Origin of the sequence: Vibrio sp. OPT41, from assembly GCF_015163595.1 — a bacterium.
GTDB classification, from domain to species: domain Bacteria; phylum Pseudomonadota; class Gammaproteobacteria; order Enterobacterales; family Vibrionaceae; genus Vibrio; species Vibrio alginolyticus.
Genome location: NZ_JADDYH010000015.1, coordinates 12,079 through 69,749, shown reverse-complemented (window position 1 = coordinate 69,749; position 57,671 = coordinate 12,079). Strand labels below are relative to the sequence as shown.

The window sequence follows — 57,671 nt, the reverse complement described above, 5'->3', positions numbered from 1 at the left end:
TTATATCTCCCCCTTCATATAAAAGATTATTGTATCACTATTTAATTACTAATTTAGTAAAATCGCTGGCAAGCCATTATCCAACTTTTAGTTAGCTGGTGAAGGTCGGTCATGGGGGTGATGATAATTTTCCAAAGCTTCTCAGATTGAACTTTTATCCATGGTACTTTCAAGCTAGAAAGTGTCAAAATATGAGTTATTGGTCATAAACAACTCGTTGGAGTATGCACCCACATGCTTAACAATATTATCTCTGCAAACTCTGCTTTATTGTGTTGTGTTTTTTCGCCCACTTTCTCAACCTCTGGAAGTGGGCTTTTTCATTTTCCCATACCTCAAGTTATTCATGTTTTACTAATGTTCAAATTTCCGAAACTCATTTGTGTCCAAAAACGAGTTACAGCTTCACTATAATCGGTTTGATGTATGTAAAAATACGGGCCGGTGCACCATCACTGGCCCGTGTGCTTTCTTATTACTTGCGTCGGCCAAACGACCAGCGTCTCGTTTTGTCAATTTGATCGACCGACCTTATCATGTTCTTGTAAACATGCCCTGCCAACCTATGTTGGAATACCTCCATTTTGTTGGTAATGGCTTTCATTTTCGTGCCATATCCGGTGTTGTGCAGCCACTGTCCTAAAAAATAGAAGGCCAGCATCACAATGAACATCACTGCAAAGAAGCCAAATACTTCCGCAAGGTTTTGGGGGGGAAAGTTAAACTCCATAATCAGTAATCCTTATCTAGTTAGGCCATACGGCCTTTTTAACAAAGTTGGCAACCTCTTCATTACGTTCCTGCTGTTGTTCCTGGGAATACGAAACGTAGTCCTCAACGTCGAAGGTGTGCTTTTCTGGATCGCGCTCTTGCCACTCAGCATGTGCTTGGCGTACTTCTTCCTGGTCCTCACTGGACAGGCCATCAAAGCCTTCGTTTTGATTCATCCACCCAGTTACACCGCCTAATTTATCGTTGTCAAATGCAGGAGAAGCGCCGTCAGTCACCCTCCTTATCATCTTCCTCGTCCCCTTTCATATTATTTCGTACTGAGCTGGCTAAACGACCTCCAGCGGTTTGGCTTATACGCTCCCCGGCCATATCTCCCACTCCCTTAATCAAATTAGCGCCAGTATCCGCTGCAACGCGGCCCGCTTTTGCAACACTATCCTTAAAGCCGCCAGAGGATTCGCCATTACTAGAAGATTGGTCGGAAGCATGGGAGAAGGAGCCAGCCTCGTCAGAGTCACCTCTACCGCTAAATGCACTGCTAAGGCTCGACATAACGTCAGTATTGTTCGCTACGTTCTCACCTGCTTTTGTAAATGCAGCCTGAATAGCAGACGCACCGCCGGCGGTAGCCATTGCTGTACTAGCAGCCATACCACCAGTGGCAACAGCCGCTCCAGCCACCGCCCCAGCACTTATGCTGCCAGCACCCGCCGCCGCGCCACCTCCGGGAACTAGGCTAGCAACCACATTGGGAACAGAGTGAATAAGCATTACGAGAACCAGTGAAACGACAAAGATCACCAGCAGTTCACGCATAGGAGCATCATTGGATAGCTCAGCATAAAAACCGTCCATTATCGACATGGCGATGCCAATGAGCAAAGTCATTGTCATCAACTTCAAAGCGACACCCAATACGCTTTTGAAGTAGTTGATTGCTATATCTGAAGTCCAACGCGAACCACCAAACCCCAGCACGAAAACACCGGCATATATCAATATCCAAGCAGTTACCAAGGCCAACAACACATTAGCCGCCACAACCGCCATACATGCCAAAATTGCTAGCGTGATTAAGAAAAGAGACAAGTTATCTATAGGGCTTGTGATGCTGTAATACTCACCTGCTTTAACAATAATGTCGAAAGCAATGCTGATAGGCTCTGAGGGGGTTAGGTCTCTCGGAAGGCCACCGGCTTGAGCACCGATCGTTCTCAACGAGTCGATGATTGACGTCGCAAAGTCTGGGCCGTTTCTGAGTAACCAGAGGAAGAAACCAAACGTCAGGATAAAGCGCATAAACTCGGCAAAGAACTCCCTTATATCCGCTTGTTTAAGGATCAAAGTACCGCCAGTCCAAACAAGAGATATAGTACCCAGCGTCCAAAACAGCCACACGGCATGGTTTGTAATTACCGTGCTCCAAGTAGCACTAGCGGTCATGAAGCGCACGGCTACCTCATCCAAGACACCATTAGGCTCAATGGCCGCCGACGCAGTCTGCGAGGTCAGTAACACAGCTAGTAGCATCACAAGTCGAATGAATATCTTGCTCATAATTAGAACCCCTTATTCTTGGAGCGATCCGTGCGTTCGCCCATATCCCAAAGACAGTTCCCTTCTTCCCTCAGCTCTTTCGTCAGGTTCGGGTTATTACAGTTGATCGTTGTAGGCTTTGGCCCTCCATCCTCACCACACCCTACCAGAACGAAAGATGCCAGCACGCTGACGATAAAAACTCGAATGATATTCTGCATGATTAGAACCCCCTATTTTTTGAACGGTCGGTAGGCTCTCCCATATCAAATAACCTTTCACGGGACGCTTGATATTGAGCTTCGCGGTCGGCTTCCGCCTGCATTCGAGAACCAACAGCATTCTGCTGAGCAATTAACAAACTACGGATTTGAAGGAGTTGGTTGACCTGGTTACTAGCAAGCTGGTTGGCATAGCCAATAGCCGCTAACTGACCATCTGCTCCCTGAGCTGCTGACTGTAATCGGTGCAGCTGACGAGCGTCAGCCTGCAAGTTTTTATGCTGTAGCTTCAAGCCTTCAAAGAGAGCATCGTTGGCTGTTTTTTGGGATTCGGACGCCAAGCGACGGTTTTCTTCCATCTTCGCTTGTTCTGCAGGCGTACAACCTCCAGATCCATTGAAGCAAGGTGAACTGCGGTAGTAGGCCACATCCTGGAATTTGCTTAGGTAAGCATCAAGGCTACCAAGCTGGTTTTGATAATAAGCAAGCGTATTGGTGGCATGAGTTAAATCATCAATCGTCGATTGTGCCTGGTCCCAAATATAAGCCACTGGGGCCATAGTGTTTTGCAGCTGGTTTTCATACTGCTGCAACTGAGTTTGGTACTGTTGGATCTGCTTGGCTGTTTGAGTGACAGACTCCATTGCTGACATAATATTTTGTGTCAGGTTCGTTCCATCAACAACCGGAATCCCAGCTACTACCGGTATGGGAGAGATAAATGCTAATGAAATAGCGGCCGTAGTTATTTTAGCCGCTAAAATACGTACGTTGTTCATAATTGAGTGCCCTTAGTATTGTCGTGACTAAGTTGCACCCACCAACCTGTATCGGCCCAAAACCTATAGATATGAGCCTTTACCCCTACTGAAAATCAGCGGTGAATGTGGACCTCTACAAAGATAGGTTGTCACTTTCTATCCTGGCGTCCGACCTGCGCGACACCTTAAAAACGCGCGGCCTCAGATCTTTGAAACATAGGTGTCATTCCCCTTAAAGCTGGTTAGGAGTTCCAAGGGTTAAAGTCGATAATTAGAGACCTCGTAGAGCAGGATACCGTTGAGCCCGAAGGTGCGAATAAAGGACGAGTGAAATAGGAACCATCAACTTGTTGGTGGGCCTACTTCACCTATCTTGCCCGCACCTCAGCACTGTTTATCCATGTTTTGCTATCTGCATATTTCTGCAAAGACGATGAATCTTGTCTGTATTTATATGTATATGTCAGAAAGTCTTGGAAGGTTACTCAAATGTTCTACAGTCCACTCGCCCCGCCCCTCAAATGTCAATAGATGTTGAAACGCCAAGAAGGTGAAACATTAAAACAGCTATTTTTCAATAACTTAAAAATCCACCAATGCCGTTCAAATCCATTCTATTGACAGTTTCAGACATGTATAAATCAGCTTAACAGTTCGGTATTTTATAGACTGTATTATTCCAATTTCGATACTCAAACTGCTCAGTCTTTACCAAATTATCCACTGTATTTTTCTCTTAACTACAGGTTAATTTTTTATATAGGTAAACCTACAGGAAAGTACTATAGGAGGTTCCACAACCATCTGTTATTAAAAAACTTTTTGGCCTTTCTCGGGACAGAACATGCGCACTCCGGGACAAAACATGCGTAAACCGGGACAAAACATGCGCAAAACTCCCCCTTTAAAGCGGGACAAAACATGCGTGGATAACTTTCTAATTTCCCAGACTTACTAATACCTAAAACGATGGTGTATACAGTTCCATTACGCTTCAATATCCCGTTCAATCTGTCGTTTTGTCCGTCGAGGTACTTGAGGAGCACTTGGCTTCAAAAGTAATCCTTTTTCGGTTGGAGTAGCATCTAGTTCTGGCCATGCCTGTTGTACCTTTTTAAGTCCATCATTGAACCGTCGTTTAAAGTCTTTGACATTGGCGTAATTCGCTCCCAATTGCCCCATCAAACCTAACCAAGGGATAATTGTGGCTCGCTTTAAATAACTCACCCGATAAGTCGCCCAGCAATATATATCTACGGCCATCGGAGAACGCTTAATTAACCGCAGAACTCTCATATCCAAAGGGACAGGTTTATCTGTAATAAGTTGAAAAAACTTAGGCGATAGTTCCACCCAAGATTCCCCTAATGAATCTTGATCGGATTGCTTTGTACTCCACCAAATATGGGAAATATCAGCGACCCTGGCTCCTGTTTCATCTTCACAAATATATCCACTATCATCATTTAGTTCTGTATAACTGACACTGATCGTAGTTTTGAACAACCGCCGCATTTGGTCCCTAAAGGAGTCTATTGGCCCATTTTCTCCCCCACTTGAACGCACCCCTAGTTTTTTCATAAAACCTCTTTGAGAATCTCCCAGTTCAAGCTTGCGTGCTTCCTGTTCAGTGATAAAGCCATTGTCCAGTTTTGACTTATTTCTCACTGCTTGTGTACTTACCCAAACCAAGAGATAGCGTGCATAACAACCAAAAGGCAAACCTACAGATGATGGTGCCATCATGTGGATGGTGAAATTACCATTCTTCCGGCTCCACTCATTCGATTTTGGATTACTGTGCGGCATGGTTGCTTGAATCAGAAGTCGAGCAATAAATCCGAGTTCATTGGCCTCCTGAGCACTGCATTCTTGAATCTCTATGATGGAGTCTACGTAGCTCGATCTCACCTCAACTTTTGTTTTACGGCGCACTACTGGGACATTTTTTTTATTGTTTGATACAAGGAACTCTGTATCCATAAAATCTTCAAACGACATATTGATTGCTGACTACCAAAAAAAGCCCGGTCTAGCTGCTTTGAATGCAGACCTGCGTTTTTCTTCTATCCAGTTTTCAACCTCTGCAAGATCCCACGCTACACTGCGGCTAGTAAGTACTATTCGTCGAGGAAACTCTCCCCGTTGCTCCATGTTGTAAATAGTCCGATCAGACAAAGGAATCATCTTAAGTAGTGTCTTGCGGTTAATCAGGGTTTTATGTGCCAGATCCTGCATGTCTTTGCCTCCTCTTAGTTGCTGAGACCTGACTATGCCAATATTTGTTAGACACTGGATTGGACGTTTTGGCGAATTAGGTTGAATCTTCAAACTATTTTCAAATGAATAGAAGACAACCACCAAAAATGCCACTAGTTGCTAATAGACTCATTGCTTAACCAGTAGTAACATTATCCAGTATTGTGTTGAGGGATGTGGTAAATGGGATGTGGTAAATGGAATATGCTGAAATCGAAAAGGAAGCAAGTGATCGCTTAGACGCATACTATATCTCTGTCTGGGAGGATTGTGACGCCTTTGTTGCCGATGGCATACGAGAGTTTAGGGAGCGCTGGGCACACTACACAGTACATTCAAAAAGAAAAGACCCTAGAAGCCATTTAAAGGGGAGTAAAGCTCACCACAAACTAGAAACCGATAAGCGCCCTATTGGAGAGCTCATCTTAGAAGTTATCGATCCTAAGGTGTCAGCGTTCCTTCGATCTCTTCCTATGAGTCATTTTTGTTACTTTCCAAACCCCTACCTGAATATTGACCGTTCACCCTTGCCACGTTCAAAAAACAAGTCGACTTTGACAGAAAAGGCTGATCGTATCGTATCTATTAAATATGCATCAAAATTAAAAGAAGATACCCCGATAACCAATCTAATTATGATGATGGGGTTCAAAAATGCTCATGACGTGATCAAACAGCGCTTGAGACACTTTATGAACCTTGAACATCAATATCGGCCTATAGATTTTAAGTTTCAAGGAACTGTAGACAATCTGCTCGAGCTTTTATGGCAACTTCACCTTACGCCCACACGATTTCGGCAACATAGCGCAGATACAAAACTCAATGCGCAACGAAAACAAACCTACTGCGAGCTGTGTGGCCAAAGAAATGAACTCGCAGAATATTTCTATAAGTTAGATAACAATATACTAGACCCTAAGGATGAAGTAGAAGGCCACAACGAACAACACCAGGATAATAAGAAAAAAAGGCAACTTAGCCACCGGTATTGCCCTCATCATAAACCGAAGAATAAAGATGGTCGCACTTGGAACTCCGTATATAGGAGTGCTATGAAATCAAAGAGCCAATTTGAGAAAGAATATCGACGATTACGGCTTCACGTTTTCAAAGTCGAAAAGCTTAAAGATGTTTCAGGAGATGAACTAGTTGATCTTTATTTCTATCACTTCCTCCAGGATAAGTCCTTAACGCAAAAGCAAGCTGACGTATTTTTCCATTATATCAGGGATAATTTCGAGTACCCGATAGAGCTAAAAGGCGAGACAGAAAGGCTCATTAATGAAGCGGCTGTGCGCTTGACTGGAGCTGGTACAACTCTTGGAGCAGATGACGAAGGAGCTTTGCGTAATATAGCCCGAAGAATGGTCGATTCAAGACTTACTGACAATAAGAAAAGAATGCTCGCTCTGAGAAAGCAAGGCCTTAATCAGAAAGAAATTGCTCAAAAGCTAACTAAACTTGGTGGTAAAAAAATAACTCACCAAGCGGTGTCTAAAGCTTTGGGAACAATTCGTGACGAGTTTCTCTTACCCAGCACCCAAAGCTAACAGAATTTTAGCGGCTAAAATTTGATTTAGAAAGACTAAATTCATGGAGATAAATAAAAGCAGAACATAGCTCAAACGGAAACCAAAACTAGTCTTAATATATAACAGCTTCTCTTTTGGATAGTGCATTCATGAGCGTACTATCCACTTCTCTAGATCGTATCAAACTAACGTTGTCAGGTTGAGTTCGCATTGCCTTTACTCTAGAATCATCGCCTTTCTAAGACTATTATATGCAATAGATTAAAGAGTATTTAAGTAACTCCGCATCGGATATAACCATGAATTACAAGCAACTAGCAAAAATGTTTACCAGCACAAACATAACTAAAGTTGCTCAAGGAGATCTGAGCCTTGTGCAAGATATCGCTAGTGACTTCCCTACACTATCCCATGTGCAAAGTCTTTCTGAATTGTTTGAAGAAGCGTACAAACTCCTTTGTAAGCACTACCCGAATGAATATGTTATCAAAAATATTATTGCTAATAATATTTTGCTAGGAACTCATTCAATGAACACCGCAAGCATGCTCAGTGAATTGCGTATTGGCACCAACAAAGCGGACTGTGTGATCATAAATGGATCTTCTACGTGCTACGAAATAAAAACTAAATTTGATTCCTTAAAGCGTCTTCCTGAGCAGTTGTCAGCTTACACTTCCTCCTTTGATAAAACATACGTTGTTACTCACGAAGCGCATTTAAATGCCTTACTCAAAATTCAAAAGGATATTCCTCGCTTTGGTGTTTTGTTATCAAACAAGAGAAATCAGTTGAGTAAGAAAATAGAAGCCCCTTTAAACAAGAGTTTTGATACGGAATTGATGTTTCATACTTTGAGGAAAGAAGAGTACACCGACATTGCACACAGAGTCACAGGAGCTGTTCCGAATTGCCCGCAAACCGAGTTATTTAGCGAGTGTAAAGAAATTTTTTGTTCGTTGAATGAAGCTGAAGCTAATAAACATTTCAAGCGAGTGCTTAAAACATACCGTCGAAATGATCACAAATTCATCAGCAACCTACCAAAATCGATGAAAAATCTTGGCATAAGCTACAGCATTCACAAAAAAGGTAAGGACAACATCATATCATCTCTACTTGAATGCAATCAGTTTAATAGTGAGGATTATGATGTATTTTCCATATATGAGAGGAAAGCAGTTTGAGTTAGCGGCACTGAAAGAAGTAGCTCCGAGACTTAATTCAACTAAAGTTAGCCCTATAATTGAGCCAATTAACGACAACATCGATCGCCTCTGTGCAACGATTGAAGTACTAAACAATCATAATGTTGTACCTCATGTTATCGTAAACCCTCAAGTAGGTGATTTAGCGAGTGACTCTCCGGATTTTCTAAACGTTGAATTATCTAAACGTACCGTATCTTTTATTCCATGCATAAGGCTACATAATCAAAACATCATATACGTCAACACCTTACTACAACAATTAATCAACGATAGTGTTCCATTCTCCCTGTACCTACAAGAAGATATACAATCAAATATCACTCCCTATACAAGCAATTCTGTTGCAAATATTATCCAGAACTTAAATAGATACTCTCACTCTTTCAGAAACTCATTACCACGTAGCGTAATTGTTGATAGCTCTTTCCCATCCAAACCAAGAAATGCTGACTACAGTCGAGCACCGCAGTTTTTCTCAGACGCCCATGTATCGTACGTAACCCCAATGATCCAACATCAGATCGGGTTTGGAGATTTCTTAACAATTGACGATGCTTGGTCCACATCTGGAGGGCCTGCTTTTGTTATTGCACTTCATATTACGTATATAGAACAATCAAATAGTAATATGTACGTTAAACATAGCCTATCGACCAAAAACCCGAATGATCAAAGTGACCCTGCCGGTAAGTTCAAGGAGGCTCTGCAGGAAATGATTGATTTTGCTAATGTCACGCCTAGCCTTGATCAAAACACACTTGGGTTTCAAGAGTATATTAAAATTCACGTAAACGGGACGTATCACGCCTTAGGTGTACCTAAGAAGTTAAGTATGATGCACCATATTGAGACCATTAATAACTACCTTTAACTTAATTTCGTTAAATACAGTAAAAGTCCCCTTGAAGAGACTTTTAATGAGTGGGGTTCAACTCCCCACTCTAATTTTACTTAGCGTGACAAGTTATCCACTCATCAATCATGTCAGCCCAATCCTGCAACATAGCCGCGCGCTGTTCTCGGTACTCGGCTTTGTTGTATACCGCTCTCACTCCCTTTTGTTCATGTGCCAAGCACTTCTCTATCCAGTCAGTGTTGTATCCAGCTTCATGTAGCAAAGTGCTCGCTGTTCGACGCAGGTCATGCGGCCCAAACTTACTTAGTGACTGACCTTCCTTTTGCGCAGCCTTATATGTCAAATCCATGACTCGGTTCATCGTCGCACTACTCATTGGAGCATCAGAGTCATAACGGGAAGGAAGAATGTAATCAGACCCACCGGCAAATGTCTTCAAGGCGATCAGAATATCCATCGCCTGGCGTGACAAAAATACCAAGTGCGGGTTACGTCGTTTCATCCTCTCTTTAGGAATCGTCCATAACGCTTCGCTAAAGTTAATTTCGCTCCAAGTTGCGTTGGTTAACTCACTTTTGCGTACCATAGTCAGCAACAGCAGCTTTACCGAAGCACGAATCGAAGGGGTTGTACCTACCTTTTCCATGTAGTGGTACATCAAACCGATCTCAGCCGGTGTTAACGTTCGGTCTCTTGGTTCAAATCGAGCAATACTGGCGGGCCTCACCAAGTCTGCCGGGTTCTCAACTTTCTGCCCTCTCTCAATCGCCCATCGATACACCTGGAGTACAATGTCACGCGTATGCACAGCTGTTGCCGGTGCTCCACGCTCTACTATCGCGTCAGTCAATGCTCGCAGATCTTCATGAGTGATTTCTGTCAGCTTCTGATTGCCAAATTTACCCTCTAACTCTCGGGCATAGACTGAGCGACGCATATCCCGGGTAGAATCAGCCATCTGATAGCCACGCAGCCATTTCTGAGCCCAGGCACCAAAGGTTTCAGCATCTTTGGTTCTCGCCTTAGCACGGGCTTTCTCTTTGGCCGGTGACTTTCCATCAGTAACCATTCTCTTCGCTTCATTGAGACGCTCACGCGCTTCTGCTAACGTGATGCCTCCTACTCCGTAGCGACCAAAGGTAATAGTTTCTTGCCTGCCATTGATCGAGTAATTGTAGCGAAAAGAGATAGAGCCTGCGGTAGTGACAGCAACATAGAGGCCATCACGGTCATTGACTTTGTAAAGTTTATCTTTGGGTTTGAGATTGCGTAGCTTGGTATCAGTCAGCATGTTTCGACCTATTATTCTTGTTTGATACCATGCTGAAAAACCTCTAAAAATCTAGAAATTAATCTTTATAAAACAGATAGATATGAAAATTTAATACCATGCCCCATCAAAAACACTCAGCATGGTATCGTGCGTAATCCATGGCATTACCGATGAATCATACCCATCAAAATACCACGGTCAAACCGTGCTTGGCGTTGCCAGACATTGCCAAAAATGACTAAGCCAAAAACAAAAAAAGTCCGCAATTACGCGGACTTAAGTATGATTTAGTGCTTGTTAATGCCAGACCTTTCTTAAAGGAGCATTATTCCCACTCGATAGTCGCTGGTGGCTTACCAGAAATGTCGTAAACAACACGAGAAATGCCATCAACTTCGTTGATAATACGGTTAGATACCTTACCTAGGAAGTCGTATGGTAGGTGCGCCCAGTGTGCCGTCATAAAGTCGATGGTTTCTACTGCACGCAGTGATACAACCCAATCGTATTTACGGCCATCGCCCATTACACCAACAGAACGTACTGGTAGGAATACCGTGAACGCTTGAGATACTTTGTCATATAGGTCTGCAGCGTGAAGCTCTTCAATAAAGATAGCATCAGCACGACGTAGCAAGTCACAGTACTCTTTCTTGATTTCACCAAGAACACGAACACCTAGACCAGGACCTGGGAATGGGTGGCGGTAAAGCATGTTATAAGGCAGGCCTAGCTCTAGACCAATCTTACGTACTTCATCTTTGAACAGCTCACGTAGTGGCTCAACAAGACCCATTTCCATGTCATCTGGAAGACCGCCCACGTTGTGGTGCGATTTGATCACGTGCGCTTTACCAGTCTTAGATGCAGCTGACTCGATTACATCAGGGTAAATCGTACCTTGAGCTAGCCATTTCGCGTTTTTCAGCTTCTTAGACTCTTCATCGAATACATCTACGAATACGTGACCGATAGTCTTACGCTTCTCTTCTGGGTCAGACTTACCTTCAAGTGCTTTTAGGAAGCGTTCTTCAGCGTCAACTTTGATGATGTTCAAACCAAATTGGTCGCCGAACATATCCATTACTTGTTGACCTTCGTTTAGACGAAGTAGACCGTTATCAACAAATACACACGTTAGCTTGTCGCCGATTGCACGGTGAACCAGCATCGCAACTACCGATGAATCAACACCACCAGATAGACCTAGGATAACTTCGTCGTCACCCACTTGCTCTTTAATGCGAGCAACCGCGTCTTCGATGATAGATTCCGATGTCCATAGACGCTCACAGCCACATACGCCAAGAACAAAGTTCTCAAGCATTTGTAGGCCACCTTTTGTGTGTGTCACTTCTGGGTGGAACTGAACACCGTAGTATTTCTTCTCTTCATTCGCCATCGCAGCGTAAGGACAAGTGTCTGTCTCACCAACTTTTACGAAATCGGCTGGGATCTCTACTACTTTGTCGCCATGGCTCATCCAAACGTCTTGAGTTGCTTCAAGGTCTTTAAATAGAGCACATTCACCAGAAACTTTAACCTGAGCGTAGCCAAACTCACGTTCGTTAGAGCCCGCTACTTTGCCTCCTAGCTGTTCCGCCATGGTTTGCATGCCGTAACATACGCCAAGCAAAGGAACACCAGAATCAAACACATATTGAGGCGCGCGTGGAGAGTTCTCTTCCGTTACGCTTTCTGGACCGCCAGATAGGATAATGCCATCTGGGTTGAATTCGCGAATATCCGCTTCTTCTACATCCCAGCTCCATAGTTCACAGTAAACGCCGATTTCACGTACGCGGCGTGCTACTAATTGAGTGTACTGAGAACCGAAGTCCAAGATCAGAATACGTTGGTCATGGATATTTTTAGTCATTTTGAGCAGTCTTTTTAAGGCTAAGTGATTAAAACCGAGGCGAGTGTACTCGCCTCTTCTTAATGCTTCAAGGAAAAAGCAAACGTTTCCGTTGGGTAATTAGTTCCCTAGACGGTAGTTCGGCGCTTCCTTAGTAATTTGAACATCGTGTACATGAGACTCTTGCATACCTGCACCAGAGATACGTACAAATTCAGCTTTCGTACGCATATCTTCGATAGTTGCAGAACCAGTTAGACCCATGCTTGAACGTAGACCACCCATTTGTTGGTGTACGATCTCTTTTAGACGGCCTTTGTATGCGATACGACCTTCAATGCCTTCTGGTACTAGCTTGTCCGCTGCGTTGTCAGACTGGAAGTAACGGTCAGAAGAACCTTGAGACATAGCACCAAGAGAACCCATGCCGCGGTAAGACTTGTAAGAACGGCCATTGTATAGAATCACTTCACCCGGCGCTTCTTCAGTACCAGCAAACATAGAACCAACCATCACACATGATGCGCCAGCTACGATTGCTTTACAGATATCACCTGAGAAACGGATACCACCGTCAGCAATAACCGGAATACCATAATCATTAGCCACTTCTGCCGCATCTGCGATTGCAGTGATTTGTGGAACTCCCACACCCGTTACAATACGAGTTGTACAGATAGAACCAGGGCCGATACCAACTTTCACTGCGCTTACGCCAGCTTCGATTAGTGCTTTAGCACCAGCACCTGTTGCTACGTTACCACCGATGATGTCTAGATCTGGGTAAGCAGCGCGAGTTTCGCGGATGCGGTTTAGTACACCTTCAGAATGTCCGTGTGAAGAGTCGATAAGTAGAATGTCAACGCCTGCTTCAACTAGAGCAGCAACACGCTCTTCGTTACCAGCGCCAGCACCAACGGCTGCGCCAACACGTAGGCGACCACGCTCATCTTTACATGCGTTTGGTTTACGTTCTGCTTTGTGGAAGTCTTTCGCAGTAATCATACCGGTTAGTTGGAACTCATCATTTACAACCAATACTTTCTCTACACGAGCTTCGTGCATTTTCTCTTGCACTTCTTCTCGTGTTGCACCTTCTTTAACTGCTGCCAACTTCTCTTTTGGCGTCATTACTGAAGATACTTTCTTAGAAAGGTCCGTCACAAAACGAACGTCACGACCAGTGATAATACCAACAAGCTCATTGCTCTCAGTGACAACAGGGAAACCTGCAAAACCATGCTTTTCAGTGAGTGCAACAACATCAGCGATGGTCGCGTCAGGGTTTACAGTAACCGCGTCAGTTACCATACCAGCTTCGAACTTCTTAACTTTACGAACTTCGGCTGCCTGCTGCTCAATAGACATGTTCTTGTGGATAAAGCCAATGCCACCCTCTTGCGCTAGCGCAATTGCTAGACGAGCTTCAGTAACAGTGTCCATAGACGCTGAAATCATTGGGATGTTTAGGGTGATGTTCTTAGTTAGCTGAGTGCGAAGATCAGCTGTGTTTGGGAGAACGGTGGAGTGTGCTGGCACAAGTAGTACGTCATCGAATGTCAGCGCTTCTTTGGCAATTCTTAGCATTTGCAATATCTCACAATTAGAGGAGTAAAAAGAACAATCCAATCTCATCGTTTCGCATAATGAGGGTAACCTGCGTTAGCAACTAGCTACATTTGGATTAGATATTGCGGAGGGATTATACGGTTAACGCAATCGCTTGACCACAAATTTTTTAATTTTTTTCTTGCAATTACCCCCTTGCTATGTATTATATTGCCGCTAATTTCCATACTCACGTCTAAGAGATTAGCTGTGCTCTCCAAGACCAATCAAAACATCTTTACTGTTTCTCGTCTCAACGCGGAAGTTCGTTTACTCCTTGAAAACGAAATGGGGATCGTTTGGCTCGTCGGAGAGATATCCAACTTTTCAGCTCCTGTCTCTGGTCACTGGTACCTCACTCTTAAAGACTCTCGCGCTCAAGTTAAATGTGCCATGTTTCGTGGTAACAATCGCCGCGTTACTTTCAAACCCGCTAACGGTAATCAAGTCCTAGTAAAAGCTCGTCTGTCTCTTTATGAGCCTCGCGGTGACTACCAATTGATCATCGAAAGCATGCAACCGGAAGGTGATGGCCGTCTTCAACAAGAGTTTGAAGAGCTGAAAATGAAGCTTGCAGCAGAAGGGTTGTTCGCGCAAATCAATAAGCAATCTTTGCCTGAGCACCCTAAACGTGTTGGCGTCATCACATCGAAAACTGGTGCCGCGCTTTACGATATCTTAGACGTATTGAAACGTCGTGATCCTTCCCTACCTGTTGTGATTTATCCGACAGTGGTACAAGGTGAGGACGCAGCCATTCAAATTGCACAAGCCATTGGTCGCGCTAACAGCCGTGATGAATGTGATGTACTAATTGTGGGCCGAGGTGGTGGTTCATTAGAAGACTTATGGTGCTTTAACAACGAGATATTAGCTCGCACGATTGCAGCAAGCCAAATTCCTATTATTAGCGCCGTTGGACATGAAGTTGACGTGACAATAGCTGATTTTGTCGCCGACGTACGCGCGCCTACTCCATCAGCAGCCGCTGAGCTAGTAAGCCGTGATAACAGCCACAAAGATCAAGCTTTAGTTACCCGCCAGCATAAGTTAGCGAGCGCGATGCGTTACTACCTAGCACAACAAAAGCAGCAATCTGCTCAATTAGTGCACCGTCTAGAGAGACAGCACCCAAGCTACCGCTTGCAACGTCAGACGCAACAGTTAGATGAGTTGGACATGCGCTTACAGCGAGCGATGAGTCGTTTTATTGCCTTGCGTCAACAGCGAATCGAGCGTCAACATTATCGGCTGCAATTAAATTCTCCTGTAACACGCCTTGCCGAGCAGAAGTCGAAGCTAGAACGTGTTGAGCAAAAGCTCATGGATGCAATGGATCGCAAATTACTGACTATGCGCCATCAACTCGCGATTGCCGCAGAAAAGTTGGACACCGTCAGCCCACTAGCGACATTGAAACGAGGTTACTCAATTACTCAAACTGAGCAAGGTAAAGTAATTACGCAATCTTCAGATGTAAAGTCGGGAGATGTATTGATTACCCGGTTAGCCGAAGGCGACGTTCGTTCTACCGTTAACTGAATACAAACTCTGGTTAACTGACTTTCTGGAACTCAAATCGGACACGTGATTTTGATTTGAGTTCATTACACACATTACAAAAGTAACTCGCAGCACCGCATGCTTGCAGCTTCTCCAGCTCCGCCTCACAATCAGGGCAAAAACCTACTTTTTTAAAATCCGATTCACACTGTGCACAATGGTATTGTCCTGTCCATTCCAGTTCGACATTGCAAGTCGGGCAAATGTTCTGCTGCATATCCCGTTCCTCTCTCTAAACTAAGCAATTTCGAGTAACGCATGCTACTCAAAATAACGAACAAGTATGTTGATCTTCATCACCGCCCCAACAAGTTTCACGAGGCGTTAACCATACTTGATACGTAGGATCTTATACTGATCGTCTGATATTTACTCCTTGATCAGCGATCACCCCTTAAAAGAATATTTATATAACCACACACCGAAAGCATAAGTTACATATTCTGCATTCCAATTTAAAAGAGAATAAAAAACCTTAAAGATATTTAATTAAACGAAAAATCAGAATTTAATAAAAAGATCTTATTCAAAAAGCAGTGTTTACATTGGTGTGCATTTCGATAGTTTGAGCGTCGAGCTTAACGAGTTTAACTTGGATAAAAGCAAACTCATTTAAATGGCTCGCATGCGTTCCACCACAAGGGATTACCGCTAATTGACCTTCCCCTAAATCGCACTTCCAATAGCGAGAATCCGTTAATCTGTCACCGTGGCATTCCATGGTGATCATCGCATCTCGTCGAAGCCATTCCACAAGTTGGCTATTCACTTTTTTTGCAATCGCCTGGAGGTCATTCAGCATATCTGCACTGTTTAATCCTCTTTTACGGAGTGTTTTGCCTAAACGGTACGTATCGAGGCACTTGTCTGGAGTAACATAACTCGTAACTTGTGCATATCTATTAAAGTCATAATAACCATGTGGGTCTTTGCGGTCTGCGTCTTTTCGCCAATAGTCTTCCGCTAGTACTTTATTCAACGCCAAATACGCTAAGTGTCCTGCAGTGTGGCCTCGACTCAAAGCGCGTTGGTAATCCTTATCTACCGCCAATGTCACCAAATCATCAGTAACAAGTGATTCCGTACGTGATAAAACATGCACGACGACAAACACCCAACCTTCAGCATCACGCTTTACAGGGATGTCACTACCCACATACAGAGCACCACTTTCCTGCTCCACTGCCCCAACTTGGCAATCTACTACGTCATGCTCAGCCCCATTCACCTTCAACGTTCCTTTGTCTGCAGGGTGATCCGGCCATATGTGACTAACGGGATGGAACGGCGTGACATCTGTAATAACGTAAGTCACTTCTTCCGTATATTGAACGAGCTGTATTTGTGCTTCTAATTGCCATGTTTGATGACAAAAACGAGTCTTTGTTGCTGTGATAGTCATTTTTACGATTACTTTTGATAAAAAAATACCCAAGTAGAAACTTGGGTATTCGAATTTCATTATTTATTGCGGTTTTTCACCATCGACATCATACGCTTACGTTTACGCTCTTGTGATAGCGTAAGCTTATTCGTACGGTTCTCGTATGGGTTATCACTGTTGTGGAAGTTAATGCGAATCGGTGTTCCCATAATTTCCAGAGACTTACGGAAGTAGTTCATCAGATAACGTTTATACGAATCTGGCAATTCACGAACCATGTTACCGTGGATAACAACGATCGGTGGGTTGTAACCACCTGCGTGTGCGTATTTGAGTTTGATACGACGACCACGAACCATTGGCGGTTGGTGATCATCCACAGCCATCTTCATGATACGCGTCAGTACTGACGTACCCACACGCGTTGTCGCCGAGTTATATGCTTCTTGGATAGATTCAAACAAGTGACCAACGCCAGTACCGTGCAGCGCAGAGATAAAGTGGATACGCGCGAAGTCGACGAATCCTAGACGGCGGTCCAGTTCTTTCTTCACGCTTTCTTTCACGTCACTGTCTAGACCATCCCACTTGTTAACGGCGATGACAATTGAGCGGCCAGCATTCAGTGCAAAACCAAGCAAGCTTAGGTCTTGGTCTGAAATATTTTCACGAGCATCAATCACCAGTAGAACGACGTTTGCATCTTCTACCGCTTTCAACGTCTTAACAACAGAGAACTTTTCAACCGTTTCATTGATACGACCACGACGACGAACACCTGCGGTGTCAATTAGTACGTATTCGCGTCCATCACGCTCCATCGGGATGTAGATAGAATCGCGCGTTGTACCAGGCATATCGTATACAACCACACGTTCTTCACCCAGAATACGGTTAGTCAGTGTCGATTTGCCTACGTTAGGACGACCGATGATCGCCAACTTAATCGGCTGCTCTTGAAGGCGTTTGAATTCAGCTTCTGCGTCTTCTTCAGTGTAATCTTCAACAAGAGGCTCTTCGTCTTCGAATCCAGTCAGGTCTTCAATCTCACCTTCTTCAGATTCACTTGTTAGTAGATCATCAAAGAATGGAGATAAAGCACGCTCAAGCAAAGCGGTCACACCACGGCCATGAGCAGCCGCAATCTGGTACATATCATCCACGCCGAGCTGCCAAAAATCAGCACACGCCGCATCGGCATCAATACCATCGATTTTGTTTACTACCAGCATCGCTGGCTTTTCAATTTTACGCAGATGCGCAGCAATTGCTTCATCTGAAGGTGTCAGACCAGCACGACCGTCAACAAGGAACAATACAACATCAGCCTCATCAATCGCGGCTAATGACTGTTCTGCCATCTTTGTTTCCACGCCTTCTTCTGTGCCATCGATACCACCAGTATCAATCACAATGAATTCGTGCTCTTCACCAAGTCTCGCCTGGCCATATTTACGGTCTCGCGTTAGGCCTGGAAAGTCCGCAACCAACGCGTCACGAGTGCGAGTCAATCGGTTAAATAGTGTAGATTTACCTACGTTCGGACGCCCTACTAGAGCTACAACAGGTACCATAACAACCTCTACAATAATCTTTCTTCTGTAGTTATAGGTAACGACTTGCTCGATGCCAAATCAAACCAGCTTTTTACCTATAACCACGTCAGGGTTAATAAATTCAAACAACAAAACGGCTCCTAGCTGTCACCAGCCAGGAGCCGAATGTGAATTATATCACGATATTATTCGTTAATGGTTAGTTTCTTTACATCGCCGTTGCGAGTTGTAATCACATAACCATCCGACAATAACGTCGGGCCAACTGCCAAGCCACTATCATCGACAAACTGCTGCGCAACAAATTCGCCCGTTGAACGATCCATCCAGTGAAGGTAACCAAGCGTGTCACCGACAACGAGATAATTGCCAACAATAACTGGCGCTGTAAGTTGTCGGTGCTCAAGCAAGCTGTTTTCCCACAACTCAGTCCCGCTTCGTGAATCAACGGCAACAACATGATCTTTTTCCGTTATCACAAAGATGCGACTACCATCTGTAGAAATGTCTGTCGCAGATGAGTAATTACGCTTCCAAATCGGGTTCGCTGAACGCAAGTCAATGGCGATAAGTTGACCATTGTATCCAATGGTGAAAAGAGTACCGCCTAGCACAATTGGCGATGAATCAACGTCAACCAAACGATCAATTTCTGTCGCGCCTTTTGGCGTACCAACAGGCTGTTGCCAAATCAACTGACCACGCTCAACGATAGCAGCTGCGAGTCGGCCATTTGCCGTTCCCCAAAATACACCGCCGCCAATTGCAGTCGGAGTACTGTCGCCACGTAAAGTTAAGTTCGGCACTTCTGTGCTCAATGCCCAGCGTTGCTCACCTGTACTCTCATTAAGGGCAATCAGCATGCCTCGGCTAGTATTGATGATAATAAGGCCTGAATCTGCAACTGGCTTCGCCAGTACCTCACCACCAACTTTTACACGCCAAACAATTTCACCTGTTTCTTGGTCAAGAGAGATGACTTCACCATTCTCAGAGCCAATGTAAAGGTTTCCGTATGCCGCTGTGATACCACCAGAGAGACGAGCAATGACATCTTCTTCTAGGTCCGTTTGCCAACGTTGTTTACCATTCTCAGGATCCAGCGCTTTTACTAAGCCATCACGACTTGCCACGAACAATGTATCATTCGCAAATACAGGGGATAGTTTTGAAAAGTAATGACCAACACCATCGCCAACCGATGTGCTCCACTCACTACTGGTTGTAAACTGACTGTCTACCTGAGGTAGTGGCGCCATTACAATGGTGTCTTTCTCACCTGCACAACCGGCAAGTACTCCCATTGTTAACGCCCCTAGCAAGGCTTTCTTAAAGACTCTTTTCATCCAATGCGGTCCTTATTTCGCCAGATCGTCCAATTTCATTTGTAGTGTCGGGCTTGCATCTGCCGCTTGCTGAGCTTCAGTATACGCAGCGTACGCAGCATCTTTGTCACCTTGGCGAATCGCAATATCGCCACGAAGTTCAGCAATACGACCTGTCCATGCTGTATCAGTGACGTTACTTAGCTCTGCCGTTGCAGCGTCGAAGTTACCCATTTCCGTCTCAATACGCGCAATGCGGTAACTAATCAATGGTAACAACGCAGCATCTTGAGTGTTGCTTTGCGCCCACTTCAGTTGCTCCAATGCAGCAGAAAGGTCTTGAGCTTCAACTTGTGCTTTAGCAAGTTGTAGCGCAGCCAATACTGAATATTCTTTTACTTCATTTGACTCAATGAAAGCTTTCACGTCAGCTTGAGCATCAGTGCCTTTGTCTTGCAAAGCATTCATTGCTGTCGTGTAGCTTTGAGAAGCTGCTTCACTCGCCTGAATCACAGAATCCTGGTAGTAACGCCAGCCGAATAGACCACCTAAACCAACAACCGCACCGATGATGACGGCTTTGCCGTTTTCCTTCCACCAGTCTTTAATGGCTTCAACTTGTTGTTCTTCAGTATCGTAAAGTTCCACTTCCTGTCCTCTTAAAACATGTAAATGGCAGCTTAGCTGCCATTGTTCCTATTTCGTTTAAAGGCTCCACATTTGGGAGCCTTAGCTTACGAACTAGGATGTAATTTTGTTAGATTACTAAAAGACTTAAATCAGTGCTGCGATCTTTTCTGCAACTTCTGCTTGGTTGTAAGTCTCTTGCTCACCACCAGCTAAGTCTTTCAGTACTACGGTATTATCCGCAACTTCGTTTTCGCCCAGAACCAATGCTACAACAGCACCAACTTTGTCTGCGCGTTTAAACTGTTTCTTGAAGTTACCGCCACCGAAGTGATTCATCACACGAACGCCTGGAACAGACTCGCGAAGCTGTTCTGCTAGCTTCATTCCTGCCATCATGGTGCCTTCACCCGCAGTGACTACGTACACGTCAACACTGCGACGAACGTCTGTCAGTTCCAACGTTTCTAGCATCAGTACTAGACGCTCTAGGCCCATTGCAAAGCCAACCGCTGGTGTTGGTTTACCACCTAATTGCTCTACAAGGCCATCGTAACGACCACCGCCACATACAGTGCCTTGAGCACCTAGGCTCTCAGTGATCCACTCAAATACCGTGCGATTGTAGTAATCCAGACCACGAACTAGACGTTCGTTAACTGTGTATTTGATACCTGCGGCGTCTAAAAGTTCACATAGACCTGCGAAGTGTGCTTTAGATTCTTCACCCAAGTAATCTGAAAGGCGAGGCGCATCACCTAAAATAGCTTGAACGTCTGGGTTCTTCGTATCCAGAACACGCAGTGGGTTCGTGTGCATGCGACGCTTACAATCTTCATCTAGCACATCAATATGTTGCTCAAGGAATGCAACCAGTGCAGTACGGTAGTCTGCGCGGTCTTCTTGAGAACCGATAGAGTTCAGCTCAAGACGGACATGTTCATTGATACCTAGCTCACGCCATAAACGCGCCGTCATCATGATAAGCTCTGCATCAACATCTGGACCATTTAGACCAAACACCTCAACACCACACTGGTGGAATTGACGGTAACGACCTTTCTGCGGACGTTCATGGCGGAACATAGGCCCCATGTACCACAGACGCTGTTCATCACGGTTGATCAGGCTGTTTTGGATACATGAACGTACACAACCCGCCGTACCTTCTGGGCGAAGTGTTAGGCTGTCGCCGTTACGGTCATCAAAAGTGTACATTTCTTTTGAAACGACGTCTGTTTCTTCACCAACAGCGCGGCTGAATAGGTTTGTTTCTTCAACGATTGGCATGCGCACTTCGTTATAACCGTATGCGCTAATTACATTTTTCACTGTGTTTTCTAATTTTTGCCACAGTGGCGACTGAGTTGGGAGGCAATCGTTCATGCCTCGAATTGCTTGAATTGTTTTTGCCACAATACTTACCGTAATTCTCGTTGAGATTAATCTTGTACTTTAACTTCGATGCGGTTTTCGCCATTCATCATAGCTGCTTTCGCACGGATCTTAGCTTCTAGCTTATTCACAAGGTCATCGTTATCAAAGCGCTCTTTCTGGCGTTTACCATCTTCGTAGAATGCGCTCTTCTTGTTACTACCTGCTAGACCTAAGTGAGAAACTTCTGCTTCACCAGGGCCGTTTACCACACAACCGATGATAGACACATCCATTGGCGTGATGATGTCTTCTAAACGTTGCTCCAGTGCATTCACCGTACCAATCACATCGAATTCTTGGCGTGAGCAGCTTGGGCACGCAATAAAGTTGATGCCTCGAGAGCGAATGCGCAGAGATTTAAGGATGTCAAAACCGACTTTGATTTCTTCAACTGGATCGGCAGCCAAAGAGATACGCAGCGTATCGCCTATCCCTTCAGATAACAGCATACCTAAGCCAACAGATGACTTAACAGCGCCAGCTCGAGCACCACCCGCCTCTGTGATACCTAAATGAAGAGGCTGATCGATTTTCTTCGCCAGCAGACGATATGAATCCACCGCAAGAAAAACGTCTGAAGCTTTCACGCTAACTTTAAATTGGTCAAAGTTAAGACGATCGAGATGATCTACGTGACGCATCGCCGACTCAACCAAGGCTTCTGGCGTAGGCTCACCGTATTTCATCTGTAGATCTTTTTCCAAAGATCCACCATTGACACCAATACGGATCGGGATGTTTTTATCGCGAGCGCAATCAACAACAGCGCGAATGCGCTCTTCATTGCCGATGTTACCTGGGTTGATACGTAAACAGTCAACTCCGTACTCCGCAACTTTCAGCGCGATACGATAGTCGAAATGAATATCAGCCACTAATGGTACAGAAACTTGCTGTTTAATCAGTTTGAAAGCTTCTGCTGCGTCCATCGTAGGTACAGAAACTCGAACGATATCTGCGCCGACTTTTTCTAGTGCTCGGATTTGAGCGACTGTCGCTTCTACGTCAGTCGTGCGAGTGTTAGTCATTGACTGTACTGCAATTGGCGCACCATCACCAATTGGCACATCACCCACATAAATACGCGTCGATTTACGACGAATAATTGGAGATTCGTGTTGCATAATTTTTTATAACGGTAGAGTGAATCTAGCTACTTTGCCTGAAGTATACCCAGAAAGGTCGACAGGTTCACTTGCAAATGTCATTGTAACCCCTTCCGGTGCGCCCAATATCACTTTAAATGGCGCTTTTCCGGTAAGTTCTACATCTTGTCCTGGCTTATGAGTACCACTTACCAGCGTTTTACCATTGGTGTCTTTTACTTGAATCCAACAGTCCGCTTTAAACTTCATAGTAAGAAGTGTCATGCCTTCAGGTACTACTGGCGCAGGCTGTTCCTCTTCCGCCGCTTCAATCACGGCAACAGGTTCTTCAGAATCTACGCTTGTTGTATTTTCAGTTTCAGTCAGCAAAGGATCCGCCCCTTGCTCAACGGGTGCTTCAGTCAATTCAGCAACACCTTCATTAGTTGAAGCAACTTCTTCAGGAGTGCTTGCGATTAACTCTTCAGCCGTCATCAAATCGATATCAGCTAATTCTTGAGCAGTGGGCTGCGGCGCTTCAACACTTGAATCCGTTACTTCCTTAGTTAGGCTATTCTCTTGTTGGTTTTGCCACCACCATGCAGCTGAAATGCCAATAATGACTAGCCCGATAACCCAAGTAAGGAGCATAATACGGCTATTGTGCTTCTCGTCTTTTGTTTTACGAGAGAAGCTTTGCATTTCAATTTCTTGCTCTTGAGGCTGAGCATCGGCAGTCTGCTCTAACGCCGTCAAAACCACCTTCTCATCAAGACCTACGAATTTAGCGTAAGAGCGTAAGTAACCACGCGTAAATGTCGCGACTTGTTGAGATTCAAATCGGTTATTTTCAATATCTTCAATCACAGAAATGCGAAGCCTCAGGCGGTCGGCAACTTGCTTTTGGCTCATTCCCAAGGATTCACGTTTGTTTTTCAGTAATGTGCCAGCTTCAATAGAGAGTGGCACTTCATTCGTATTTTCGTGTTCTGTCATAATGGCGGTATTTAATCTGTTTTAGTGGCTAACGTGGTCATGTATTTTCGTTATTGTTCTTAAGCCTCTTTAAAGATAGCTAGCCAAAACGCGTTAACCAAAAATAATAATTTTAAGAAACTCTCAGCGATCTGAGTGCGAATACCCGTTTTGCAAAAATCAGCAAAACGTATGTGAGAAAGTGCTGAGAATTATCGGTGTCATCGTTAGTGTTACATATCATGATAAGCGAATGCGCAACGAAGACAAAAACTCTTTACACTCAAACTAACAGATAGCTCAAGCTTTTGTCCAAACTTTGACAAAGGAATTCGAAATTATACCCAAATAACCTTAGGTTGAAGAGTAATAGTCCCAAATCTTGGCGAAAATGTCCTAAACAATAAACAAAATAGCCAGAGCGAATGGCTCTGGCTATTTTTGAATTCCGGTCGTTTATACAGCTTTCACTTCAATGGTATCGGCACCGCGTGACGCTTTCAGCATTGCCGTACGTTTAGTTCGGTCAATTACATCACCGACCAACTGACCACATGCGGCATCAATGTCATCACCACGTGTTTTACGAACCGTAACTGTGTGCTCGTATTGCATCAATGTTTTTTGGAAGCGATCAATACGTGAGTTACTTGGTTTCTTGTAAGGTGAACCTGGGTACGGGTTAAACGGAATCAAGTTAATCTTACATGGTGTGTCTTTCATCAATTCAGCCAGTTCACGAGCATGGTCCATGTCATCGTTCACATGATCAAGCAACACGTACTCGACTGTTACCTTGCCACGGTTTGCATTCGATGAAGCAATGTAACGACGAACGGATGCTAGGAAATCTTGAATATCCCAACGATCGTTAATTGGCATGATTTCACTACGCAGCTTATCGTTTGGCGCATGAAGAGAGATCGCTAACGCAACGTCGATTTTGCCCGTCATCTGATCAAGACCAGAAACGACACCTGATGTTGATACGGTTACGCGACGCTTCGACAAACCAAAGCCAAGGTCATCCAGCATTAACTCCAATGCAGGAATCAAGTTCTTCATATTAAGAAGCGGCTCACCCATGCCCATCATCACGACGTTCGTAATTGGGCGACGGCCTGTTTCTTTCTCAAGACCAATTTCACGTGCAGCACGCCACACCTGACCGATGATCTCTGAAACTTTCAAGTTACGGTTAAAGCCCTGCTGTGCTGTTGAGCAGAACTTACATTCCAATGCACAACCTACTTGAGAAGATACACAAAGCGTTGCGCGATCATCTTCTGGAATGTAAACCGTTTCTACATCCTGATCACCAACCTTCATTGCCCACTTGATCGTGCCGTCTGAAGAATGCTGAGCTTCTGCTACAGTTGGTGCTTTAATTTCACACTTGTGTAAAAGCTTTTCGCGCAGCTTCTTGTTGATGTTTGTCATTTTTTCGAAGTCATCTACACCGAAATGGTAGATCCACTTCATAACCTGATCGGCACGAAACGCTTTCTCGCCAAGTTCTTCCGCGAAAAACTGACGCATGCCTTTGCGATCAAAGTCGAGTAGATTGATTTTTTCAGTGGTCATGTTGCCTCTCAATGACTGAAACAAGAATAAGGGCGCGAATTGTACAGCCTTTATGCAGCTACAACAAGGGGTGTAAGACCCTGAGTTTGCTAAGGCATTAAAATAAAAACGATTAAATTTTAATCAGAATTTACGGTGAGAATAATGATTAGACAACCGACAACAAAAGCGTAGAAGTGGTACAGAGAAAACAGTGAGAACAAACACACGTAACTAAGCTTTCACCCCTGTAAGATGCTCAGATTAGCCAACATCTTCGCGAATAATTACGAATGAACTCGCAGGTGAAATGGAGAACGCGGAATAAAAAACCTCGGACAATTCCGAGGTTATTACGAACTAGATCATCACGCAAAAGTGATGCATGAACGAGTTAGCGAGTGAAAACTTCTGATTCAGGGAAGAAAAACTCAATTTCACGAGCGGCAGACTCAGGGCTATCTGAACCATGAACTGAATTGTGACGCATGCTGAGTGCGTAATCAGCACGCAAAGTGCCACATGCCGCGTCCTCTGGGTTGGTTTTACCCATTAGCTCGCGGTAACGTGCAATCGCATTTTCGCCTTCCAATACCTGAACCATAATAGGACCAGATGTCATGAACTCTTTTAGAGGAGGGAAAAACTCTTTACCTTCATGCTCTGCATAAAAGCCGCTTGCCTGATCTTCTGTCAGGTGAACCATTTTGGCAGCGATGATACGTAGGCCAGCCTTTTCAATACGATTGTAGATTTCACCAATTAGGTTTCGCTCTACAGCATCAGGCTTAATGATTGAAAATGTTCTTTCTAGAGCCATAAAATTTCCTTTCTGTACTTGTAATAATAGTTGTGCTTTTAAAGTGACTTACTGGGTAAGAGCAGCACTCAAACAAGAGAGTGCTGCAATCAATCTTATTTTCCAGCTTGCTCATTGAGGAAACGAGCAAGTGTACGAACACCCATACCCGTTGCTCCCGCAGCCCATTTATCAGAAGCGGCTTTACGATACGTACCCGCACAGTCGAAATGTAACCAGCCTTTTTTGTAGTCCTCAACGAAGTAAGACAAGAATGCAGCTGCAGTACTTGCACCCGGAGAATAATCACCAGAGCTGATATTCGATAAATCGGCAAAATTAGATGGCAGCATTTCTCGATGGAAATCAGCAAGTGGTAGCGGCCACAAGCCTTCTTTTTCCTGGTTTGCCGCCGTAAGCGCTTGATGCGATAGCTCATCATCAAAGCTCATTAGCGCATGGTAATCGTTACCTAACGCATTCTTCGCTGCGCCTGTTAGCGTCGCGCAGTCAATGATTAACTCAGGCTTTTGCTCACTGGCGTAGATAAGACCGTCTGCAAGCACCAAGCGACCTTCCGCGTCGGTATTCATAATCTCAACGGTTTTGCCGTTTTTGTAAGTGATGATGTCGCCAAGCTTAAGGGCACGGCCAGAAACCATGTTCTCAGCACAACACAAGATCAGTTTTACGCGCTTGTTTAAACCGCGCAAGATAGCTAATCCTAGGCCACCAGTTATAGTACCCGAGCCACCCATATCTGCTTTCATTGCACTCATGAAGGTAGAAGGCTTCAAGCTGTAACCACCGGAATCAAAGGTGATGCCTTTACCCACAAGACATGCGAATACAGGTGCGTTTTCGTCACCAGTTGGGTTGTAGTCTAACTGAAGCATCGCAGAAGTACGCTCAGAACCACGGCCTACTGCGTAAATACCTTCCCAACCTTCTGCCAACAAGTCTTTGTCTTTGACGATACGAGCTGTCACCGTGCCTTTCGGCGCAACAGATTTGATGAATTCAGCAGCCATTGTCGCTAGCTGACGAGGAGCAACTTCTTCTGCCGTTTTGTTGATAATATCGCGGGTAAAATCAGTCGAAGTAATACGAGCTTGAAGCTCTGCTTGCTCTTCATCAGACAATGCTGCCCACTCAACTGAGCCATGTTTTTTAGGGTTACGGAACCCTTGGTGGAAAGCCCATACGCTCTCTAGATCCCAGTTATCACCAGAAAGAAAAATAGAACGAATTCCTTGGCCATCTAGCTGACGAGCTGCACGTTGAATTGCGCCGAGATCATGACCTTCACCTAAGTGAATAGTTGCGCCGTTTTCAGCGAATGAAAGCAGTGCTTTTTCACCCCAATGTGGTGCTGCCGACTCTTGACTTAAAAATACAGACATCTGTGTAGACATGGTTTCTCCTTGTCTTATAGCAGCGTTGCCTACGCTGCTTCTTTTTAATAACTCACGGATGTTAGCATTATGTAGGGCAAAAATGTCAATTGGATAAAAAAACGGACCTAAAGGTCCGCTTTTTTTAGTAAGAATTGTTAACTAGGCTGTGTTTTACAGACTTAGTCTGCTTCGTCCATCCAGCACATGATAACGGCTTCTAGAATCTTTTCATTAGAACGGTTTGGCTCATCGTCAAACTCATCTAACTCCATGATCCATTGATGAAGATCGGTAAAACGCACTGTTTTTGGATCGACATCTGGAAACTTGTCACAAAGTTCAATCGCGATATCGCGAGAATCTGTCCATTTCATTGCTCATCTTCCTTTTGCTTCTTCCCTATATTGGGAAGATAGTTTTAGTGATCTTCTGAAGCGTGGTTTAGTGTGTATTTAGGAATTTCTACCACCAAGTCTTCATCAGCAATTCTCGCCTGACACCCTAGGCGTGACTCAGGCTCTAGACCCCACGCTTTATCTAGCATGTCGTCTTCTAGTTCTTCACTTTCTTCGAGTGAATCAAAACCTTCACGGATGATTACGTGGCAGGTAGTACACGCACATGACTTCTCACACGCATGTTCAATACCGATACCGTTTTTTAGCGCTACGTCTAGAACGGTGTCACCAGAGTTTGCTTCCAACACTGCACCTTCTGGGCACAAATCGTCGTGTGGTAATACAATAATCTTAGGCATAACTACTTATCTCTTATATATCGTCTACTGATTGACCTGACAACGCAGCTCGAATCGATTTATCCATACGGCGTGATGCGAAATCTTGGCTCGCTTTATCGGTATCTTTAATGCCCTGCTCTATCGCATCTGCATCATCACCATTACGCAGCTCAATCAAGGCTTCGATGGCTTTAATCAAGTTTTGTTTCTCTTGTTCTGATAGTAAGTCATCACCATCAGCTTGCATCGCTGCAATCAAACCTTCTATCACTCGGTCGGCTTCAACACGCTGCTCAGCTAAGGCACGAGCTTGCATGTCTTCTTTTGCGTGCGTCATTGAATCACGCAACATATCCGCCACTTCATTGTCACTTAAGCCGTAAGAAGGTTTTACTTGAATCTCTGATTGAACACCAGTGCTCTTCTCCATTGCCGTAACAGAAAGAAGGCCATCAGCGTCAACTTGGTAAGTCACGCGAATATGTGCCGCACCCGCTGCCATCGGAGGAATACCTTTTAACGAGAAGCGAGCAAGTGAACGACAGTCATCAACCATTTCACGTTCACCTTGTACCACATGAACACTCATCGCCGTTTGGCCATCTTTGAATGTGGTAAATTCTTGCGCACGCGCAACGGGAATCGTAGTGTTGCGGGGGATGATCTTCTCGACCAAACCACCCATGGTTTCAATACCGAGCGACAGTGGAATCACATCAAGAAGCAACATTTCAGAGTCAGGTTTGTTACCCGCTAGGATATCAGCTTGAATACCCGCACCGATTGCAACAACTTCATCTGGGTTAATGCTTGTCAGAGGTGTGCGACCAAAAAACTCGCCTACCATTTCACGAACCAACAATGTACGGGTTGAGCCGCCAACCATGACGACCTCGAGTACTTTATCTGCGTCGACATCCGCATCTTTTAATGCGCGACGACAAGACATCAGTGTTTTCTTCACTAGCGGACGAATCAGATCTTCGAACTGCTCGCGAGTCACGGTGCCTTTCCAGCCAAAAACGTCAACGTCAACACTGTCTTGCTCAGAGAAAGCAATCTTAGCTTCAGTAGCAATGTTCAACAGTATACGGTTCTTTTCTGCAGAAAGCGGCGCTTCTAGACCCGCTTGCTCCATTAAATAATCGGCAAATAGATGGTCGAAGTCGTCACCGCCTAATGCAGAATCGCCACCTGTTGCTAATACTTCAAATACGCCTTTCGATAAACGTAGGATAGAGATATCAAAAGTACCGCCACCTAGATCGTAAACCGCAATCACACCTTCTTGACCAGAGTCTAGGCCATAAGCAATTGCCGCAGCGGTTGGTTCGTTAAGTAGACGGAGAACATGAAGACCAGCTAATTTCGCCGCATCTTTTGTACCTGCACGTTGCGCGTCATCAAAGTAAGCAGGAACGGTAATAACTACACCAGCTAACTCACCACCTAACGTATCTTCAGCTCGCTTACCCAATACTTTTAGGATGTCCGCAGATACTTCAATCGGGTTTTTGTCACCTTGAGGTGTTTGCAGAATTGGCAGGCCGTTTTCACTCTCTTTAAAACGATAAGGAAGTGAAGAGTAACGGGACTGAATGTCCTTTAATGAACGACCGATCAAACGTTTTACAGAGATAATCGTGTTCTCTGGTTCAAACTCTGCTTTGGCTTTGGCTTCGTGGCCGACCGTTAACGTTTCCTCAGCGTAATTAACGACTGAAGGTAAAATAGTACGGCCCTGCTCGTCCGCAAGTGGAGTTGCATCGCCGCTACGTACAGAAGCAACCAAAGAGTTGGTAGTACCTAAGTCGATACCCGCTGCTAACTTATGCTCATGAGGTGCCGAGCTTTGGCCCGGTTCTGCGATTTGAAGTAGTGCCATGATAGGTCCTTGTCACGCTTACTAGCCGAGGAGTTTGTCTTCGACTAGCTCAATTTCGTTCTTTAGTTTGGCAATGAATTTTAGCTTACGAACTCGGTCTGCGGCTTCAGTCCATAGACCATCATCAAGCTCTTGCTCGACGCTTGCCAGATGCTGTTTGTACATTTTGCTGACCTTAGAGTCGAAGTCAAAAAGCGCCGATTCAGGATCGGACTTGTCAGCAATCTCTTCCAGTTCTTCGCGCAGTTCCATTTGCTCCATTAAGAACATCGGATCTTGCATTGTTTGCTGTTCACCTCGGATCTCAACACCTTGCTCTGCGAGGATATACTCGGCGCGAGAAATAGGATTTTTCAGAACTTGATAGGCATCGTTGATTTGCGCCGCCTTTTGCACCGCCATCAAACGGTCACGTTCTGAGCCCGTTGCAAAGTTATCCGGGTGGAAGCGTTTTTGTAGTTCTCGGAACTGAGAAGAAAGAAGGCTACCATCCAGCTTAAACTGACTTGGTAGCCCAAATAATTCAAAGTGATTCATTAAGTTCGGGTCCTAGTAAAGCCTTCCGGACTCGTTTGCCCAGAAGGACAATCAATTAGACGTTGAAGCTTTCACCACAACCACATTCACTTTTCGCGTTAGGGTTGTTGAATTCAAAACCTTCATTCAACCCTTCTTTCACGTAATCCAATTCAGTACCATCTAGGTACACTAAGCTCTTTTGATCGATGATAATTTTCACTCCAGAGAGTTCAAATACTTCGTCTTCTTCATTGAGCTCATCAACAAACTCAAGTACGTATGCCATGCCGGAACAGCCAGTCGTCTTCACTCCAAGACGTAAACCGATACCTTTGCCTCGGTTATCTAGGAATGCTCTTACGCGACTTGCCGCTGATTCTGTCATTGTGATGGCCATACTGCACCTTAGTCTGTCTAAATTTCGATTGGAATGGGAGCGTCAAAGCTCCCATTATATTACGGAATAATTATTCTTGGTGTTTTTTCTTGTAGTCAGCAACCGCTGCTTTGATTGCATCTTCAGCAAGAATAGAACAGTGAACTTTCACTGGTGGAAGCTCTAGCTCTTCAGCAATCTCAGAGTTTTTAATTGCTGCCGCTTCATCAACTGACTTACCTTTTACCCACTCAGTTACTAGTGAGCTTGATGCGATTGCACTACCACAACCGTATGTTTTGAACTTCGCATCTTCGATGATACCTTCAGGTGTCACTTTGATTTGAAGCTTCATTACGTCACCACACGCAGGAGCGCCAACCATGCCGCTACCTACTGATGGATCTTCTTTATCGAATGAACCAACGTTACGTGGGTTCTCGTAGTGATCAATTACTTTTTCGCTGTATGCCATGATAAATTACCTCGAATCCTCTATTTCAATCCCTGAGATTAATGGTGAGCCCATTCAACAGTGCTCAAATCAATCCCTTCTTTGTACATATCCCATAGAGGAGACATGTCGCGTAGCTTAGTCACTGCAACGCGGATTTGTTCAATTGCGTAATCAATTTCTTCTTCAGTCGTGAAACGACCAAACGAGAAACGAACCGAGCTGTGAGCCAATTCGTCATCCATGCCTAGGGCACGAAGAACGTAAGAAGGCTCAAGGCTTGCAGACGTACAAGCACTACCAGAAGATACCGCTAGATCTTTAAGCGACATTAGTAGTGATTCACCTTCTACGAATGCGAAACTGATGTTTAGGTTGTGTGGTACACGCTGCTCAAAGTCACCGTTTACCGTCACTGCTTCTAAGTCTTTCACGCCATCAAAAAGACGGTTACGAAGCGCTAAAGCATGATCGTAATCTTTTTGCATGTCTTCTTTTGCAATGCGGAATGCTTCACCCATGCCTACGATTTGGTGAGTAGGTAGTGTACCAGAGCGGAAACCACGCTCATGACCGCCACCGTGCATTTGCGCTTCAAGACGAATACGAGGCTTACGACGTACGTAAAGTGCACCGATACCTTTAGGACCGTAAACTTTGTGAGCAGAAAGTGAAATTAGATCAACTTTCATCTCTTGAACGTCGATTGGTAATTTACCTGCAGATTGCGCAGCGTCCACGTGGAAAACAATTTTACGCTCACGGCACAGTTCGCCGATCGCTGTAATGTCTTGAACCACACCAATCTCGTTGTTTACATGCATAATAGACACAAGCACGGTGTCATCACGCATGGCTGCTCTAAGCTTCTCTAGATCGATCAAGCCATTTGATTCTGGCTCAAGGTAAGTCACTTCAAAGCCTTCACGCTCAAGTTGACGACATGGGTCAAGAACGGCTTTGTGCTCTGTTTTACAAGTGATTACGTGCTTGCCTTTCTTCGAGTAAAAGTGCGCTGCACCTTTAATCGCAAGGTTGTCTGATTCTGTCGCACCAGATGTAAATACGATTTCGCGAGGATCTGCATTTAGAAGGTCAGCAATTTGCTCACGAGCAGTATCGACCGCTTCTTCTGCCTGCCAGCCGTAACGGTGCGAACGTGACGCTGGGTTGCCAAATGTGCCATCCATTGTCATGTACTGAACCATTTTTTCAGCAACACGTGGATCAACTGGACATGTAGCGGAATAATCAAGATAAATCGGCAGTTTCATTCTCTACTCCAATGTAAAAAGCTGACCGCTAAGAGCGGACGTTTACACCGATGGGCGCGGCGGTTGTATTTTTGTTTGATAGCCCATGGGTTACCGCCAGATCAATGTCCTGACGATCAGAAATTTCGAGTACTTCATTGTCTGTCATCAACTCACCAAGAGTGATGTTATTCAAAAAGTCACTAATGCGAGAGCTTAGGTCACGCCACAGCGTGTGAGTAAGGCAACGTGTTCCACCTTGGCAATCTCCTTTACCTTGGCATTTGGTTGCATCTACTGACTCATCAACGGCAGCAATCACGGTACCAATAGCGATACTGTGAGCGTCGGCACCAAGTCGGTAACCACCACCAGGACCACGAACGCTGGCAACGAGACCTGCTTTACGCAATTTTGAAAATAGCTGCTCTAAGTAAGAGAGCGAGATCCCTTGACGCTCTGAAATATCAGCCAGAGGTACAGGGTTTTGTTGCGAATGCAGTGCCACATCCAGCATGGCTGTCACCGCATATCTTCCTTTAGATGTAAGTTTCATACCACACCGTATCCACATGGTTTGTAATGGTTAAGATTTTTCCATACCTGAGTAATTTGGTCAAGTATTTATTTGACCATTTTACTCAGGTATTCATCCTTACATCTAAAGTGGTTATTATTCACTCAGAACTTCTTTTCTATCGAAGTCAAAACGCCTCGTAGAATATTAAGTTCTTGGGTTTCTGGTCGAGCACGAGAGAACAAACGGCGCAACTTATTCATCACCTGTCCAGGTTGCTCTTTGTTAATAAACTGGGTCTCAACCATCACCTTTTCAAGATGCTCGAAGAACAATTCGAGTTCTCGATGACGCGGGTATTCTTCCGATTCATTTGGGGAAAACTGGCTTTGCTCTAAGTTCAAGTGTGCAACTCGCACTTCGTAACTGAGAGTTTGTACAGCCATCGCTAGGTTAAGCGAGCTGTACTCAGGATTAGCGGGAATACAAACATGGTAGTGGCACTTTTGTAGCTCTTCGTTTGTCAAACCAGTTCTTTCTCGGCCAAACACGAGCGCAACCGGATGCTTTCGGCCTTCAACTGCAAATTTCTCACCGCATTCACGTGGCTCGAGCATTGGCCATTCTAATGTACGAGAGCGGGCGCTAGAACCCACAACAAGGCCACAATCTTCAACCGCTTCTTCTAATGTGCCGACAATCTTTGCATTTTGAGCAATATCACCAGCACCCGCAGCTAAAGCAAGAGTTTGTTCATCCACTTCACATTGTGGATCGACTAATACTAGTTGGTTTAAACCCATCACTTTCATTGCTCGAGCTGCTGAGCCAATATTGCCTGAATGAGAGGTACCTACGAGTACAATTTTTACTTGATCCAACATCTGTGTTTGCTACCTAAATTAAAACCGCAGAATGTTATCATAGTTTTTTAAGACACCCTAGAGGCAAGCAGACCTCTCTTCTCATTCTTGGTTATTGTTCTCGTCCGCAGTATGATCTGTACACTCAGTCGGCCGCAATTAGAGTAAAAAATAACCACTTCCCTTTTTGATTATCTCTGGTATACTCGCCGCCGCTTTCATTTGTTCTTTAACATCCGTTGGGAAATTCGTATGCATCCAATGCTAAACATTGCTATTCGCGCTGCGCGAAAGGCAGGCAATCATATTGCTAAATCATTAGAAAACACTGATAAAGTAGAATCTACTCTTAAAGGCACTAATGACTTTGTCACTAACGTAGACAAAGAAGCAGAATACATCATCATCGATACTATCAAGCAGTCTTACCCTGAGCACTGTATCGTTGCTGAAGAACAAGGTCTTATCGAAGGTAAAGATAAAGACGTACAATGGATCATCGACCCACTGGATGGCACCACTAACTTTGTAAAAGGTTACCCAACTTTCGCGGTTTCTATCGCTGTTCGTATTAAGGGCAAAACTGAAGTTGCTTGTGTTTACGATCCAATGCAAAACGAGCTATTCACTGCACAACGCGGTGCCGGCGCTCAACTAAACAGTGCACGTATTCGTGTTGCTCAACTAAAAGACCTTCAAGGTACTGTTCTAGCAACAGGCTTCCCATTCAAGCAGAAACAACACGCTGAGTCTTACATCAAGATCGTTGGTGCGCTATTCACTGAATGTGCTGATTTCCGTCGTAGCGGCTCTGCTGCTCTTGACCTTTGTTACGTGGCTGCTGGCCGTGTTGATGGTTACTTCGAGCTAGGCCTAAAACCTTGGGATATGGCAGCAGGTGAGCTTATTGCTCGTGAAGCTGGCGCAATCCTAACAGACTTTGCTGGCGGCACTGACTACATGAAGTCTGGTAACATCGTTGCTTCAAGCGCTCGTGGCGTAAAATCTATCCTTAAGCACATCCGCGAAAACGGTAACAGCGCGATCCTTAAGTAAGATTTGAAAGTCATATATAGCCCGTCACGCTGATGACTTTAGAAAGCCCCGCTCATTGAGCGGGGCTTTTTTATTTCGAACAATCAGCCTGTTTGTAGAAACGGTCGTAGTCAGATAAGTGGTCTATTTTTACGTGCTTAACCTTCCATATTTGTTCCTTCATTAAAAACTGCAGCGAAACCGTGACTGGCTGGTATACATCACCAAAGCCGTTTACAGAAAGACATCCAACTCCTCCATCCTCACTGTACTCTTCAAAGTAAGACAGCTCTGTAACCAAACTTGATGGGATAGATGATAAAAATGGAAATTGATGACCAAATTTTATTGGGTGAGACTTAATACTGTTCAGCTCTTCAATCGATAGATTTGGTCCTGCCATAGCTTCTACCACCTCTATATACTGCATCTTGTATAAATTATTACGTATATCAAGGTAAGTATCGTGGAGTGGACTTGCGATGCAGGGCGTTGAAACACTTAGTAAAACCGGAATAGGTAGAATTCTATTTAGCATAACCAACTAAACCCCAGCTTCACGGAGCGCTTGATCAATTTTACTCGGCTTAAATCTGTACTTACAAAGCCCCCACTCGCACTGCTCTAAAAGCTCACGGACATTTACCTGCCCAGTAACTCCAAAGGAAACAACACCAAAAAGAGAAACACTCCCACTGTATGTCAAAACACCATCACGAGTAGTTTTAAAAGTAACAGAAACGGCTTTTAATTTTATGCCCAGCTCTTCAACCATTTCTTTTGAAACTTCAAACTTAGTAAATCCAAGCTCACCAGATAAAGTTACTTTACCTGACTCATCAACTGCTAACTTGAACCTTTTCCCTCCAGTAACTAGCTTGGTGGTAACACCTTTATTGTGCTTGTAAGAAATCTCTACAAACTTCAGTAACTGTACTTTTATTTCAGCTTGCCTTGACATTATTTCCTCCCGAAATTGTTGAACATACTTCCGATATTCAACTCAATCAAAAAACTACAATTCAAGCTGGAAGTACCTCAAAAAAAAATGAAACTTTCAAATCTATCAGGCATAAAAAAACCGCTGATTGTTCAGCGGTTTTTGTTTTCGGTTCTCAATCTGCCTTATGGCATTTCGTCGAACTCTGCACCCTCTTTTTCTACTTGAGGTGGCATCAAGTGCTCTTTCTGGATACCCAGTTTTAGAGCCAGTGCTGATGCTACGTAGATAGAAGAGTAAGTACCTACAGTGATACCGAGTAAAAGTGCGGTTGCAAAGCCGTGAATCATAGCACCACCCTGCATGAACAGTGCAATTACCACGAACAACGTCGTACCAGATGTAATCAATGTACGGCTCAACGTTTGAGTGATTGAGGCGTCCATAATGTCTGAAGGTTCACCCTTACGCATCTTACGGAAGTTTTCACGAATCCGGTCAAATACAACGATGGTATCGTTGAGTGAGTAGCCCACAACCGTCAGTAGCGCAGCTACGATAGTCAGGTCAACTTCAATTTGTAGAAACGAGAAGACACCTAGCGTGATAATTATATCGTGAGCCAATGCCATTACCGCACCAGCCGCTAGACGCCATTCAAATCGCATCGATACATAAAGCAGAATACAGATCAGCGATACCAAGATCGCTAGACCACCAGCTTCTGTTAGCTCATCACCAACGTTGGGACCTACGAACTCAATACGACGCATTTCTACGCTTTCGCCAGTACCATCTTTGATAGCACCAATGATTTGGTTACCTAGCGTTTCACCAGAAACGTCATCACGTGGACGAAGACGAACCATGACTTCACGAGCACTACCGAAGTTTTGTACTGTCGCATCGCCAAAGCCTTTTGAATCTAGTGCTGCACGAATCTCTTCAAGGTTTGCTGGCTGTTCAAAACCGACCTCGATAAGAGTACCGCCAGTGAAATCTAGACCCCAATTAAGCCACTTGGTTGACAAAGTGAAGATAGAAGCAGCAATCATTATAATTGAAAAAACGAATGCTACTTTCGACCAACGCATAAAGCCGATCGTCTTCTCTGCTTTTAGAATTTGAAACATATTAATTCCCAGCCTTAGATCGACAATTTATCAACGCGTTTGCCACCGTAGATCAGGTTCACGATACAACGTGTACCAATAATGGCGGTGAACATTGAAGTTAAGATACCGATAGATAGAGTAACTGCGAAACCTTTCACCGCACCTGTACCGACCGCAAATAGAATGATTGCAGTAATTAGTGTTGTGATGTTCGCATCAGCAATCGTGCTGAATGCATTCGCGTAACCTTGGTGAATCGCTTGTTGTGGACTACGTCCATCACGAATTTCTTCACGGATACGCTCGAAGATCAGTACGTTCGCATCAACTGCCATACCGACTGTTAACACGATACCGGCTATCCCCGGAAGCGTCATGGTAGCGCCTGGAATCATCGACATAACACCAATGATAAGCACTAAGTTTGCCATTAGAGCAATGTTTGCAATCAAACCAAAGCCGCGGTAGTAAAGCAGGGTAAATAGCATTACGGCAACCATACCCCAGATACATGCTTGGATACCCATATCGATGTTTTGCTGGCCCATTGATGGACCAATGGTACGTTCTTCAACGATAGAGATAGGTGCAATCAGTGCACCAGCACGTAGTAAAAGTGCTAGGTTGTGTGCTTCTGCAGCAGAGTCGATACCTGTGATACGGAAGTTACGACCAAGAGCCGATTGAATCGTTGCTTGGTTGATGACTTCTTCATGCTTATCCAGAATAACTTTGCCTTCAGGCGTACGACGGCCACTGTCTTTGTATTCTGCAAACACGGTAGCCATTAGCTTACCAATGTTCTTCTTAGAGAACGCAGACATCTTATTACCACCTTCGCTGTCTAGCGAGATGTTAACTTGTGGACGACCATATTCATCAACACTTGAGCTTGCATCTGTGATGCTTTGACCGCCAAGAATAACGCGCTTCTTAAGCACAACTGGGCGACCATCACGGTCCATCTTGATTTCACTACCTGCTGGCGCACGACCATTTGCCGCTGCCGATAGGTCAGCTTTATCATCAACTTCACGGAATTCAAGCGTTGCCGTAGCTCCGAGAATTTCTTTTGCACGAGCAGTGTCTTGAACACCAGGCAGTTCAACTACAATGCGACTAGCACCTTGACGTTGAACCAATGGTTCCGCAACACCTAGTTCGTTGACACGATTACGTAAAATCGTAATGTTTTGCTCAACAGCATAGTTACGGATCTCTTGTAAACGTTGCTCAGTAAAGGTTGCAGTAAGAGCGTAACGGCCATTTGAATCAGAATCGACAAAAATCATGTCCGGGTGATTCTTTTCTAGCGTTGCTTTCGCTTCTGCTAATTGCTCTTCGTTACGCAACAACACTTCTACCGCTTCTTTTCCAGAAGGGCGGATTGCACGGTAACGAATCTTGGCGTCACGAAGTTCGCTACGGAAAGCTTCTTCTTGTTGACCAACAAGCTTTTCCATCGCTGCATCCATATCCACTTCCATTAAGAAGTGAACACCACCGCGAAGGTCAAGACCTAGCTTCAATGGTGACGCGCCAATCGCTTCTAGCCAATCGGGTGTAGAAGGTGCAAGGTTAAGTGCAACAATTGTGTCTTTGCCTAGCGCTTCGCTGATGACATCACGAGCACTGATTTGTGTGTCAGTGTCGTTAAAACGAACAAGAATTGATCCATCTTCGAGAGCAATGGATTTATGAGAAAGTTGCTCTTTGTTAAGAGCAGTAGTGACAGCATCCAGCGTTGACATATCTACAGAGGCGCCACGCGCCCCTGTAACTTGAATAGCCGGATCTTCACCGTAGATATTTGGAAGTGCGTATAACGCAGCGGTGATGATGGCAAAAAGCACCATCAAGTACTTCCATAATGGATAACGGTTTAGCACAGCGAGGATCCTTTAGCTGTTTTATAGAGACTTAAGCGTACCTTTTGGTAGCACTGCAGTGATGAAGTCTTTCTTGATTACTACTTCATTGTTCGCGTTAAGCTCAATTGAAATGTAGTCATTGTCTTCAGCAATCTTAGTGATTTTACCCACTAGGCCACCGCTAGTTAAAACTTCGTCGCCTTTGCCCATAGAAGCCATTAGGTTTTTGTGTTCTTTTACGCGTTTCGCTTGTGGGCGGTAAATCATGAAGTAAAAGATCACTGCGAACATGCCAAGCATGATTAGCATTTCAAAACCACCGCCTGCTGGCGCGCCTTCTGCTGCTGCGTGAGCCTGAGAAATAAACATTAAAACATCCTCATTATATTTTATTGATAATCAAACAAATTGGGCTTTCGCATTTTAGATTCAAGTCTGAGAGTAACTAATAGAGATCGCTCTCTCAAAAATAACGTGCGTTAGCCTACTTTATTAGCAAAAGCCTCTGGCGACATGCCAAAGGCTTTAATTCTTTTAGTTTTTCAATTACTGCTCTTTTGCTAGTGGTGGCACTTCACGGCCACGACGCTCATAGAACTCAGTAACAAATTCATCGAAGCGATCTTCATCAATTGCTTTACGAATGCTTTCCATCAGACGCTGGTAGTAACGCAGGTTATGGATTGTATTCAAGCGAGCGCCTAAGATTTCATTACAACGCTCTAAATGGTGAAGGTACGACTTGCTGTAGTTTTGACAAGTGTAACAGTCACAATGCGGATCCAATGGTGTTGTATCCGTTTTATGTTTCGCATTACGGATCTTGATCACACCACCAGTCACAAATAAGTGACCATTACGTGCGTTACGCGTTGGCATTACACAGTCAAACATGTCGATACCACGACGAACACCTTCAACCAAGTCTTCTGGCTTACCTACGCCCATCAAGTAGCGAGGTTTGTCTTCAGGAAGTTGAGGACAAGTATGCTCAAGAATACGGTGCATGTCTTCTTTAGGCTCACCTACTGCCAAACCACCAACCGCGTAACCGTCAAAACCGATTTCCGTTAGACCTTTTACCGACACATCACGTAAATCTTCGTAAACACCACCTTGGACAATACCAAATAGGTTGTTCGGGTTTTCTAGCTTCTCGAAGTGGTCACGTGAACGCTGTGCCCAGCGTAATGACATTTCCATCGATTTCTTCGCTTCATCGTGTGTCGCTGGGTAAGGCGTACACTCGTCAAAAATCATAACGATGTCAGAGCCCAGGTCTTTTTGAATTTCCATCGACTTTTCTGCGTCCATGAAAATCTTGTCACCGTTTACTGGGTTACGAAAGTGAACACCCTCTTCAGTGATCGTACGCATCTTACCAAGGCTGAATACTTGGAAGCCGCCTGAATCAGTAAGAATAGGACCGTGCCAGTTCATAAAATCGTGCAGGTCACCGTGCATTTTCATCACTTCTTGACCAGGACGTAGCCACAGGTGGAACGTATTACCTAGCAGAATTTCTGCACCAGTACCTTTTACTTCTTCTGGTGTCATACCTTTAACGGTACCGTAAGTACCTACTGGCATGAACGCAGGAGTTTGAACAGTGCCGCGTTCGAAAGTCAGTTGACCACGACGTGCATTGCCGTTTTTCTTCTTAAGATCGAATTTTAATTTCACGATGCCTCCGGGTGTCAGAGAAACAGTCTGACTGAGTGTTTAGGGCTCTACCCTACTTTAAGGAGCGGTCGCTTTTCCTTGCGAGAGACAAAGCAATGGATGCTTTATTTCCTAGCTTACTGCTAGCACTCGTAAATCTATTTTTAACTACGCCGTTTTCTTCTTGATGAACATTGAATCGCCATACGAGAAGAAACGGTATTTGTTTTCCACCGCATGTTTGTAAGCATTCATGGTGTTCTCGTATCCAGCAAATGCACTCACCAACATGATCAGTGTTGATTCAGGCAAGTGGAAGTTTGTGATCAAGCAATCCACTAGCTGATATTCGTAACCAGGGAAAATAAAGATTTCAGTATCGCCAAAGAATGGGGCCAGCTCAGTCCCTTTTTGCAATGCGTCTTGCGCTGCACTTTCAAGTGAACGCACAGATGTGGTACCAACAGCAATAATTCGTCCGCCACGCGCTTTCGTCGCTTTAATTGCGTCGACGACTTCTTGTGGTACTTCTACGTACTCGGCATGCATGTGGTGATCGTTGATATTTTCCACTTTTACTGGCTGGAATGTACCCGCCCCAACGTGCAAAGTAACGTAAGCAAACTCTGCACCTTTCGCTTTGATTTTCTCCAAGAGAACATCATCAAAGTGAAGGCCCGCCGTCGGTGCCGCAACCGCACCTGGCTTTTGATTATATACCGTTTGGTAACGCTCTTTATCTGCATCTTCGTCTGGACGGTCGATGTAAGGAGGAAGCGGCATATGGCCGATTTCTTCCAGAATTTCTAGTACCGTCTTATCAGAACTAAATTTCAGTTCAAATAAAGCATCATGGCGTGCAACCATTTCTGCTGAATATTCATCATTCTCGCCAACAATAATGGTTGTACCTGGTTTTGGTGATTTAGAGCAACGAACGTGCGCGAGGATGCTTTTCTCATCCAACATGCGCTCCACTAGCACTTCTAATTTACCGCCCGATTCCTTGCGGCCAAAAAGACGAGCAGGAATAACACGTGTATTATTAAACACCACTAAGTCACCGGGTTGAACTTGGCCCAATACATCAGTAAATGTGCCATCAATGAGCTCTCCGGTATTGCCGTCCATTTGCAGCAGTCGGCTAGCGGTACGCTCTGGTTGAGGGTAGCGAGCGATGAGTTCATCTGGAAGGTCGAAATGGAAATCTGATACTTGCATGTTACTTGTCTTATCTATTGGTCAAATCACGTCTAGGCGACGATAAAATTGCGACGAGTTTTTCGCAGCAGACTAGTATATGTTTACATGCTGCAATAGCAAGCAAATCACCAGAATATAGCAGTAAAAGCCATGGTGAAGAGTGTAATAAAACGTGAAAAGCCTCGATTACTTGGCACTATTTTTAATTTGAGCCCAAAAGAGAGAACATGAAAAAAGCAAAGCAGCGTATACCGCTGCTTATTAGTTTGGCATTCCAATCGCCCTATCAAACCTCACGCTTTCGCCACAAGAATAACGGCACGAATAAACCCAATAACCAAAACCCTAGACTGCCACCTTCATCATCTGAGCCTTTGAAATCACAGTTATTGGTCGCAATGCCATCGTGACACTCTTTATTGTCACCACTTTCATTGTTAGCACTTTTGATAAAATTCGGCGCAATGATGTAACGACTTGGTGGCGCATCGGCAGTGATGTAAGACTGTACCCAGTCGTAATAGTGGCTCACCTTGGTGTAGAAACTTGGGATCGTCAAAGAGCCACACGTTGGTAGAATAAGGGGGCCGCCACTAACAATACCAATTTGTTTGCCGGTCGCCACATCGACCAACGGGCCACCACTGTCACCTTTACATGCAGAGTTGCCATATTGAGTATGGCTATCTGGCTCCAATACATGGTTTTGTGTTGGTAGCGTACAAATTTTGGTTTGGTTGTCTCTTGAATCAATGATCCCCGGAAAACTGCTGCCAATTTCTAAACGCTCATAACATTTGTCGATGGGTAAAAATGTGCTAATGGTGGTTTTGAGCGTATTAGAAGGTTCAGAAGCATCCGGCTGAGTAGTCCCCCATCCAAACACTTGCACATTTTCGACACGTTGATTGGTCAGGTAATTATCATTCCAATCCGCCACCAAACGTGCTTCGATACTCTCCATGTCAACTTTACTCACTAGGTCAGCAAAGCTCGCGTTTGCCACTGGGCGCGTGAGATACAGCAACGCGATGTCTGAATCTAAACCGGTTTGGATAGGTTTCACGTTGCCATTACTGTCGGTCTCAGCTTTTGAAATCCGAGTGTAATCCGGATGAACCACAACGTGAGACACCGGATAGAAGTTATCAAGCCCTGCAGAATTAAGTTCATACACATTCGCATTCACCGACAGCTCACCCGGCGGGGTCACATAGTAGGTTGCTTCATTGGTTCCTTGTCCCATCACCACACAGTGCGCCGCAGTCAGTACCCATTGCTCTGTCAGCATCGTTCCACCACACAGCGGAAACTCTGCCATATTACTAGCTCGCAAAGTAACGCGGTCAACAGGATCGGTTTGTTCATCTCCTAACACAATCGCCTGTGTTGATGGCACACTGAATGCCGCCACTGCCAGCGCAATAAGTTTGTTACACGTTGTTCGTTTCATCTAGGTTGCTGTCTTCAATTTGGTAAGCCTGGACGTATCTTCTTCGAGAGAAGAATCTTGGAAAATCCAGCGAATAAAAATGTGCGATTCAATTCATTGGATTACCTTGGGAACACATTCAATATCAACTAAAAATGCCAACTGACTCGCACACAAACCGACTTATTCAAATTAATAAAAACACCAATAAAACACAGATTACGCAGCCCATCAGCATTGTGCTATTTAATTGATGAAAAACGAGTTAGCTCCCAGATATACAGAAAAATATTCTCTATATTTAAGAGAAGGACAATGCCGCTGGAGGTCTCTATGATCAAGGTTGAAGACATGATGACTCGTAATCCTCATACCTTACTGCGCACGCACACCTTGCGTGATGCAAAAAGCATGATGGATGCGCTTGATATTCGACACATTCCGGTTGTTGATGCCAATAACCACTTACAAGGCTTGGTGACTCAACGCGACATTCTTGCTGCTCAAGAATCGAGCTTGCACCCAGATGAGGCTGAACAATCTTTTACTTTAGACACACCGCTCTACGAAATGATGCACACCAACATCATGACGGCAGAGCCTATCGCGGGGCTCAAAGAGAGCGCTATCTATATGCAAAAGCATAAAGTTGGCTGTCTACCTGTTGTCACCAAAGGTCGATTGGTCGGCATTATTACTGATAGTGACTTCGTGACGATTGCGATTAACTTATTGGAACTACAAGAAGAAGTGGAACCTGAAGAAATCGAGCAGGAAGAGTAGTACGCAAGCGTATTCTCTTTGTTGTAAGTTTCGTTTTTACACCGGTTAAACGAAAAAAGAGCGGCAGGGTTGCCGCTCAAAATGCCATTACTGACGCTGATTAAGGAAGTGTTTCTCTGCCAATTAGAATTGGTCTTCTTCGGTCGAACCTGTCAATGCTGTCACTGAAGAGTTACCACCTTGGATAGTATTGGTCATTCTATCGAAGTAACCTGTACCTACTTCTTGTTGGTGCGCAACAAACGTATAGCCTTTTTCAGCTGCTTGGAATTCAGGACGCTGAACTTTCTCAACATAATGACGCATACCTTCACCTTGAGCGTAAGCGTGTGCCAGTTCAAACATGTTGAACCACATGTTGTGAATGCCTGCTAGCGTGATGAATTGGTACTTGTAGCCCATGTCTGCAAGCTCTTGTTGGAACTTAGCAATGGTTTCTGCATCTAGGTTTTTCTCCCAGTTGAATGAAGGCGAGCAGTTGTACGCCAACAATTGATCTGGGTATTCAGCGTGAATTGCTTCTGCAAACTTACGTGCTTCTTCCAAACATGGCGTAGCCGTTTCACACCAAATCAAGTCTGCATATGGTGCGTAAGCCAGACCGCGAGAGATAGCTTGGTCGATACCCGCGCGAACGCGGTAGAAACCTTCTTGAGTACGCTCACCTTCAATAAAGTCTTTATCATATGGGTCGCAATCTGAAGTAATGAGATCCGCCGCATTCGCATCAGTACGAGCAATAACTAATGTTGTTGTTCCCGCTACGTCAGCAGCCAAACGAGCTGCAACGAGCTTTTGTACCGCTTCTTGCGTAGGAACTAATACCTTACCCCCCATATGACCACACTTTTTCACCGATGCTAACTGGTCTTCAAAGTGAACGCCCGCGGCACCGGCTTCGATCATCGATTTCATTAGTTCGTAAGCGTTAAGCACACCACCAAAGCCCGCTTCAGCATCCGCTACGATAGGTAGGAAGTAATCAATACCACCTTCATCTTCAGGCGTCTTACCAGCAGCCCACTGAATTTGGTCTGCACGACGGAATGAGTTGTTGATACGCTTTACTACTGACGGTACAGAATCTACTGGGTAAAGAGATTGGTCTGGATACATCGTCGAAGCGGTGTTGTTATCCGCCGCTACCTGCCAGCCTGACAGATAGATCGCTTCAATACCTGCCTTAGCTTGTTGAACGGCTTGACCACCCGTTAGCGCACCAAGACAGTTTACGTAACCTTTTTTCGCACTACCGTTGACCAGTGACCAAAGTTTGTCTGCACCACGTTGTGCAATTGTGTTTGCAGGCACCATAGAGCCACGCAGTTCCACCACTTCCTCGGCAGTGTAAGTACGCTTCACATTTTTCCAGCGTGGGTTAGTTGCCCAGTCTTTTTCCAGAGCTTCAATTTGTTGGCGGCGAGTTAAGTTAGTCATTGGTCTATCCCTCTTTATAATTTGCACTTTATGCGTGTGCGTTGAGTTTCCGTTCTCAGGCAGTACTTCCCTATCTGCCTTGAAAATCCTTCACGTTATTGGTGTTACAGTTATTCTTTATTAATCCAGGTAGTCATAACCAGGAACTGTCAAAAAGTTGGTCAGTTCATCGCTCGTCGTGAGCCTTGCCATTAAGTCTGCTGCTTCTTCAAATCGACCCGCATGGTAGCGCTGCTCGCCAATTTCTTGCTTCACGACTTCAATCTCCTCTTTGAGATAGAGCTCGAACAGCTCTTTAGTGACCTTTAATCCGTTGTCTAGCGACTTGCCGTGTTGAATCCATTGCCAGATAGAGGCGCGTGAGATTTCTGCCGTTGCTGCGTCTTCCATCAGTCCGTAAATCGGCACACAACCATTGCCAGAAATCCAAGCTTCGATGTATTGCAGCGCAACGCGAATATTGTGGCGCATTCCGCCTTCAGTGCGCTCGCCTTCACAAGGCTCAAGCAGTTCAGCTGCTGTAATAGGCGCATCCTCTGCACGGCTCACATCCAACTGGTTGGTGCGTTCACCCAGCACAGCACTAAAGACTTCCATAGCAGTGTCAGCCAAACCTGGATGAGCCACCCAAGTACCGTCGTGGCCGTTGTTAGCTTCTAACGATTTGTCAGTCTGGATCTTGTCTAATACTTTTTGATTCTCTTTCGGGTCTTTAGCTGGGATAAATGCGGCCATTCCTCCCATCGCGAAAGCACCTCGTTTATGGCAAGTACGTACCAATAATCGCGAGTAAGCGTTTAAGAATGGCTTGTCCATCGTTACCACTTGGCGATCTGGCAGTACTCGGTCTGAGTGTTTTTTCAATGTTTTGATGTAGCTAAAGATGTAATCCCAGCGACCACAGTTCAAACCAACGATGTGTTCTTTAAGCGAGAACAGAATCTCGTCCATTTCAAATACCGCTGGTAAGGTTTCAATCAGCACAGTCGCTTTGATCGTGCCTGTATCCAAACCGAAATAGTCTTCCGTGAAATGGAACACTTCGCTCCACCACTTCGCTTCGTGATGCGATTGCAGTTTTGGAAGGTAGAAATAAGGGCCGCTGCCTTTTTGAAGTAACGCTTTGTAGTTGTTATAGAAATACAGAGCGAAATCGAATAGCGCACCTGGAATGATCTGACCGTGCCACGTAACGTGTTTTTCTTTTAAATGAAGGCCGCGAACACGGCAGATCAACACCGCTGGGTCATCTTCCAGCTGATAATGTTTGCCATTGCCAGGATTGGTGTAACTGATGGTGCCATTAACAGCATCGCGCAAGTTAATTTGACCATCTAGCACTTTACTCCATGCAGGAGACATTGAATCTTCGAAGTCTGCCATGAACACTTTTACATTCGCATTCAGTGCGTTAATCACCATCTTGCGGTCAGTTGGTCCGGTAATCTCCACACGGCGATCTTGCAGATCTTGTGGGATTCCTAGGATCTTCCAACTTCCTTCACGGATGTCTTGTGTCTCTGGTAGAAAATCTGGTAGCTCACCAGCATCAATACGTGCTTGCTTCTCTTCTCTTGCTTCCAGCAACTGTTCAACACGTCCGGCAAATTTTTCACACAGTAGAGATAAAAAGGTTTGGGCTTCAACAGGGAAAATTGCTTGATGTTCTGGAGCAACGACTCCATTCACCTCAAGCATGCCTTGGGTTTGCTTTAGTTGTTGTGTTTTTTGTTCTGTCTGAGCAAGCATAATCATTCATCCTTAACGTGCTTTATCAATCTTGGGCAGTCAGCGTAAAGCTACATTTGTAAGTTATGAACAACAAATTACATCCTTTAACTTTGTGTTCAACTCGTCTAGCCATGCCGATAGATTGCGTAATGCTACGTGTATTTTCAATCTAGACATAAGTCGTATCGGCCTTTAAATAAGCTATATCAACAAGGGGTTTAGTGAAACCCCCAATATAAACAAAACAGAAAATTCAAAGTTTTATTCCGCAAGGTAAAAACCATCTATCAAGCGCCTTATTTTGTAAGTTATTACGTAATAAAATTACATTAAATTTAAAGTCGTTTTATCATTTCAAACAAGCGTATGAATATAGACTGGTAAACAAACACCTTGTATTCACAAGGGCTGAAGAGATGTATTTAAACAGGGGTCAAACAAGGTATGCAGGGCTTTGTGTAAAATTAACATTGTGAAATTTCACTATTTTATGAAAGCTTCATCAAAGAAGAGCTGTAAAATTTTACAAGTCAAAGTTTACCAACAGAATAAAATACTAGAAAGCGCACTGTTTCCAGTGCGCTTTTAGATAAATAATGGAGAAGTAAGGGCTAATACTAATAGCTAAAGCAGCTCTGAAACGACTTCTGCAAGTTGATTAAATGTTTTCGTTCTTGACGAGCTCGGACGCCAAACTAAGCCGATTTCGCGATAAGCTTGTTTACCAGGAGGATCGATCACGACTAAATTCTGGTTATGCAGCAAGCCATGGTCGATAGCCATTTGAGGAATGAACGTTGTTCCCAAACCATTCGCAACCATTTGCACCAGTGTATGGAGGCTGGTTGCCGTAAACGGATTGATTTTTTCTTTGTCTGTTAATTTACACGCTGATACCGCATGTTCCGTTAAGCAATGTTCTTTCTCTAGTAGAAAGACGGATTCGTCAGGTAAATCCGCGTAACGAATCGGCACAGGGACCGATTGGGCTTGATTAGCGCTTATAACCATTCGAAACGGATCCTTACCCACTACTCGGCTTTCCATCCCATCAATTTCGACTGGTAACGCTAAAATAAGCACATCCAGCTCACCATGTCTGAGCGCTTGAAGTAAGTTTGTCGTCGTGTCTTCTCTTAATAAAAGATTCAGTTGTGGAAAACGGTAGTTCACCTCTTGTACCAAATCACACAGTAAAAACGGAGCAATTGTTGGTATACATCCTACTTTTAGCTGGCCTTGCATATCGTCGCCTTGGCACATACGTCCAAGCTCGACCAAATCTTGCCCTTTTGCTAACAGCTCTCGCCCCTGCTTTACTACCATTTCTCCTGTTTGGGTAAAAACCAGTGGACTTTTCTTATCTTTCTTTTCATATAAGGGACAACCTATCAATTCCTCTAAGTTTTGAATACCCTTACTTAAAGTCGACTGACTGACAAAACAACGCTCTGCAGCGTCACTAAAATGTCTTGTTTCATGCAGTGTGACTAAATAGTGTAACTGCTTCAAACTGGGCCATTTATTCATAATTGTATTTGTATCTACCGCCGTTCCAGTGATCGAGTTAAGAGTTTTGTTATTATCGTTTTTTTCGATTAACTCAATCTATTTATTTCGCTTTTTTCAATACTACAATCTGTACTATAGTTTGTCTCGTACAAACACGAACCAAACCGACACAACTGAATTCGGTTTGGAGCTAACCATACTTTTTAGGAGCAAAAAAATGGTACTAGTAGGTCGTCAAGCCCCTGATTTTACTGCAGCAGCTGTTCTAGGTAACGGTGAAATCGTTGAAAACTTCAACTTTGCAGAGTTCACTAAAGGTAAGAAAGCAGTAGTATTCTTCTACCCACTAGATTTCACTTTCGTTTGCCCATCTGAGCTAATCGCATTCGACAACCGTCTAGCTGACTTCCAAGCTAAAGGTGTTGAAGTAATCGGTGTTTCTATCGATTCTCAGTTCTCTCACAACGCATGGCGTAACACTGCTATCGAAGATGGCGGTATCGGTCAAGTTAAGTACCCACTAGTTGCTGACGTTAAGCACGAAATCTGTAAAGCTTACGACGTTGAGCACCCAGAAGCAGGCGTTGCTTTCCGTGGTTCTTTCCTAATCGACGAAGAAGGCGTTGTACGTCACCAAGTAGTTAACGACCTACCACTAGGCCGTAACATCGACGAAATGCTACGCATGGTTGACGCTCTTAACTTCCACCAGAAGCACGGCGAAGTATGTCCTGCACAATGGGAAGAAGGTAAAGCAGGTATGGACGCATCTCCAAAAGGTGTTGCAGCGTTCCTATCTGAGCACGCAGCTGACCTAGGCAAAAAATAATAGACCTTCACCCTAGCTCAACGGGTGTGATGGTTGGATGTATATAAAGCAATAAGCTAATGCGGAAAACCGCAAACGCCAATCAGTCTAAGTAAAGTCCTATCAAAGCCCAGAGCCTCTGCTCTGGGCTTTCTTTTTCCTTCAGATAAACCGCCAAAATGAGGTAACGCTTTAGCGTAAACTTTACCTCTATTTATCATCTCCTCCATACAGATTCTGCTTACTGGCCCTGTTAATATCTTAGCCACAACACTTATTTGTAACGTTAGCAGGATGAATGAACGTGGTTACTCACCTAGAAGTCTGTATTGATAATATTGAATCTCTGCACTACGCCATTGCTGGCGGCGCCACTCGGATTGAACTTTGCTCCTCTTTGGCTTTAGGCGGACTAACACCCAGTTATGGTTTTATGCAGCAAGCGGCTAAGCTTTCGAGTGTTCCAGTTTATGCCATGATCCGCCCACGCCAAGGTGACTTCTTCTACAATGAAGAAGAGATCGAAATGATGCGTTGGGATATTGAAGCGGCTCACCAATCAGGCTTGAGCGGTGTCGTGTTCGGCGTGCTCACTCAAGACGGTGATATTCATATGCCTTACGCGGCTGCGCTGTGTGAATTTGCTCAAGCGCTTGGCTTAGGCGTGACCTTCCATCGTGCCTTTGACCAGTGTCGTGACGCTGAAAAAACTTTGGAAGAAGTGATCAGCTTAGGTTGTGAACGTATTTTAACCTCCGGTCTTGCGCCTTCAGCACCACAAGGGATCGATGTGCTTAGAGCTTTGGTTAAGCAAGCCCAAGGACGCATAGCAATCATGGCGGGGGCTGGCGTTAATGCGAGTAACGTACGTGCGTTAGTAGAAGACACTCAAGTTCCTGAAATCCATCTGTCAGGCAAAACCACACGCCCTAGCCAAATGACCTTTGTTGCTGAACAAAGCAAAATGGGCGCATCCGATGTCGATGATTTTTTAATCCCCATCACAAGTACACAAGCCATAACCGATGTCGTAGCAACTCTCAAATAGACCACCGTAACCTCACGCGCATAGCTTTTGAGTGCTAACATATTGTTTATCAAGGAGTGAGGAAAGGTGTATGTCTAAATTGAAGAAAAAGGAATACGAAAAGGAGCTCAAAAACCTTCAAGTTGAGCTCGTAAAACTTCAAGAGTGGGTCAAACACAAAGGGTTAAAAGTGGTTGTTCTGTTTGAAGGCCGTGATGCTGCGGGCAAAGGCGGAGTGATAAAGCGAATTACAGAAAAGCTAAACCCGCGTGTTTGTCGCGTAGTGGCTCTGCCTGCACCGACCGAAAAAGAAAAAACGCAATGGTACTTCCAACGTTACGTCGCTCATTTACCATCTGCTGGTGAAATCGTTTTATTTGACCGAAGTTGGTATAACCGAGCAGGTGTCGAAAAAGTCATGGGGTTCTGTACTCCAGACGAATACGAGGAGTTTTTACGCTCTTGCCCTGAATTCGAGAGAATGTTGCAACGCTCTGGGATTATTCTGATTAAGTATTGGTTTTCGGTTTCAGACGAAGAGCAGGAAAAACGTTTTCTAGGTCGAATTAATACGCCGATCAAACGTTGGAAATTCAGCCCAATGGATTTAGAGTCACGTCATCGCTGGGCGGAGTATTCGGAAGCAAAAGATAAGATGTTTGCCTATACAGACACGAAAAACTGCCCTTGGTGGGTCGTCCCTTCAGATGACAAAAAGAAAGCGCGCTTGAACTGTATCAGTCATTTACTAAGCCAGATTGATTACAAAGCACTTGAGTACTCACCCATCGAATTACCTGAACTCAATAAAGAAGGTTACGTCAGAGCGCCCATTGATGATCAGACCTTCGTTCCTGATAAATATTAACGTGCTTTCCTTCTCTCTAATAAATAGGCCAGCCTAAAAGCTGGTCTATTTGTTGAAGTCAGTTACTTCAGTACGTCATCAATACTTTGATCACCTAGGTGGCGTACATCTTTCCCTTTCACAAAGTAAATAATGTATTCACAGATGTTCTGGCAGCGGTCCCCCACGCGTTCAATCGCGCGTGCAGACCACATCACTTGCAGAATATTAGGGATATTTTTTGGATCTTCCATCATGTAAGTCATCAACTGACGAATCACCGCTTCATACTCGGCGTCTAGTTTGTCATCTTGTTTGTGCACCTCTGCTGCCGCTTCTACATCCATACGGGCAAACGCGTCTAAAACCTGATGCAGCATATTAATTGCCTGACGGCAGAGAGGCTCTAACGACACTTGGAATTGTCGTTCTTTTGATGATGGGCTTTCAATGGCAACGTAAGCAATACGTGTCGCCACGTCACCGATACGTTCTAAATCAGTGATCGTTTTGATGATAGCCATAATTAAGCGCAAGTCTTTTGCCGTTGGCTGACGCTTAGCAATAATGCGTGTACAGGCGTCATCGATCGAGACTTCCATCGCATTCACTTTATGATCGTCACGCACAACCTTACGCGCCAGTTCGATGTCTTCTTTATGCAAGGCTTGAATAGCATACGAAAGCTGCTGTTCTACCAAGCCCCCCATGGTTAATACATGAGTACGAATCGATTCTAGCTCTACGTTAAATTGTCCTGAAATATGACGTCCAAAGTGCATGATGTTCCTTATTCCGTATAGAGTCGCGACTTAACCGTAGCGACCCGTAATGTAATCTTCGGTCTGTTTCTTCATTGGCGAAGTGAAGATCGAATCCGCGTCAGAGTATTCAATTAACTTACCCATATGAATGAATGCAGTATGATCACTCACTCGCGCCGCTTGTTGCATATTATGGGTAACGATAACGACAGTATATTGAGTCTTCAGCTCATTGATAAGCTCTTCAATAGTTAAAGTTGAGATTGGATCCAACGCTGATGTTGGCTCGTCCAATAACAGGACTTCCGGCTCAATCGCCACCGCACGTGCAATGACCAAGCGCTGTTGCTGACCACCAGATAAGCCAAATGCGTTCTCATGCAAGCGGTCTTTTACCTCATCCCACAACGCCGCCGAGCGCAAGGATCGCTCCACTGCGTCATCTAAACTGCGGCTGTTTTTTACACCTTGTAAGCGTAAGCCATAAACTACGTTTTCATAAATAGACTTAGGAAATGGATTGGGTCTTTGAAACACCATCCCCACTCGGCGTCGAAGTGTCGCAACATCGACATTAGGATGATAAACATTCTTGCCGTGGAGACGCACTTTACCTGTGACTCGACACCCTTCCACTAAGTCGTTCATGCGATTGATGCAACGTAATAACGTCGACTTTCCACACCCTGAAGGACCGATAAAAGCGGTGACTCGCCCTTTGGGAATTCGCATCGAAATATCATGCAGCGCCTGAGTTTGACCATAGAACAGATTAAGGTTCTCGATTGAGATGGCTGTTTGTTCATCCGTTAAATTATGAACATCCAATGGTGGCTCATAACCTAATGTACTATCAAAATTAAACATACTTAATCTTGTCCTAACGTTCTGTATTTTTCTCGTAAATTATTGCGAATACTGATTGCTGTTAAGTTTAGCCCGACAATCACTGTCACGAGTAAGAAAGAGGTAGCATAAACTAATGGTCGCGCCGCTTCGATGTTGGAGGTTTGAAAGCCAACATCGTAAATGTGAAAACCTAAATGCATGAACTTTCTATCCAAATGCACATAAGGGAATTGTCCGTCAACCGGTAAACTGGATGCCAATTTCACGACCCCCACCAGCATCAGTGGCGCTACTTCGCCAGCTGCACGTGCAATCGCAAGGATCAAACCTGTGATAATAGCTGGCGTCGCCATAGGTAAAACCACACGCCATAGTGTTTCGAACTGAGTTGCACCAAGCGCCAGAGAACCATGTCGTACTGAGCTCGGAATACGAGTTAAACCTTCTTCAGTAGTCACAATCACAACTGGAAGCGTCAGCACGGCAAGAGTTAGTGCAGACCATAACAAACCCGGCGTACCAAAGGTTGGTGCCGGTAGCTTCTCCGCATAGAATACGTTGTCGATAGAGGCACCTATCGTATAAACGAAGAAGCCTAAACCAAACACGCCATAAACAATCGATGGAACACCCGCTAGGTTTATAACTGCAATACGAATCACTCTGGTTAGAGCGTTATTCTTAGCGTATTCATGTAGATAGATAGCGGCGATCACCCCAAGTGGCATCACAATGATCGACATAATGAGTACTAAGAAAACCGTACCAAATATCGCAGGGAACACGCCTCCTTCGGAGTTAGACTCTCTTGGATCTTCAGATAAAAACTTCCAAACCTGTTTTCCCCAATGCATGACTTTATCAGGCAGTGACATTTGGTTTGGATACCAGTAGTCCAAAATATCTTCGAGCGGAATCGATACTTGTGACCCCGTCATATCCTCGACAATCAAGGCATAGTCAGAGAGCTGAAGTCGTAAACCATCAAGTTGCAAATCTAACGTCGCAAGCGCTTTTTCTATCTGCTCTTTTTTCGTCTGATTTTCCTTTAAGAAGCTTTCTGTCAGCGTGTCATTCAATTCATGCTTGCGCTTTTCTAATCGCAACTGCTCTAGCTTCCAACCAAGCTCTTTAAGCTGATCGACCACCAAAGAATCAATCTCATGGCGCAGAGTTTCTGCATCATCAAGCTTTTTATTTAGTATCGATTGAATATCACTGGTGTATATATTATCGCCATCTTGAAACGCCACCAGCTTACCAAAGAAATAACCACCGCTACTGCGCTCTATCACCGCCCACTCTTTTGGCGTCGTGGGCTCATCCAACTGCATTTGCAATACGGAGATAAAATCGGCGGGATACAACTCTCGGTTAGCGATTTTGATGTTGAGTCGCGTGGCAAAATCTTCATCGTCTTCTAACTGTTGTGCTGCGCTTTCAGGCAAATAACTCTTCGGTACAAAGCTGCGCTCATACACTTGACCAATCAGAATAGTATTTTCATGTAGCACTTCACCTTGTACAGGAGTCAGCGCTGCAACATTCCACTGATACAAGGGCGCTGGCCAAAAGTAAGTCAGGCCTTTCCAGCCGATAAGGAGTAACAACCCTAATACCGACAACAAACTGATGCTGACTGCACCGCCTGTTAGCCATATCCACGGTGCGCCAGAACGAATCCAATTTAACACGTTATTACTCGCTCTTTATTCAAACCATTATTACAACGCACGGTACTTATCTCTCAGTCTCTGACGAACCCACTCCGCAAGCGCGTTTACTGCAAACGTAAACACAAATAAAATCAATGCAGCTAGGAACAGCAGGCGATAATGCGAACTTCCAACTTCCGACTCTGGCAACTCAACGGCGATGGTCGCCGACAGGCTGCGCAATCCTTCCAAAATATTCCAATCCATTAATGGCGTATTGCCCGTTGCCATTAATACAATCATGGTTTCGCCAACAGCGCGTCCCAGGCCCATCATAATGGCAGAAAAAATACCTGGGCTTGCAGTAAGCAAGACAACATAGATTAAAGTTTGCCAAGGCGTGGCCCCTAATGCCAAAGAGCCATCCGATAAATGCTTCGGTACAGAGAAAATGGCATCTTCGGCAATGGTAAAAATCGTCGGGATAACAGCAAACCCCATCGCTAACCCCACCACCAATGCATTGCGTTGATCGTAACCAATACCATGCTCGGTTAAGAATAAGCGCATATCGCCACCAAAGAACGTCTGCTCAATCGTAGGCGAAATCCACACTCCAAGCCCAATCAGTACCAATATGACAGGCATGAGCACTAAAGCATGCCAACCATTAGGCAGACGATTCCGCAAAGGTTGCGGTATTAATGCCCATAGCCCGCCCATAATCATGGTGCTCAAGGGCAAAACAAACAGCATAACGACGATCGTAATCAAATGATCTTCGACAATAGGCGCGAACCACAATCCCGCGAGGAAACCTATGATCACCGTCGGCAGTGCTTCCATTAGCTCAATCGACGGTTTTACTACACGACGCATGCGTGGCGACATAAAGTAAGCCGTATAAATAGCACCTAGCACTGCGAGCGGTACTGAAAACAGCATCGCAAACATCGCCGCTTTTATCGTTCCAAACGCAATAGGTACTAGGCTGAACTTAGCCTCAAAGTTATCGCTCGCCGAAGTCGATTGCCACACAAATTCAGGCTCAGGATACCCTTCGTACCACACTTCTTGCCATAATGAAGACAATGAAATTTCCGGATAGGCATTGTCCACTTCCGCAACATTTAACGCATTATTTTGCCAAGTGATTAAGTAGCGTTCATTGTTAGACATTGCTGCGATTGCGGGCGCTTGATTGTACGCACGCTTAAACAACACCAGTTTTTCACTGGTTGTATAATGGCTTTGCAACGTGCCGTTGGTGTAAAAGCTATAAAATCCTTTTCGATGAGAATCCGGCAACAAATACTTAAGCTCTGATGCCAATTTAAAATCACGAATATGCGTTAACGTGCGTTTTTCTTCTTGCAGCGTATCAAACCATTGCGACACCCGACCATCGTTGTGCGTCACCAAAAGCGAGTAAGCACCAGCCAATAAGTCTATCGTACGAACGGAATGCTTCTTATCACCTTGAGTGAGATCGACCACCTCTCGCACAGCAAATTTACGTGCGGTTTTCTTTAACACGATCAACTCAGAGCCATCGCGCAAATAAAGCGTTTCACCGTCAGGTGTCAACAACATTTGCTGAGGCGTATTAAAGCCTGAAGAGAACGTAAAATCGATCGTTGTAGGAGGCGTACCCAAAGACGAAGCCACTTGCCAGCGAGCTTTCACTTCACCGCTTTGCTTCTGCCAAACAATCGTTGGTAAGGGCGTCGAAGCTGCAAATACAAACTGAGTCACAGGATCTTGAGGCGTACTTAGTGTCAGATCCATGCTGGTGTCTAGCTCAATCACTTCCGGAGGACGTGTATTTTCTCTCAATGTGGCATTAAATTCTGGCTTGAAAAGGTTCGCTTTACCCTGCCCATCAACAAATCCATACCAACCTAGCCCAGGAGCAGATTGAGAGAAAGCGACGGGTTTCTGGACGATTTGCTGTGTATACACCGCAGGTTTCGTAGGATCGTCCATCGACAAATATTGAATCTCACCACTTTGGGTTAGAACGAACGCGAGCTGAGCGTAATCATCCACTGAAATCGCAAGTGGTGTTTCAATATGAGTGGCTCGAATGGCTTGGTTGGTTTTGATCTCCGCATCAGAAAAAAGCGGAATGATCACCATGGCGAGGTAGACAAAGATCAAAATAAGCGCCGCGAGTACGCCGACACCACCGGATGTCACTGCAAGTCGAACTAAACGATCTTTTATCAGTCGTTTCTTATCTTTTTCCTGCAATGAAAACTCGGCTTGTGCCATTTATATCTCTACCTTTTTTGACTTAGTACTAGAATATGTCGTTAAGATGACAATTATATTACAGATCACATTAAACACCTGAAAAGAATACAACTCTTATGCAATGCGTGGTATGAAATAAATCTGTAATGAAAATCTCATAATGTTCTCACTCATCCATTTTTCCAAGATGAGTACGTAATACTTCACTTTTGGCTAGGTAAGGTTATGAGCGCAGAAAAACTATATATAGAAAAAGAGCTGAGTTGGTTGTCTTTCAACGAACGAGTATTACAAGAAGCTGCCGATAAAACCGTCCCTTTGATCGAACGTATTCGCTTTCTTGGGATCTTTTCCAACAATTTAGATGAATTTTACAAAGTACGCTTTGCGGACGTGAAGCGCAGAATCCTAATCAGCCAAGAGCGCGGTGGCAGTGATAGCCCTAAACGACTGTTAACCAAAATGCAGTCGAAAGCACTAAAGCTTAACGAACAATTTGATGAGCTTTACAGCGAGTTGATTCGAGAAATGGCGCGACGTCGCATTTTCTTGGTCAACGAGCAACAACTGGATGAAT

The 57,671-nt window shown here is 44.6% G+C and carries 53 protein-coding genes and 3 pseudogenes; 10 read left to right on the top strand and 46 right to left on the bottom strand.

Going from position 1 to position 57,671, the window contains the following annotated elements:
* Window positions 1-475: 475 nt before the first annotated feature.
* From IQP38_RS08050 to IQP38_RS08020, 7 genes are all read right to left on the bottom strand, one after another.
* Entirely contained in the window at window positions 476-730 is a 255-nt protein-coding gene (locus IQP38_RS08050) for a hypothetical protein (protein ID WP_017056224.1), read from the bottom strand.
* A 16-nt stretch (window positions 731-746) separates the two neighbouring features.
* Entirely contained in the window at window positions 747-947 is a 201-nt protein-coding gene (locus IQP38_RS08045) for a conjugal transfer protein TrbL (RefSeq protein WP_140114816.1), read from the bottom strand.
* 52 nt (window positions 948-999) lie between these two features.
* On the bottom strand, window positions 1,000-2,289 hold the full coding sequence (gene trbL, locus IQP38_RS08040) for a P-type conjugative transfer protein TrbL (protein WP_193837478.1): 1,290 nt from the start codon (window positions 2,287-2,289) through the stop codon (window positions 1,000-1,002).
* Between the two features lie 2 nt (window positions 2,290-2,291).
* Window positions 2,292-2,489, bottom strand: coding sequence for a hypothetical protein (locus tag IQP38_RS08035; RefSeq protein ID WP_193837477.1), 198 nt, complete (start codon window positions 2,487-2,489; stop codon window positions 2,292-2,294).
* 2 nt (window positions 2,490-2,491) lie between these two features.
* The gene (trbJ, locus tag IQP38_RS08030; RefSeq protein WP_104974445.1) at window positions 2,492-3,268 is read right to left on the bottom strand and encodes a P-type conjugative transfer protein TrbJ; all 777 of its coding nucleotides are present in this window, start codon (window positions 3,266-3,268) and stop codon (window positions 2,492-2,494) included.
* 969 nt (window positions 3,269-4,237) lie between these two features.
* Window positions 4,238-5,251 carry a replication protein RepA gene (locus tag IQP38_RS08025; RefSeq protein ID WP_193837476.1) on the bottom strand — a complete coding sequence of 338 codons (1,014 nt, stop codon included), beginning with the start codon at window positions 5,249-5,251 and terminating at the stop codon, window positions 4,238-4,240.
* A gap of 12 nt (window positions 5,252-5,263) precedes the next feature.
* Window positions 5,264-5,488 (bottom strand): helix-turn-helix transcriptional regulator, encoded by a 225-nt coding sequence (locus tag IQP38_RS08020; protein ID WP_017633904.1) that lies wholly within the window; start codon window positions 5,486-5,488, stop codon window positions 5,264-5,266.
* 218 nt (window positions 5,489-5,706) lie between these two features.
* Here IQP38_RS08020 and IQP38_RS08015 point away from each other — a divergent pair, with 218 nt between their 5' ends.
* From IQP38_RS08015 to IQP38_RS08005, 3 genes are all read left to right on the top strand, one after another.
* Window positions 5,707-7,062: a hypothetical protein gene (locus IQP38_RS08015; protein ID WP_193837475.1), complete on the top strand. Its 1,356-nt coding sequence runs from the start codon at window positions 5,707-5,709 to the stop codon at window positions 7,060-7,062.
* A gap of 281 nt (window positions 7,063-7,343) precedes the next feature.
* Window positions 7,344-8,231 (top strand): sce7726 family protein, encoded by an 888-nt coding sequence (locus IQP38_RS08010; protein ID WP_104974448.1) that lies wholly within the window; start codon window positions 7,344-7,346, stop codon window positions 8,229-8,231.
* Window positions 8,194-9,126, top strand: a complete 933-nt coding sequence (locus IQP38_RS08005; RefSeq protein WP_228010020.1) for a sce7725 family protein — start codon at window positions 8,194-8,196, stop codon at window positions 9,124-9,126. Before IQP38_RS08010 ends, IQP38_RS08005 begins: the two co-directional genes overlap by 38 nt.
* A gap of 76 nt (window positions 9,127-9,202) precedes the next feature.
* Here IQP38_RS08005 and IQP38_RS08000 read toward each other — a convergent pair whose 3' ends face one another.
* The 3 genes from IQP38_RS08000 to guaB form a co-directional block, all read right to left on the bottom strand.
* Window positions 9,203-10,402, bottom strand: a complete 1,200-nt coding sequence (locus IQP38_RS08000) for a tyrosine-type recombinase/integrase (protein WP_104974450.1) — start codon at window positions 10,400-10,402, stop codon at window positions 9,203-9,205.
* A gap of 307 nt (window positions 10,403-10,709) precedes the next feature.
* Entirely contained in the window at window positions 10,710-12,263 is a 1,554-nt protein-coding gene (gene guaA, locus IQP38_RS07995; protein WP_005383721.1) for a glutamine-hydrolyzing GMP synthase, read from the bottom strand.
* 99 nt (window positions 12,264-12,362) lie between these two features.
* Window positions 12,363-13,829: an IMP dehydrogenase gene (guaB, locus tag IQP38_RS07990; protein ID WP_017633908.1), complete on the bottom strand. Its 1,467-nt coding sequence runs from the start codon at window positions 13,827-13,829 to the stop codon at window positions 12,363-12,365.
* A 231-nt stretch (window positions 13,830-14,060) separates the two neighbouring features.
* On the opposite strand from guaB, the gene xseA reads away from it, so the two are divergent.
* A complete protein-coding gene (gene xseA, locus IQP38_RS07985) occupies window positions 14,061-15,392 on the top strand; it encodes an exodeoxyribonuclease VII large subunit (RefSeq protein ID WP_017633909.1) in 1,332 nt (443 codons plus the stop codon).
* Window positions 15,393-15,405: 13 nt separating this feature from the next.
* Here xseA and IQP38_RS07980 read toward each other — a convergent pair whose 3' ends face one another.
* The 20 genes from IQP38_RS07980 to trmJ all read right to left on the bottom strand — a co-directional run bounded on the left by IQP38_RS07980 (window position 15,406) and on the right by trmJ (window position 34,188).
* Window positions 15,406-15,630, bottom strand: coding sequence for a zinc ribbon domain-containing protein (locus IQP38_RS07980; protein ID WP_005381691.1), 225 nt, complete (start codon window positions 15,628-15,630; stop codon window positions 15,406-15,408).
* Between the two features lie 309 nt (window positions 15,631-15,939).
* Window positions 15,940-16,815 carry a hypothetical protein gene (locus tag IQP38_RS07975; RefSeq protein ID WP_054576954.1) on the bottom strand — a complete coding sequence of 292 codons (876 nt, stop codon included), beginning with the start codon at window positions 16,813-16,815 and terminating at the stop codon, window positions 15,940-15,942.
* Window positions 16,816-16,874: 59 nt separating this feature from the next.
* On the bottom strand, window positions 16,875-18,371 hold the full coding sequence (gene der / locus IQP38_RS07970) for a ribosome biogenesis GTPase Der (protein ID WP_017820569.1): 1,497 nt from the start codon (window positions 18,369-18,371) through the stop codon (window positions 16,875-16,877).
* 167 nt (window positions 18,372-18,538) lie between these two features.
* A complete protein-coding gene (gene bamB, locus IQP38_RS07965) occupies window positions 18,539-19,699 on the bottom strand; it encodes an outer membrane protein assembly factor BamB (RefSeq protein ID WP_005381696.1) in 1,161 nt (386 codons plus the stop codon).
* A 12-nt stretch (window positions 19,700-19,711) separates the two neighbouring features.
* Window positions 19,712-20,326, bottom strand: coding sequence for a YfgM family protein (locus IQP38_RS07960; RefSeq protein WP_005381697.1), 615 nt, complete (start codon window positions 20,324-20,326; stop codon window positions 19,712-19,714).
* A gap of 126 nt (window positions 20,327-20,452) precedes the next feature.
* Window positions 20,453-21,721, bottom strand: a complete 1,269-nt coding sequence (hisS, locus tag IQP38_RS07955) for a histidine--tRNA ligase (protein WP_005381698.1) — start codon at window positions 21,719-21,721, stop codon at window positions 20,453-20,455.
* Window positions 21,722-21,747: 26 nt separating this feature from the next.
* Window positions 21,748-22,866: a flavodoxin-dependent (E)-4-hydroxy-3-methylbut-2-enyl-diphosphate synthase gene (gene ispG, locus IQP38_RS07950; RefSeq protein ID WP_005381699.1), complete on the bottom strand. Its 1,119-nt coding sequence runs from the start codon at window positions 22,864-22,866 to the stop codon at window positions 21,748-21,750.
* A gap of 6 nt (window positions 22,867-22,872) precedes the next feature.
* Window positions 22,873-23,823, bottom strand: coding sequence for a cytoskeleton protein RodZ (gene rodZ / locus IQP38_RS07945; protein WP_005383707.1), 951 nt, complete (start codon window positions 23,821-23,823; stop codon window positions 22,873-22,875).
* 435 nt (window positions 23,824-24,258) lie between these two features.
* Entirely contained in the window at window positions 24,259-25,386 is a 1,128-nt protein-coding gene (locus IQP38_RS07940; RefSeq protein WP_017633913.1) for a bifunctional tRNA (adenosine(37)-C2)-methyltransferase TrmG/ribosomal RNA large subunit methyltransferase RlmN, read from the bottom strand.
* A gap of 373 nt (window positions 25,387-25,759) precedes the next feature.
* Window positions 25,760-26,185: a nucleoside-diphosphate kinase gene (gene ndk / locus IQP38_RS07935; protein ID WP_017633914.1), complete on the bottom strand. Its 426-nt coding sequence runs from the start codon at window positions 26,183-26,185 to the stop codon at window positions 25,760-25,762.
* A gap of 95 nt (window positions 26,186-26,280) precedes the next feature.
* Entirely contained in the window at window positions 26,281-27,579 is a 1,299-nt protein-coding gene (gene pepB, locus IQP38_RS07930; RefSeq protein ID WP_017633915.1) for an aminopeptidase PepB, read from the bottom strand.
* Window positions 27,580-27,740: 161 nt separating this feature from the next.
* Complete coding sequence (iscX, locus tag IQP38_RS07925; RefSeq protein ID WP_005381711.1) at window positions 27,741-27,935, bottom strand: Fe-S cluster assembly protein IscX; 195 nt, start codon at window positions 27,933-27,935, stop codon at window positions 27,741-27,743.
* Between the two features lie 44 nt (window positions 27,936-27,979).
* Window positions 27,980-28,318, bottom strand: coding sequence for an ISC system 2Fe-2S type ferredoxin (gene fdx, locus IQP38_RS07920; protein ID WP_005381713.1), 339 nt, complete (start codon window positions 28,316-28,318; stop codon window positions 27,980-27,982).
* Window positions 28,319-28,331: 13 nt separating this feature from the next.
* Window positions 28,332-30,185: a Fe-S protein assembly chaperone HscA gene (hscA, locus tag IQP38_RS07915; RefSeq protein ID WP_017633916.1), complete on the bottom strand. Its 1,854-nt coding sequence runs from the start codon at window positions 30,183-30,185 to the stop codon at window positions 28,332-28,334.
* Window positions 30,186-30,206: 21 nt separating this feature from the next.
* Window positions 30,207-30,722 (bottom strand): co-chaperone HscB, encoded by a 516-nt coding sequence (hscB, locus tag IQP38_RS07910; protein WP_005381716.1) that lies wholly within the window; start codon window positions 30,720-30,722, stop codon window positions 30,207-30,209.
* A gap of 55 nt (window positions 30,723-30,777) precedes the next feature.
* Entirely contained in the window at window positions 30,778-31,101 is a 324-nt protein-coding gene (gene iscA / locus IQP38_RS07905) for an iron-sulfur cluster assembly protein IscA (protein ID WP_005381717.1), read from the bottom strand.
* 70 nt (window positions 31,102-31,171) lie between these two features.
* Window positions 31,172-31,555 (bottom strand): Fe-S cluster assembly scaffold IscU, encoded by a 384-nt coding sequence (iscU, locus tag IQP38_RS07900; RefSeq protein ID WP_005381718.1) that lies wholly within the window; start codon window positions 31,553-31,555, stop codon window positions 31,172-31,174.
* A 38-nt stretch (window positions 31,556-31,593) separates the two neighbouring features.
* The gene (locus IQP38_RS07895; protein WP_005381719.1) at window positions 31,594-32,808 is read right to left on the bottom strand and encodes an IscS subfamily cysteine desulfurase; all 1,215 of its coding nucleotides are present in this window, start codon (window positions 32,806-32,808) and stop codon (window positions 31,594-31,596) included.
* A 28-nt stretch (window positions 32,809-32,836) separates the two neighbouring features.
* On the bottom strand, window positions 32,837-33,343 hold the full coding sequence (iscR, locus tag IQP38_RS07890) for a Fe-S cluster assembly transcriptional regulator IscR (protein WP_005381720.1): 507 nt from the start codon (window positions 33,341-33,343) through the stop codon (window positions 32,837-32,839).
* Between the two features lie 125 nt (window positions 33,344-33,468).
* Complete coding sequence (gene trmJ, locus IQP38_RS07885; protein WP_017633919.1) at window positions 33,469-34,188, bottom strand: tRNA (cytosine(32)/uridine(32)-2'-O)-methyltransferase TrmJ; 720 nt, start codon at window positions 34,186-34,188, stop codon at window positions 33,469-33,471.
* Window positions 34,189-34,419: 231 nt separating this feature from the next.
* On the opposite strand from trmJ, the gene suhB reads away from it, so the two are divergent.
* Window positions 34,420-35,223 carry an inositol-1-monophosphatase gene (suhB, locus tag IQP38_RS07880; protein WP_005381722.1) on the top strand — a complete coding sequence of 268 codons (804 nt, stop codon included), beginning with the start codon at window positions 34,420-34,422 and terminating at the stop codon, window positions 35,221-35,223.
* Between the two features lie 70 nt (window positions 35,224-35,293).
* Here the strand turns inward: suhB and IQP38_RS07875 are convergent, their stop codons facing one another.
* From IQP38_RS07875 to IQP38_RS07840, 8 genes are all read right to left on the bottom strand, one after another.
* Entirely contained in the window at window positions 35,294-35,605 is a 312-nt protein-coding gene (locus IQP38_RS07875; protein WP_017633920.1) for a hypothetical protein, read from the bottom strand.
* A gap of 141 nt (window positions 35,606-35,746) precedes the next feature.
* On the bottom strand, window positions 35,747-36,163 hold the full coding sequence (locus IQP38_RS07870; RefSeq protein ID WP_017633921.1) for a hypothetical protein: 417 nt from the start codon (window positions 36,161-36,163) through the stop codon (window positions 35,747-35,749).
* Window positions 36,164-36,327: 164 nt separating this feature from the next.
* Window positions 36,328-37,275 (bottom strand): protein translocase subunit SecF, encoded by a 948-nt coding sequence (gene secF, locus IQP38_RS07865; protein WP_005383689.1) that lies wholly within the window; start codon window positions 37,273-37,275, stop codon window positions 36,328-36,330.
* A gap of 14 nt (window positions 37,276-37,289) precedes the next feature.
* Complete coding sequence (gene secD, locus IQP38_RS07860; RefSeq protein ID WP_005381724.1) at window positions 37,290-39,146, bottom strand: protein translocase subunit SecD; 1,857 nt, start codon at window positions 39,144-39,146, stop codon at window positions 37,290-37,292.
* Window positions 39,147-39,167: 21 nt separating this feature from the next.
* Window positions 39,168-39,497 (bottom strand): preprotein translocase subunit YajC, encoded by a 330-nt coding sequence (gene yajC / locus IQP38_RS07855; RefSeq protein WP_005381725.1) that lies wholly within the window; start codon window positions 39,495-39,497, stop codon window positions 39,168-39,170.
* A gap of 177 nt (window positions 39,498-39,674) precedes the next feature.
* Entirely contained in the window at window positions 39,675-40,811 is a 1,137-nt protein-coding gene (gene tgt / locus IQP38_RS07850; protein WP_005381727.1) for a tRNA guanosine(34) transglycosylase Tgt, read from the bottom strand.
* 147 nt (window positions 40,812-40,958) lie between these two features.
* Window positions 40,959-42,011, bottom strand: a complete 1,053-nt coding sequence (queA, locus tag IQP38_RS07845) for a tRNA preQ1(34) S-adenosylmethionine ribosyltransferase-isomerase QueA (protein WP_025768859.1) — start codon at window positions 42,009-42,011, stop codon at window positions 40,959-40,961.
* Between the two features lie 268 nt (window positions 42,012-42,279).
* A complete protein-coding gene (locus IQP38_RS07840; protein WP_054729192.1) occupies window positions 42,280-43,446 on the bottom strand; it encodes a trypsin-like serine protease in 1,167 nt (388 codons plus the stop codon).
* 312 nt (window positions 43,447-43,758) lie between these two features.
* Here IQP38_RS07840 and IQP38_RS07835 point away from each other — a divergent pair, with 312 nt between their 5' ends.
* The gene (locus tag IQP38_RS07835; RefSeq protein ID WP_017820562.1) at window positions 43,759-44,208 is read left to right on the top strand and encodes a CBS domain-containing protein; all 450 of its coding nucleotides are present in this window, start codon (window positions 43,759-43,761) and stop codon (window positions 44,206-44,208) included.
* Window positions 44,209-44,331: 123 nt separating this feature from the next.
* Here the strand turns inward: IQP38_RS07835 and aceA are convergent, their stop codons facing one another.
* The 3 genes from aceA to IQP38_RS07820 all read right to left on the bottom strand — a co-directional run bounded on the left by aceA (window position 44,332) and on the right by IQP38_RS07820 (window position 48,906).
* Window positions 44,332-45,645: an isocitrate lyase gene (gene aceA / locus IQP38_RS07830; RefSeq protein WP_005381733.1), complete on the bottom strand. Its 1,314-nt coding sequence runs from the start codon at window positions 45,643-45,645 to the stop codon at window positions 44,332-44,334.
* Window positions 45,646-45,765: 120 nt separating this feature from the next.
* Window positions 45,766-47,394, bottom strand: coding sequence for a malate synthase A (gene aceB, locus IQP38_RS07825; protein ID WP_017820561.1), 1,629 nt, complete (start codon window positions 47,392-47,394; stop codon window positions 45,766-45,768).
* Between the two features lie 606 nt (window positions 47,395-48,000).
* Complete coding sequence (locus tag IQP38_RS07820; protein WP_005383681.1) at window positions 48,001-48,906, bottom strand: hydrogen peroxide-inducible genes activator; 906 nt, start codon at window positions 48,904-48,906, stop codon at window positions 48,001-48,003.
* 199 nt (window positions 48,907-49,105) lie between these two features.
* Between IQP38_RS07820 and IQP38_RS07815 the strand changes: the two genes are divergently transcribed.
* The 3 genes from IQP38_RS07815 (at window position 49,106) to ppk2 (ending at window position 51,591) form a co-directional block, all read left to right on the top strand.
* Window positions 49,106-49,717, top strand: coding sequence for a peroxiredoxin C (locus tag IQP38_RS07815; protein ID WP_005381738.1), 612 nt, complete (start codon window positions 49,106-49,108; stop codon window positions 49,715-49,717).
* Between the two features lie 283 nt (window positions 49,718-50,000).
* Entirely contained in the window at window positions 50,001-50,744 is a 744-nt protein-coding gene (locus IQP38_RS07810) for a copper homeostasis protein CutC (RefSeq protein ID WP_086026665.1), read from the top strand.
* A 70-nt stretch (window positions 50,745-50,814) separates the two neighbouring features.
* The gene (gene ppk2 / locus IQP38_RS07805; RefSeq protein ID WP_005381743.1) at window positions 50,815-51,591 is read left to right on the top strand and encodes a polyphosphate kinase 2; all 777 of its coding nucleotides are present in this window, start codon (window positions 50,815-50,817) and stop codon (window positions 51,589-51,591) included.
* A gap of 62 nt (window positions 51,592-51,653) precedes the next feature.
* Here ppk2 and phoU read toward each other — a convergent pair whose 3' ends face one another.
* The 5 genes and pseudogenes from phoU to IQP38_RS07785 form a co-directional block, all read right to left on the bottom strand.
* Window positions 51,654-52,352 (bottom strand): phosphate signaling complex protein PhoU, encoded by a 699-nt coding sequence (phoU, locus tag IQP38_RS07800; protein ID WP_005381744.1) that lies wholly within the window; start codon window positions 52,350-52,352, stop codon window positions 51,654-51,656.
* A 30-nt stretch (window positions 52,353-52,382) separates the two neighbouring features.
* Window positions 52,383-53,201 (bottom strand): phosphate ABC transporter ATP-binding protein PstB, encoded by an 819-nt coding sequence (gene pstB / locus IQP38_RS07795; RefSeq protein WP_005381745.1) that lies wholly within the window; start codon window positions 53,199-53,201, stop codon window positions 52,383-52,385.
* Between the two features lie 2 nt (window positions 53,202-53,203).
* Window positions 53,204-54,580: pseudogene (pstA, locus tag IQP38_RS07790) on the bottom strand (phosphate ABC transporter permease PstA); the annotation flags it as partial.
* Window positions 54,581-54,645: 65 nt separating this feature from the next.
* Window positions 54,646-54,877 (bottom strand): annotated as a pseudogene (locus tag IQP38_RS27025) (phosphate ABC transporter, permease protein PstA); the annotation flags it as partial.
* Window positions 54,878-54,907: 30 nt separating this feature from the next.
* Entirely contained in the window at window positions 54,908-57,112 is a 2,205-nt protein-coding gene (locus IQP38_RS07785; RefSeq protein WP_053302966.1) for an ABC transporter permease subunit, read from the bottom strand.
* 207 nt (window positions 57,113-57,319) lie between these two features.
* Here IQP38_RS07785 and IQP38_RS26315 point away from each other — a divergent pair.
* Window positions 57,320-57,671: pseudogene (locus tag IQP38_RS26315) on the top strand (RNA degradosome polyphosphate kinase); the annotation flags it as partial.

Excerpts from the sequence above, each read along its gene's own strand:
- IQP38_RS08050 (WP_017056224.1), bottom strand. The coding sequence starts at position 730 with ATGGAGTTTAACTTTCCCCCCCAAAACCTTGCGGAAGTATTTGGCTTC.
- IQP38_RS08045 (WP_140114816.1), bottom strand. The coding sequence starts at position 947 with ATGAATCAAAACGAAGGCTTTGATGGCCTGTCCAGTGAGGACCAGGAA.
- trbL (WP_193837478.1), bottom strand. The coding sequence starts at position 2,289 with ATGAGCAAGATATTCATTCGACTTGTGATGCTACTAGCTGTGTTACTG.
- IQP38_RS08035 (WP_193837477.1), bottom strand. The coding sequence starts at position 2,489 with ATGCAGAATATCATTCGAGTTTTTATCGTCAGCGTGCTGGCATCTTTC.
- trbJ (WP_104974445.1), bottom strand. The coding sequence starts at position 3,268 with ATGAACAACGTACGTATTTTAGCGGCTAAAATAACTACGGCCGCTATT.
- IQP38_RS08025 (WP_193837476.1), bottom strand. The coding sequence starts at position 5,251 with ATGTCGTTTGAAGATTTTATGGATACAGAGTTCCTTGTATCAAACAAT.
- IQP38_RS08020 (WP_017633904.1), bottom strand. The coding sequence starts at position 5,488 with ATGCAGGATCTGGCACATAAAACCCTGATTAACCGCAAGACACTACTT.
- IQP38_RS08015 (WP_193837475.1), top strand. The coding sequence starts at position 5,707 with ATGGAATATGCTGAAATCGAAAAGGAAGCAAGTGATCGCTTAGACGCA.
- IQP38_RS08010 (WP_104974448.1), top strand. The coding sequence starts at position 7,344 with ATGAATTACAAGCAACTAGCAAAAATGTTTACCAGCACAAACATAACT.
- IQP38_RS08005 (WP_228010020.1), top strand. The coding sequence starts at position 8,194 with ATGATGTATTTTCCATATATGAGAGGAAAGCAGTTTGAGTTAGCGGCA.
- IQP38_RS08000 (WP_104974450.1), bottom strand. The coding sequence starts at position 10,402 with ATGCTGACTGATACCAAGCTACGCAATCTCAAACCCAAAGATAAACTT.
- guaA (WP_005383721.1), bottom strand. The coding sequence starts at position 12,263 with ATGACTAAAAATATCCATGACCAACGTATTCTGATCTTGGACTTCGGT.
- guaB (WP_017633908.1), bottom strand. The coding sequence starts at position 13,829 with ATGCTAAGAATTGCCAAAGAAGCGCTGACATTCGATGACGTACTACTT.
- IQP38_RS07980 (WP_005381691.1), bottom strand. The coding sequence starts at position 15,630 with ATGCAGCAGAACATTTGCCCGACTTGCAATGTCGAACTGGAATGGACA.
- IQP38_RS07975 (WP_054576954.1), bottom strand. The coding sequence starts at position 16,815 with ATGACTATCACAGCAACAAAGACTCGTTTTTGTCATCAAACATGGCAA.
- der (WP_017820569.1), bottom strand. The coding sequence starts at position 18,371 with ATGGTACCTGTTGTAGCTCTAGTAGGGCGTCCGAACGTAGGTAAATCT.
- bamB (WP_005381696.1), bottom strand. The coding sequence starts at position 19,699 with ATGAAAAGAGTCTTTAAGAAAGCCTTGCTAGGGGCGTTAACAATGGGA.
- ispG (WP_005381699.1), bottom strand. The coding sequence starts at position 22,866 with ATGCAACACGAATCTCCAATTATTCGTCGTAAATCGACGCGTATTTAT.
- rodZ (WP_005383707.1), bottom strand. The coding sequence starts at position 23,823 with ATGACAGAACACGAAAATACGAATGAAGTGCCACTCTCTATTGAAGCT.
- IQP38_RS07940 (WP_017633913.1), bottom strand. The coding sequence starts at position 25,386 with ATGACCACTGAAAAAATCAATCTACTCGACTTTGATCGCAAAGGCATG.
- ndk (WP_017633914.1), bottom strand. The coding sequence starts at position 26,185 with ATGGCTCTAGAAAGAACATTTTCAATCATTAAGCCTGATGCTGTAGAG.
- pepB (WP_017633915.1), bottom strand. The coding sequence starts at position 27,579 with ATGTCTACACAGATGTCTGTATTTTTAAGTCAAGAGTCGGCAGCACCA.
- iscX (WP_005381711.1), bottom strand. The coding sequence starts at position 27,935 with ATGAAATGGACAGATTCTCGCGATATCGCGATTGAACTTTGTGACAAG.
- fdx (WP_005381713.1), bottom strand. The coding sequence starts at position 28,318 with ATGCCTAAGATTATTGTATTACCACACGACGATTTGTGCCCAGAAGGT.
- hscA (WP_017633916.1), bottom strand. The coding sequence starts at position 30,185 with ATGGCACTACTTCAAATCGCAGAACCGGGCCAAAGCTCGGCACCTCAT.
- hscB (WP_005381716.1), bottom strand. The coding sequence starts at position 30,722 with ATGAATCACTTTGAATTATTTGGGCTACCAAGTCAGTTTAAGCTGGAT.
- iscA (WP_005381717.1), bottom strand. The coding sequence starts at position 31,101 with ATGGCCATCACAATGACAGAATCAGCGGCAAGTCGCGTAAGAGCATTC.
- iscU (WP_005381718.1), bottom strand. The coding sequence starts at position 31,555 with ATGGCATACAGCGAAAAAGTAATTGATCACTACGAGAACCCACGTAAC.
- IQP38_RS07895 (WP_005381719.1), bottom strand. The coding sequence starts at position 32,808 with ATGAAACTGCCGATTTATCTTGATTATTCCGCTACATGTCCAGTTGAT.
- iscR (WP_005381720.1), bottom strand. The coding sequence starts at position 33,343 with ATGAAACTTACATCTAAAGGAAGATATGCGGTGACAGCCATGCTGGAT.
- trmJ (WP_017633919.1), bottom strand. The coding sequence starts at position 34,188 with ATGTTGGATCAAGTAAAAATTGTACTCGTAGGTACCTCTCATTCAGGC.
- suhB (WP_005381722.1), top strand. The coding sequence starts at position 34,420 with ATGCATCCAATGCTAAACATTGCTATTCGCGCTGCGCGAAAGGCAGGC.
- IQP38_RS07875 (WP_017633920.1), bottom strand. The coding sequence starts at position 35,605 with ATGGCAGGACCAAATCTATCGATTGAAGAGCTGAACAGTATTAAGTCT.
- IQP38_RS07870 (WP_017633921.1), bottom strand. The coding sequence starts at position 36,163 with ATGTCAAGGCAAGCTGAAATAAAAGTACAGTTACTGAAGTTTGTAGAG.
- secF (WP_005383689.1), bottom strand. The coding sequence starts at position 37,275 with ATGTTTCAAATTCTAAAAGCAGAGAAGACGATCGGCTTTATGCGTTGG.
- yajC (WP_005381725.1), bottom strand. The coding sequence starts at position 39,497 with ATGTTTATTTCTCAGGCTCACGCAGCAGCAGAAGGCGCGCCAGCAGGC.
- queA (WP_025768859.1), bottom strand. The coding sequence starts at position 42,011 with ATGCAAGTATCAGATTTCCATTTCGACCTTCCAGATGAACTCATCGCT.
- IQP38_RS07840 (WP_054729192.1), bottom strand. The coding sequence starts at position 43,446 with ATGAAACGAACAACGTGTAACAAACTTATTGCGCTGGCAGTGGCGGCA.
- IQP38_RS07835 (WP_017820562.1), top strand. The coding sequence starts at position 43,759 with ATGATCAAGGTTGAAGACATGATGACTCGTAATCCTCATACCTTACTG.
- aceA (WP_005381733.1), bottom strand. The coding sequence starts at position 45,645 with ATGACTAACTTAACTCGCCGCCAACAAATTGAAGCTCTGGAAAAAGAC.
- aceB (WP_017820561.1), bottom strand. The coding sequence starts at position 47,394 with ATGCTTGCTCAGACAGAACAAAAAACACAACAACTAAAGCAAACCCAA.
- IQP38_RS07820 (WP_005383681.1), bottom strand. The coding sequence starts at position 48,906 with ATGAATAAATGGCCCAGTTTGAAGCAGTTACACTATTTAGTCACACTG.
- IQP38_RS07815 (WP_005381738.1), top strand. The coding sequence starts at position 49,106 with ATGGTACTAGTAGGTCGTCAAGCCCCTGATTTTACTGCAGCAGCTGTT.
- ppk2 (WP_005381743.1), top strand. The coding sequence starts at position 50,815 with ATGTCTAAATTGAAGAAAAAGGAATACGAAAAGGAGCTCAAAAACCTT.
- phoU (WP_005381744.1), bottom strand. The coding sequence starts at position 52,352 with ATGCACTTTGGACGTCATATTTCAGGACAATTTAACGTAGAGCTAGAA.
- pstB (WP_005381745.1), bottom strand. The coding sequence starts at position 53,201 with ATGTTTAATTTTGATAGTACATTAGGTTATGAGCCACCATTGGATGTT.
- IQP38_RS07785 (WP_053302966.1), bottom strand. The coding sequence starts at position 57,112 with ATGGCACAAGCCGAGTTTTCATTGCAGGAAAAAGATAAGAAACGACTG.